The sequence below is a fragment of the Roseovarius sp. CAU 1744 genome (genome assembly GCF_039839345.1).
Taxonomy (GTDB): Bacteria; Pseudomonadota; Alphaproteobacteria; order Rhodobacterales; family Rhodobacteraceae; genus Roseovarius.
In genome coordinates, this window is sequence record NZ_JBDOQV010000009.1 from 1 (window position 1) to 56,922 (window position 56,922).

55 protein-coding genes (1 of these 55 only partly in view) are annotated in these 56,922 nt (G+C 61.1%); 35 read left to right on the plus strand and 20 right to left on the minus strand.

Annotated elements, in window-relative coordinates; translation table 11 throughout:
* Positions 1–238 precede the first annotated feature (238 nt).
* The 5 genes from AAFO92_RS17590 to AAFO92_RS17610 all read right to left on the minus strand — a co-directional run bounded on the left by AAFO92_RS17590 (position 239) and on the right by AAFO92_RS17610 (position 3,834).
* Positions 239–571 carry a hypothetical protein gene (locus AAFO92_RS17590; protein ID WP_347537340.1) on the minus strand — a complete coding sequence of 111 codons (333 nt, stop codon included), beginning with the start codon at positions 569–571 and terminating at the stop codon, positions 239–241.
* 12 nt (positions 572–583) lie between these two features.
* Positions 584–769, minus strand: a complete 186-nt coding sequence (locus AAFO92_RS17595) for a DUF5681 domain-containing protein (RefSeq protein WP_347537342.1) — start codon at positions 767–769, stop codon at positions 584–586.
* 193 nt (positions 770–962) lie between these two features.
* Positions 963–1,574, minus strand: coding sequence for a site-specific DNA-methyltransferase (locus AAFO92_RS17600; RefSeq protein WP_347537344.1), 612 nt, complete (start codon positions 1,572–1,574; stop codon positions 963–965).
* A gap of 30 nt (positions 1,575–1,604) precedes the next feature.
* The gene (locus tag AAFO92_RS17605) at positions 1,605–2,246 is read right to left on the minus strand and encodes a ParB N-terminal domain-containing protein (protein ID WP_347537346.1); all 642 of its coding nucleotides are present in this window, start codon (positions 2,244–2,246) and stop codon (positions 1,605–1,607) included.
* 871 nt (positions 2,247–3,117) lie between these two features.
* Positions 3,118–3,834 (minus strand): GntR family transcriptional regulator, encoded by a 717-nt coding sequence (locus AAFO92_RS17610; protein ID WP_347537347.1) that lies wholly within the window; start codon positions 3,832–3,834, stop codon positions 3,118–3,120.
* Between AAFO92_RS17610 and AAFO92_RS17615 the strand changes: the two genes are divergently transcribed.
* The 5 genes from AAFO92_RS17615 to AAFO92_RS17635 all read left to right on the plus strand — a co-directional run bounded on the left by AAFO92_RS17615 (position 3,820) and on the right by AAFO92_RS17635 (position 9,768).
* Positions 3,820–5,559, plus strand: a complete 1,740-nt coding sequence (locus AAFO92_RS17615) for an ABC transporter substrate-binding protein (protein ID WP_347537349.1) — start codon at positions 3,820–3,822, stop codon at positions 5,557–5,559. The genes AAFO92_RS17610 and AAFO92_RS17615 overlap by 15 nt on opposite strands.
* Before the next feature lie 217 nt (positions 5,560–5,776).
* Complete coding sequence (gene dapA, locus AAFO92_RS17620) at positions 5,777–6,667, plus strand: 4-hydroxy-tetrahydrodipicolinate synthase (protein WP_347537351.1); 891 nt, start codon at positions 5,777–5,779, stop codon at positions 6,665–6,667.
* A gap of 59 nt (positions 6,668–6,726) precedes the next feature.
* Positions 6,727–7,980 (plus strand): FAD-dependent oxidoreductase, encoded by a 1,254-nt coding sequence (locus tag AAFO92_RS17625; RefSeq protein WP_347537353.1) that lies wholly within the window; start codon positions 6,727–6,729, stop codon positions 7,978–7,980.
* Positions 7,981–7,990: 10 nt separating this feature from the next.
* Positions 7,991–8,692, plus strand: a complete 702-nt coding sequence (locus AAFO92_RS17630) for an SDR family oxidoreductase (RefSeq protein ID WP_347537355.1) — start codon at positions 7,991–7,993, stop codon at positions 8,690–8,692.
* Between the two features lie 59 nt (positions 8,693–8,751).
* Positions 8,752–9,768: a proline racemase family protein gene (locus AAFO92_RS17635; RefSeq protein WP_347537357.1), complete on the plus strand. Its 1,017-nt coding sequence runs from the start codon at positions 8,752–8,754 to the stop codon at positions 9,766–9,768.
* A gap of 127 nt (positions 9,769–9,895) precedes the next feature.
* On the opposite strand, the gene AAFO92_RS17640 is transcribed toward AAFO92_RS17635, so the two are convergent.
* Positions 9,896–10,558 carry a TetR/AcrR family transcriptional regulator gene (locus tag AAFO92_RS17640; protein WP_347537359.1) on the minus strand — a complete coding sequence of 221 codons (663 nt, stop codon included), beginning with the start codon at positions 10,556–10,558 and terminating at the stop codon, positions 9,896–9,898.
* 119 nt (positions 10,559–10,677) lie between these two features.
* Between AAFO92_RS17640 and AAFO92_RS17645 the strand changes: the two genes are divergently transcribed.
* The 4 genes from AAFO92_RS17645 to AAFO92_RS17660 all read left to right on the plus strand — a co-directional run bounded on the left by AAFO92_RS17645 (position 10,678) and on the right by AAFO92_RS17660 (position 15,310).
* Positions 10,678–12,723, plus strand: coding sequence for an NADH:flavin oxidoreductase (locus tag AAFO92_RS17645; protein WP_347537361.1), 2,046 nt, complete (start codon positions 10,678–10,680; stop codon positions 12,721–12,723).
* Position 12,724: 1 nt separating this feature from the next.
* Positions 12,725–13,753, plus strand: coding sequence for a proline racemase family protein (locus AAFO92_RS17650; RefSeq protein WP_347537363.1), 1,029 nt, complete (start codon positions 12,725–12,727; stop codon positions 13,751–13,753).
* Between the two features lie 337 nt (positions 13,754–14,090).
* Positions 14,091–14,417, plus strand: a complete 327-nt coding sequence (locus AAFO92_RS17655) for a hypothetical protein (RefSeq protein WP_347537365.1) — start codon at positions 14,091–14,093, stop codon at positions 14,415–14,417.
* Positions 14,414–15,310, plus strand: a complete 897-nt coding sequence (locus AAFO92_RS17660; RefSeq protein WP_347537367.1) for a DMT family transporter — start codon at positions 14,414–14,416, stop codon at positions 15,308–15,310. The genes AAFO92_RS17655 and AAFO92_RS17660 overlap by 4 nt, the downstream gene beginning before the upstream one ends.
* Before the next feature lie 341 nt (positions 15,311–15,651).
* Here AAFO92_RS17660 and AAFO92_RS17665 read toward each other — a convergent pair whose 3' ends face one another.
* A complete protein-coding gene (locus AAFO92_RS17665) occupies positions 15,652–16,479 on the minus strand; it encodes an NmrA family NAD(P)-binding protein (protein ID WP_347537369.1) in 828 nt (275 codons plus the stop codon).
* Positions 16,480–16,656: 177 nt separating this feature from the next.
* Between AAFO92_RS17665 and AAFO92_RS17670 the strand changes: the two genes are divergently transcribed.
* The gene (locus AAFO92_RS17670; RefSeq protein ID WP_347537371.1) at positions 16,657–17,655 is read left to right on the plus strand and encodes an AraC family transcriptional regulator ligand-binding domain-containing protein; all 999 of its coding nucleotides are present in this window, start codon (positions 16,657–16,659) and stop codon (positions 17,653–17,655) included.
* A gap of 407 nt (positions 17,656–18,062) precedes the next feature.
* On the opposite strand, the gene AAFO92_RS17675 is transcribed toward AAFO92_RS17670, so the two are convergent.
* On the minus strand, positions 18,063–18,737 hold the full coding sequence (locus tag AAFO92_RS17675; protein ID WP_347537373.1) for an ankyrin repeat domain-containing protein: 675 nt from the start codon (positions 18,735–18,737) through the stop codon (positions 18,063–18,065).
* 272 nt (positions 18,738–19,009) lie between these two features.
* Between AAFO92_RS17675 and AAFO92_RS17680 the strand changes: the two genes are divergently transcribed.
* On the plus strand, positions 19,010–20,755 hold the full coding sequence (locus AAFO92_RS17680) for a sigma-54-dependent Fis family transcriptional regulator (RefSeq protein ID WP_347537375.1): 1,746 nt from the start codon (positions 19,010–19,012) through the stop codon (positions 20,753–20,755).
* A 157-nt stretch (positions 20,756–20,912) separates the two neighbouring features.
* Entirely contained in the window at positions 20,913–22,712 is a 1,800-nt protein-coding gene (locus AAFO92_RS17685) for an NAD(P)/FAD-dependent oxidoreductase (protein WP_347537377.1), read from the plus strand.
* Positions 22,713–22,878: 166 nt separating this feature from the next.
* Here the strand turns inward: AAFO92_RS17685 and AAFO92_RS17690 are convergent, their stop codons facing one another.
* Positions 22,879–24,849, minus strand: coding sequence for a tetratricopeptide repeat protein (locus AAFO92_RS17690; RefSeq protein WP_347537379.1), 1,971 nt, complete (start codon positions 24,847–24,849; stop codon positions 22,879–22,881).
* Between the two features lie 379 nt (positions 24,850–25,228).
* On the opposite strand from AAFO92_RS17690, the gene AAFO92_RS17695 reads away from it, so the two are divergent.
* The 7 genes from AAFO92_RS17695 to rplA all read left to right on the plus strand — a co-directional run bounded on the left by AAFO92_RS17695 (position 25,229) and on the right by rplA (position 30,202).
* Positions 25,229–26,197: a VPLPA-CTERM sorting domain-containing protein gene (locus AAFO92_RS17695; RefSeq protein ID WP_347537381.1), complete on the plus strand. Its 969-nt coding sequence runs from the start codon at positions 25,229–25,231 to the stop codon at positions 26,195–26,197.
* Between the two features lie 97 nt (positions 26,198–26,294).
* Entirely contained in the window at positions 26,295–26,654 is a 360-nt protein-coding gene (locus AAFO92_RS17700) for a hypothetical protein (RefSeq protein WP_347537383.1), read from the plus strand.
* 367 nt (positions 26,655–27,021) lie between these two features.
* Positions 27,022–27,723, plus strand: coding sequence for a hypothetical protein (locus AAFO92_RS17705; RefSeq protein ID WP_347537385.1), 702 nt, complete (start codon positions 27,022–27,024; stop codon positions 27,721–27,723).
* 116 nt (positions 27,724–27,839) lie between these two features.
* Positions 27,840–28,037 (plus strand): preprotein translocase subunit SecE, encoded by a 198-nt coding sequence (gene secE, locus AAFO92_RS17710; RefSeq protein WP_347537387.1) that lies wholly within the window; start codon positions 27,840–27,842, stop codon positions 28,035–28,037.
* Positions 28,038–28,437: 400 nt separating this feature from the next.
* Positions 28,438–28,971, plus strand: a complete 534-nt coding sequence (gene nusG / locus AAFO92_RS17715) for a transcription termination/antitermination protein NusG (RefSeq protein WP_347537389.1) — start codon at positions 28,438–28,440, stop codon at positions 28,969–28,971.
* Positions 28,972–29,076: 105 nt separating this feature from the next.
* Positions 29,077–29,502, plus strand: coding sequence for a 50S ribosomal protein L11 (rplK, locus tag AAFO92_RS17720; RefSeq protein WP_306116506.1), 426 nt, complete (start codon positions 29,077–29,079; stop codon positions 29,500–29,502).
* Between the two features lies 1 nt (position 29,503).
* Positions 29,504–30,202: a 50S ribosomal protein L1 gene (gene rplA, locus AAFO92_RS17725; RefSeq protein WP_347537391.1), complete on the plus strand. Its 699-nt coding sequence runs from the start codon at positions 29,504–29,506 to the stop codon at positions 30,200–30,202.
* Between the two features lie 183 nt (positions 30,203–30,385).
* Here rplA and AAFO92_RS17730 read toward each other — a convergent pair whose 3' ends face one another.
* Entirely contained in the window at positions 30,386–31,405 is a 1,020-nt protein-coding gene (locus AAFO92_RS17730) for a hypothetical protein (RefSeq protein ID WP_347537393.1), read from the minus strand.
* A gap of 31 nt (positions 31,406–31,436) precedes the next feature.
* Positions 31,437–31,907, minus strand: a complete 471-nt coding sequence (greA, locus tag AAFO92_RS17735; RefSeq protein ID WP_347537395.1) for a transcription elongation factor GreA — start codon at positions 31,905–31,907, stop codon at positions 31,437–31,439.
* A gap of 371 nt (positions 31,908–32,278) precedes the next feature.
* Between greA and AAFO92_RS17740 the strand changes: the two genes are divergently transcribed.
* The 4 genes from AAFO92_RS17740 to AAFO92_RS17755 all read left to right on the plus strand — a co-directional run bounded on the left by AAFO92_RS17740 (position 32,279) and on the right by AAFO92_RS17755 (position 37,502).
* On the plus strand, positions 32,279–33,085 hold the full coding sequence (locus tag AAFO92_RS17740; protein ID WP_347537397.1) for a DUF2927 domain-containing protein: 807 nt from the start codon (positions 32,279–32,281) through the stop codon (positions 33,083–33,085).
* A 132-nt stretch (positions 33,086–33,217) separates the two neighbouring features.
* Positions 33,218–34,852 carry an electron transfer flavoprotein-ubiquinone oxidoreductase gene (locus AAFO92_RS17745; RefSeq protein ID WP_347537399.1) on the plus strand — a complete coding sequence of 545 codons (1,635 nt, stop codon included), beginning with the start codon at positions 33,218–33,220 and terminating at the stop codon, positions 34,850–34,852.
* Positions 34,853–34,960: 108 nt separating this feature from the next.
* Positions 34,961–36,676: a tetratricopeptide repeat protein gene (locus tag AAFO92_RS17750; RefSeq protein WP_347537401.1), complete on the plus strand. Its 1,716-nt coding sequence runs from the start codon at positions 34,961–34,963 to the stop codon at positions 36,674–36,676.
* Entirely contained in the window at positions 36,663–37,502 is an 840-nt protein-coding gene (locus AAFO92_RS17755; protein ID WP_347537402.1) for a 4-(cytidine 5'-diphospho)-2-C-methyl-D-erythritol kinase, read from the plus strand. Before AAFO92_RS17750 ends, AAFO92_RS17755 begins: the two co-directional genes overlap by 14 nt.
* A 4-nt stretch (positions 37,503–37,506) precedes the next feature.
* Here AAFO92_RS17755 and AAFO92_RS17760 read toward each other — a convergent pair whose 3' ends face one another.
* Complete coding sequence (locus AAFO92_RS17760; RefSeq protein ID WP_347537404.1) at positions 37,507–38,508, minus strand: polyprenyl synthetase family protein; 1,002 nt, start codon at positions 38,506–38,508, stop codon at positions 37,507–37,509.
* Positions 38,509–38,563: 55 nt separating this feature from the next.
* Here AAFO92_RS17760 and AAFO92_RS17765 point away from each other — a divergent pair, with 55 nt between their 5' ends.
* The 3 genes from AAFO92_RS17765 to AAFO92_RS17775 all read left to right on the plus strand — a co-directional run bounded on the left by AAFO92_RS17765 (position 38,564) and on the right by AAFO92_RS17775 (position 39,827).
* Positions 38,564–38,779, plus strand: coding sequence for a DUF2007 domain-containing protein (locus AAFO92_RS17765; RefSeq protein ID WP_347537406.1), 216 nt, complete (start codon positions 38,564–38,566; stop codon positions 38,777–38,779).
* Positions 38,772–39,557, plus strand: coding sequence for a methyltransferase (locus tag AAFO92_RS17770; protein WP_347537408.1), 786 nt, complete (start codon positions 38,772–38,774; stop codon positions 39,555–39,557). Before AAFO92_RS17765 ends, AAFO92_RS17770 begins: the two co-directional genes overlap by 8 nt.
* A gap of 99 nt (positions 39,558–39,656) precedes the next feature.
* Positions 39,657–39,827 carry a DUF465 domain-containing protein gene (locus AAFO92_RS17775; RefSeq protein ID WP_347537410.1) on the plus strand — a complete coding sequence of 57 codons (171 nt, stop codon included), beginning with the start codon at positions 39,657–39,659 and terminating at the stop codon, positions 39,825–39,827.
* Here AAFO92_RS17775 and gcvA read toward each other — a convergent pair.
* From gcvA to AAFO92_RS17795, 4 genes are all read right to left on the minus strand, one after another.
* Entirely contained in the window at positions 39,824–40,774 is a 951-nt protein-coding gene (gene gcvA, locus AAFO92_RS17780; RefSeq protein ID WP_347537412.1) for a transcriptional regulator GcvA, read from the minus strand. The genes AAFO92_RS17775 and gcvA overlap by 4 nt on opposite strands.
* A 453-nt stretch (positions 40,775–41,227) precedes the next feature.
* Positions 41,228–41,950: an acetoacetyl-CoA reductase gene (gene phbB / locus AAFO92_RS17785; RefSeq protein ID WP_347537414.1), complete on the minus strand. Its 723-nt coding sequence runs from the start codon at positions 41,948–41,950 to the stop codon at positions 41,228–41,230.
* 189 nt (positions 41,951–42,139) lie between these two features.
* Positions 42,140–43,315 carry an acetyl-CoA C-acetyltransferase gene (locus AAFO92_RS17790; RefSeq protein WP_347537416.1) on the minus strand — a complete coding sequence of 392 codons (1,176 nt, stop codon included), beginning with the start codon at positions 43,313–43,315 and terminating at the stop codon, positions 42,140–42,142.
* A gap of 133 nt (positions 43,316–43,448) precedes the next feature.
* Positions 43,449–44,285, minus strand: coding sequence for an EAL domain-containing protein (locus tag AAFO92_RS17795; RefSeq protein ID WP_347537418.1), 837 nt, complete (start codon positions 44,283–44,285; stop codon positions 43,449–43,451).
* 112 nt (positions 44,286–44,397) lie between these two features.
* Here AAFO92_RS17795 and AAFO92_RS17800 point away from each other — a divergent pair, with 112 nt between their 5' ends.
* A complete protein-coding gene (locus tag AAFO92_RS17800; RefSeq protein ID WP_347537420.1) occupies positions 44,398–44,967 on the plus strand; it encodes a DNA-3-methyladenine glycosylase I in 570 nt (189 codons plus the stop codon).
* Positions 44,968–45,070: 103 nt separating this feature from the next.
* Positions 45,071–45,982 carry a DMT family transporter gene (locus AAFO92_RS17805; protein WP_347537422.1) on the plus strand — a complete coding sequence of 304 codons (912 nt, stop codon included), beginning with the start codon at positions 45,071–45,073 and terminating at the stop codon, positions 45,980–45,982.
* A 300-nt stretch (positions 45,983–46,282) separates the two neighbouring features.
* Here AAFO92_RS17805 and glcF read toward each other — a convergent pair whose 3' ends face one another.
* The 4 genes from glcF to AAFO92_RS17825 all read right to left on the minus strand — a co-directional run bounded on the left by glcF (position 46,283) and on the right by AAFO92_RS17825 (position 50,666).
* Complete coding sequence (gene glcF, locus AAFO92_RS17810) at positions 46,283–47,572, minus strand: glycolate oxidase subunit GlcF (protein ID WP_347537424.1); 1,290 nt, start codon at positions 47,570–47,572, stop codon at positions 46,283–46,285.
* Positions 47,569–47,937, minus strand: coding sequence for a hypothetical protein (locus AAFO92_RS17815; RefSeq protein WP_347537425.1), 369 nt, complete (start codon positions 47,935–47,937; stop codon positions 47,569–47,571). The genes glcF and AAFO92_RS17815 overlap by 4 nt, the downstream gene beginning before the upstream one ends.
* Positions 47,934–49,151, minus strand: a complete 1,218-nt coding sequence (locus AAFO92_RS17820; RefSeq protein ID WP_347537752.1) for an FAD-binding protein — start codon at positions 49,149–49,151, stop codon at positions 47,934–47,936. Before AAFO92_RS17820 ends, AAFO92_RS17815 begins: the two co-directional genes overlap by 4 nt.
* Positions 49,152–49,226: 75 nt before the next feature.
* Positions 49,227–50,666, minus strand: a complete 1,440-nt coding sequence (locus AAFO92_RS17825) for an FAD-linked oxidase C-terminal domain-containing protein (protein ID WP_347537427.1) — start codon at positions 50,664–50,666, stop codon at positions 49,227–49,229.
* Positions 50,667–50,745: 79 nt separating this feature from the next.
* Here AAFO92_RS17825 and AAFO92_RS17830 point away from each other — a divergent pair, with 79 nt between their 5' ends.
* The 7 genes from AAFO92_RS17830 to AAFO92_RS17860 form a co-directional block, all read left to right on the plus strand.
* Positions 50,746–51,441 (plus strand): DUF599 domain-containing protein, encoded by a 696-nt coding sequence (locus tag AAFO92_RS17830; RefSeq protein WP_347537754.1) that lies wholly within the window; start codon positions 50,746–50,748, stop codon positions 51,439–51,441.
* A gap of 61 nt (positions 51,442–51,502) precedes the next feature.
* Positions 51,503–51,862, plus strand: a complete 360-nt coding sequence (locus AAFO92_RS17835) for a hypothetical protein (RefSeq protein WP_347537429.1) — start codon at positions 51,503–51,505, stop codon at positions 51,860–51,862.
* Between the two features lie 81 nt (positions 51,863–51,943).
* Entirely contained in the window at positions 51,944–53,083 is a 1,140-nt protein-coding gene (locus tag AAFO92_RS17840; protein ID WP_347537431.1) for a pyridoxal phosphate-dependent aminotransferase, read from the plus strand.
* A gap of 197 nt (positions 53,084–53,280) precedes the next feature.
* Positions 53,281–53,985, plus strand: coding sequence for a GntR family transcriptional regulator (locus AAFO92_RS17845; RefSeq protein ID WP_347537433.1), 705 nt, complete (start codon positions 53,281–53,283; stop codon positions 53,983–53,985).
* A complete protein-coding gene (locus tag AAFO92_RS17850; protein ID WP_347537435.1) occupies positions 53,975–54,883 on the plus strand; it encodes a dihydrodipicolinate synthase family protein in 909 nt (302 codons plus the stop codon). The genes AAFO92_RS17845 and AAFO92_RS17850 overlap by 11 nt, the downstream gene beginning before the upstream one ends.
* Positions 54,880–56,370: an aldehyde dehydrogenase gene (locus AAFO92_RS17855; RefSeq protein ID WP_347537437.1), complete on the plus strand. Its 1,491-nt coding sequence runs from the start codon at positions 54,880–54,882 to the stop codon at positions 56,368–56,370. Before AAFO92_RS17850 ends, AAFO92_RS17855 begins: the two co-directional genes overlap by 4 nt.
* Positions 56,367–56,922: the beginning of a trimethylamine methyltransferase family protein gene (locus tag AAFO92_RS17860; protein WP_347537438.1), read on the plus strand. 995 nt of this gene lie beyond the right edge of the window; the window shows 556 of its 1,551 coding nt (coding positions 1–556); its start codon is at positions 56,367–56,369; the stop codon falls past the right edge of the window. The genes AAFO92_RS17855 and AAFO92_RS17860 overlap by 4 nt, the downstream gene beginning before the upstream one ends.

A 56,922-nucleotide genomic window follows, 5' to 3' on the forward strand; every position in this document is an offset into this window, starting at 1 on the left:
ACTCATAGAACAGCGCCGCCTGCGCTTCCTGCTTCGGTCCCATCATGGCTCATTCTCCCGCTCGTTGAGAGAATTGAATCAGCAGTTCATGCACCAATCAAGGAAGAGTTTTTCAACAAAATCGGCTCTAAGCAGCCAAATGCCGCGGTTTTCTCGAACGACTGGTTTCTGCGGGATCACTTGCTCGAGTGCTACTCCACCCCGGCCGGTTTGGCCGGTCGGGGCAAGGGGGCTCGCCTCAATTCACCGCGGCGAGCGCCCGGTCGATGATGCTGAGGACGCGCTCGACATGGGCGATTTCACCGCGAATGATATCGCGGATGCGTTCGTCCTCTTCGACCTCCAGGTCCGCCTGGTAGACCTCGAGATCTTCCTGCCAGCCGGCGCGTTTTTGCCGCCACATCTCGAGCTCGGCCGCCTCTTCCTTGGTCATCGGGCCTGCCACCCAGGCCTGGCCGGTGTGCATGTCGATCTTGACGTGATCGAGATGTGGTACCGGATCGGGCAGATCCGTGATGCCAAGCCGTGCGCGCCGGTCAAGCTCGCGGTCCCGCTCGATCTTGAAATCCATCGCGGTTGAGAGTCACTCGTCCGCCAGCTGCTTGTTCTGCCGCTCTGTGGTGGCGAGCATCTCGGCGAAGAGCCGTTGCGCCCGGTGTTCGCCCTTCGCCGCATTGACCGCCAGTGACCGCACGATCGCCTGCGCCATCGGAATGGTCACGGCCCGAGCCCCGTCGCGCACAGTAATGTCGCGATAGGCCTCACCCACGAAGATCGCCTTCAGGCGTTCTTCGTTGAGCCGTGGCAGCTTGTTCTTCGCGCCCTAGGGCCGACCGCGCGGATTGCCTGACTTTCCGGGCTTGAACCGCGTGGCCGTCGGTGGCTTGCCAAAGCCAACCTCGTAGTGTGCATCAGGCCTTGTCATGGGGAGGTCATTCTTGCCCTTTGTCCTTCGGCAGCCTTCAAAGTTTGAGAGGGTGGCGCCGTCCAACCGCAGAACAGTTGCTCGGCCTCGTCTTTGGCGTAGGCCTCCCATTGCCGAGGATCCGGTCGAGATAGACCGGGTCGAGCTTGCAGAGATAGCCGCGCCGGCCGGCCCTCTCGGCCGCGATTAGCGTCGAGCCGGACCCGCCAAAGAGGTCCAGCACGATCTCACCCCGGCCCGAGACATCCCGGATCGCATCGGCAATCATCTGTACCGGCTTGACCGTCGGATGCAGCGCCAGTTCCGCCATCCGCCCGGCATGGCGGCTGTTCACGCCGCGGTATTCCCAGGCATTGGTGCGGTAGCGCCCGTGCTGGCCCAGCTCGAACGTGTTGATATGCGGGGCGGTGCCCTTCTTGAAGGCAAAGATCAGTTCGTGACGTGACCGATAGAACGTGCCCATGCCGCCATTGTCCTTGGCCCAGACAATGAGGTTCTTCAACTCGTCATAGACGGCATGACCCGCCGCCAGCATCTCGGGCATGTGCCGCCAGTCCATGCAGAGGAAGTGAATGGAACCATCGACGCTGTGACCGGCGAGATTGCGGAAGGCACGTTCGAGGAAGCTGGTGAATTCGCCCGCGTTCATTTCGCCGGACGCCTTGGCAAACTCCCGGTGCTAGATTTTCCCCGAATTCCCCACATGCCCGTCGATCGGCACGTTGTACGGCGGGTCGCTGAACACCATCCGCGCCTCGGCACCGTCCATCAACACGCCCACGATATCCGCATCCAACGCATCGCCGCAAATGAGGCGGTGCCGCCCGAGCTGCCAGATGTCTCCGGGCGCGACCCGCGCCGCTGCATCCGCTGGCATCACGTCGTCGTCCGGGTTGCCTGGTTCCTCCGGCGCCACCGCTTCCAGCACACCCTCGATCTCCGGAATGGAAAACCCCGTGACCGAAACATCGAAGTCCAGATCCGCCGACATCAGCGCGCCCAGCTCAACCGCCAACAGATCCTCGTCCCAGCCGGCATTGAGCGCCAGCTTGTTGTCCGCGAGCACGTAGGCACGTTTTTCTTCCGCGCTCATGTGATCGAGCCTGAGGCACGGCACCTCGCTCATGCCGAGCTCCCTGGCCGCCGCCACCCGGCCGTGCCCGGCCAGGATCGTGCGACGCTCGTCAATGAGCACCGGATTGGTGAACCCGAAGGTCTCGATGCTCCCGGCAATCTGTCGAACCTGCTTCTTCGAATGAGTCCGCGCATTGCGGGCCCAGGGAGTGAGTTCGTTAATATGTATCTGCTCTATGGCTGCCATCTTTTGGCTCCTTATGGCGCTCGCGCGCACTACGTTGATGGCACCAGCCGTTACCGGCCTGGCCGTTAGTTTTGGGAAAAGCCCGCTATGACGTTGCGGTGACGCGGTCGCGATAACTCTCGCGATCAGCGAAGCCGCGTAGAAGCGGCGGGCTCAGGCTCCTTTCCGAGTGACGCGTCCTGTCGGAGGCGACGTGTTCGTCCGGGGTGGCCTCATCTTCTATTTATCTGTCTCATCTGCGATGCGTCGGGATCAGCCGATGCCTCGATCGAGAACATAACATGAACGAATAAATCGGAAAAGCTAAACTTAGGAAATTCTTGCGGAACGCCGGTTCCCTGTTATCGCGCGGCAAAATCCCTGTTGCCGCAAATATCTTCCCTGTTCGGCCGGAATAAATTCCCTGTTATCTCAAGAACAGGGAAATGGCGCATAACCCACGGAAAAGAAGTATTTAATCAGGACGGAATTTCGCAGTTCACGCGAAAAACACAAAAAACCGCCGATTTCCCTGTTAATTCCCTGTTTCCGGAGCAATTCCGCAGAGACCGTCTAGCTGGAGACTGGTTCCACTGCCAAAACTCCTCCAGCAGAAACGCATGAGCCTCCCTGACGAAGCTGCCTCGTCAGAAGACGATGAGATATCTTACACAAAGTCGCAGGGTTGTTTGCGGTGGCCAGATTCTTGGCCAAACGCACGATTCTAGGCGGAAAAGTCCATGTGTGCCGCGGCAACAACACGCCCAGTTAGCCGGGATCCCAGGCGCGTTTCGGGGTTTCAGCCGCCACGGCAAAGCGGATTGAAATCAATGGCCCCCTGCCGTGCCCCAGTTTCGTAAGAAATGGCACTGAACCGGATGTCTGGCGCCCGTCAGGCTTTGGGTTCAAATTCGAAATCGTCGTCATAATTGGCGCGCAGGAAGTTGACGAAACGGTCGTGGAATTGCCGTGTGTGTCGGTGTGCTAGCCGGTCGGCTTTCGTGACGTCCTGTTCACGAATGGCCTCGATCATATCGTAGTGATCCGAATTCAGCAGATGATCGGTGCTCGATGCCTGAATGAAATCGAAATGCATGTGCAGAATCCGGCGGCCTTCATCCAAGAGTTGGCCATAGCTCCGTGCCAGGTATGGGTTGCGTCCCGCATCCGCGACCGCCATGTGAAAGTCGCGATTGGTTGAGGACATGTCCAGATAGTCATTGCGGCGGCAGGCATCGTCGAAAGCGGCGGCAAGCTTGGTCATACGATCAATTTCGCCCTCTTGCCGGTTGCGCGCGGCAAGGCGCGTGTTGATCCGCTGCAGAAAATCCAGCGCTTCGACATATTGCGGAAACCCGATGAGGTCTATCGGCGCCACCAGCGTCGAACGGTTGGATAACATCACGACAAGCCCGTCGGCCGAGAGGCGCACCAAGGCCTCTCGGACCGGCGAGCGCGACATGCCGAATCGCTTAGACAGCGTGGTTTCATCAAGCGGCGCGCCGGGCTCGATCTCCAGTGTCAGGATTTCTCGCTTCAGCTCGTCATAGACCCGTTTGGCACCCCCGCCCTTGGTCTGTTTCTTCGCAGAAGTTTGAATTCCATCCATTTTCGTTCCTTTGGCGTGATTAGGACCGTCTTTTATCCTTCTTGGCCCCAGTTACCAAATCTATTGACTTGTCGACACATTGTCGACATAAGAAAATCGCAAATCAAGGGAGACTTCTTGGCTATGAAAAAAGATCAATTGCTGATTGACAGGCTGGCAGATGCGGCGCGCGAGGGAAAAATCTCGCGGCGGTCCTTCATGAACTATTCGATCGCGGCGGGGTTGACCGCATCAACGGCAACCGGATTGTGGGGGACCGCTGCGAAGGCGGAACCGAAGCGCGGCGGTAAATTCCGGATCGGGTGTCATGACGGGAACACGTCGGAAACCCACGACCCCGGTCAGTACTACTCGTTCACAACGATTCAACTGATACATTCGTTCAGGTCCTACCTGACGATGATCAATCCCGACGGTTCGCTCGGCGGCGATGTCGCCACGGAATGGAGCCCGGCAAACGGCGCAACCGAATGGACCTTTAAACTGAATGACAAGGCCACGTTCCACAAGGCGGGAAAACTCAAGGCAAGCGATGTCATTGCCTCGATGAACCATCACCGCGGTGAGGCCAGCACTTCGGTGGCGAAATCGCTGCTGTCCGATGTCGTGGATATCGTCGACAATGGCGACCATTCGATCACCTTCAAGCTTGCGTCGGCCAATGCCGACCTGCCCTGGCTGATGACTGACTATCATCTGGCCATCGTCCCTGGGAACGAGGATGGCACAGCCAATTGGCAATCCGTCGACGGCTGTGGTCCTTACCGGCTGGAAGAGCATGAGATGGGCGTAAATTACCGGCTTGTGCGCCACGACGATTGGCATGGTGAAGGCGCGTATTTCGACGAGATCGAGCTGGTGGTTCTGAATGACCCGAACGCCCGTCAGTCCGCTCTGATCACGGGCGATGTCGATGCGGTCTCGCTTATCGAGAACAAGACGATGGCCCTGATGGAGCGCAATCAGGATGTCAGCATCAAGAACGTTCCATCCGCCTCCGCGATCACCCTGCCGATGCATTGCGACACGGCGCCGTTTGACAATGTCGATGTGCGCATGGCGCTGAAACTGGCGCTGAACCGGGAGGAGTTGCTTGAAAAGATCATGTTCGGCGCCGCCACGATCGGCAACGACTACCACCATTCGCCGGCGATGCCCTACTGGCCGGACCTCGAACAGCGCCAATACGATCCGGATCAAGCCAAGTCGCTTCTGAAAAAAGCGGGCATGGAGAATCTGGAGGTCAATCTGAGCGTTGCCGATTCAGTGACTTCCGGCGCGGTCGATATGTGCGTTCTTTATGCAGAACATGCGAAAGCCGCCGGTATCAAGATCAACGTCGTTCGTGAGCCCAATGATGGGTATTACTCTGACGTCTGGTTGAAGAAACCATGGTGCGCTGTTTCCTGGGGTGCACGGCCTACGCCCGACGTGATGTATTCGTTGACCTACAAGGATGACGCCACCTGGAACGAAAGCCGCTGGCAAAATGAGCGTTTCAACGTCCTGCTGCGTGAAGGCAAGGCAGAGACTGACGATGCGCGGCGATCGGAAATCTATCGAGAGATGGGCCAGATTGCCCGTGATGATGGCGGCACGGTCATACCGTTCTTCCCGAACTGGGTTTATGCGACGCGCGCGAATGTCGGCCATGGCGACCAGTTTGCAGCAAGTTGGCCGCTGGATGGTGGTCGGGCCTCCAGCCGCTGGTGGTTTAACAGCTAACGCGTCACGCGTTCTGGTTCAGGCCCGCTCTCCCTGTGCGGGGCCTGTTCAGGTCTGGCAGTCGGGGCAACTCGATTTGCCGGACCTTCTTTGGCGGGGGTGAGGCCCGGATAGCGGCACGGTCTGCTGCGTCCGCTTTCGTCCAGCCGTCAATGGCTTGCCCTTGCCACCCGTACAGGTCGCAAGATCCAACACCTGGTAATGAAGGACACAAGACATGAGCTACAACGTCAGACTCTCCGGCGTGATGCCCGCGCTGGTCACCCCGTTCGATGCGGACAACAAGATTGACTTTGATGCGTTCGGCAATCTGCTGGCTCATTTCCGAGACGCGGGCATAACCGGTTGGGTGCCCAACGGATCGACCGGCGAATATTTCAGCCAGTCGACCGAAGAGCGCCGGCAGGTGCTGCAATTCGTCAAGGATTTCGCCAATGATGACGAAGTGCTTATCGCGGGCACCAACGCACCCGCCACGCGCGAGGTGATCGAACAGACGGCGATGGCAAAAGAGATCGGCTATGACAACGTGCTGCTGGCTCCGCCCTTCTACACGCGTCCGACCCAGGATGAGTTGATCAGGCACTACGAAACCGTATTGGCCGAGGTCGACGTGAACCTGGTGCTTTACAGCTACCCCGCCAAGGACGGGTCCGACATCTCGTTCGAGTTGATGGACCATTTCGCCGATAACCCGCGGGTCATCGGCATCAAGGAAAGTTCTGGCGTTCTGCAACGCGCCATAGACATCGCCTCGCGTTACGAAGGCAAGATCCAGTTGATTTCCGGGTCGGATGACATCGCGCTCGATTTCATGCTCTGGGGCGCGGAAAGCTGGATCTGCGGGCCGTCGAACTGCATGGCGAAGGCCTGCTGCGAGCTCGACCGGCTCTACAAGGCGGGCGATCTGGCTGCCGCGAAGGAGCTGATGAAGAAGCTCTACCGAGCGATGAATATCCTGGAGTCCGGTAAGTTCGTTCAGAAGATCAAGTATGGCGCCCAGTTGCAGGGCATGCCCGTAGGCGAATGCCGGGCGCCGCTCGGACCGCTTACCGATGACGAGAAGGCCGCGCTCAAATCCGCGATGGAGCCGATCCTCGAAAACTGAGGGCCGCTTACCTCCCGCTGGGCCTATCCGCCCGCAAGCACATCCTAATGAGGTGGTACGTGGCGCACGCGACCAATCAGTCACGCATAATTGTCATCGGTGCCGGTATCATCGGCACGGCTTTGGCGTATGAATTGCAAAAGCGCGGTTATGCCGTCACGCTGGTCGATCCGGAAAGGCCGGGGTGGGGCGCCTCTTACGGCAACATGGGCTCAATCGCTGTGACCGAGTTCATGCCGGTCTCGCGACCGTCTGTCTGGTTGCAGGCGCCGGGGTGGCTTCTGCAGCCAGAAGGCCCGATCCGCGTGGCGCCCGGCTATGCGCCGCGGCTGGTCCCGTGGTTCCTGCGGTTCTTCCGGTCGGGCCTCCCTTCGAAACTGCCAGAGTTGGAAGCGCAAGGGGCAGCTTTGTGCAGGCGGGCGCTGGCGGACACGACCTCCCTGATGGCTGAAATCGGAATTGAAAGCGATATCAGCAGCACGGGCTGTCTGTCGCTATATGCCAGCGAAGGCGAATTCAGGGCCGACCGGGAACGGCTCGACATGCTGGACCGGCACGGGTTCGACTACGAAATTCTGGGCCAGAACGCAGTGCGCGATCTGGAACCCGAGCTTTCCCCGGTGATACAGAAAGCGGTGCTGCTGCCGGATAACCGTACACTGCGTGACCCGTTTGCGCTGGTGACGCGCCTGGCCGAGGCCTTTGTGTCACGCGGCGGGACGATCCTTCAGCGCAAGGTGACCGGTTTTGAGCGGGCTGACCGGATCACCGGTGTCCGGCTTGACGACGGGCAGGTTCTCAAAACCGACAACGTGGTTCTCGCTGCTGGTGCCCATACTGCCCGCCTGTCCCGCCTTCTGGGGGAACCAATGCCGCTGGAATCCGAACGCGGCTATCACACGCAGATCAAGGCGCCGGGCATGGTGCTGAAACATTCGGTCATCTGGCCGGCAAAGGCATTCATGGTCTCATCCACCGGCGGCGGCATCCGTGTTGGCGGGACGGTGGAAATGGCGGGGCTTGATGCTGCGCCGGACTGGCGGCGCGCCAAGTTCACCCTCAAGCGGGCTTGCCAGGCCCTGCCAAATCTGCAAATCGAAGGGGCAACCGAATGGATGGGCCACCGTCCGGCTTTTCCCGATACTGTGCCGGTGATGTCCGCCTCGGTCAGAACCAAAGGCGTTTACTACGCCACCGGCCACGGGCATCTTGGCCTGACCTACGCTGCGACAACCGCAAGACTCATGGGGCAGCTCATTGCAGGTGACACGCCCGAAATCGATCTGCACCCATATCGCGTGAACAGATTCTAAGGAGAGCACAATGACCGACAAGACATGCCTGATCATCGGCGGCGGACGTGGCATGGGGGCCGCTACCGCGCGTGAAATGCGTGCCCGCGGCTACAACATGGCGCTTATGTCGCCGTCGGAATCCTGCGAAACGCTCGCTTCGGAACTTGGCGGTGTCGCGCGCCGCGGCAAGGCGGAAAACGCGGAAGACACACATGCCATCTTCGATCTGACGATGGAAACCTATGGCCGCGTCGACGCCTGCCTGATCCATGTGGGCGGCCCGCCCAAGGGCGAGTTGTTGGAGATTTCGGAGGACGATTGGGACAAGGCCAACGCGATGGTGCTGAAGCCGGTGATCCGCATGGCCAAGCTGTTGACACCGGTGATGGAAAAACAGGGTGGCGGCTCCATCGTAAACATCACCACCTTTTCGGCCTTCGAGCCTTCGCTCACATTCCCGACCTCTTCGGTCTACCGCGTCGGCGTGTCCAGTTTCACCAAGCTCTTTTCTGACCGGTACGGGCCTGCGAATATTCGGATGAATTGCCTGCTGCCAGGTTTCACCGACAGTCTCGACCTGCCTCAGAAATTCGCGGACATGTCGGCGCTCGGGCGGCTTGCAAGGGCGGAAGAACAGGCCAAGGCCGCGGCCTTCCTGCTGACAGACGACAGCAGCTATATCACCGGGCAGTCGCTGCGTGTCGATGGCGGCGTAACCCGTCACATGTGATCGGCTGAATGACGATCTTTCGGACGAACAACCAAAGCTGACCGCAGAAAGGGCAGACCTTGCATTGGACACGCACCATCCAGACTGTGGATGTGCACTGCGCCGGTGAAATTGGCCGCGTGATCACCGGGGGTGTGCTCAACGTACCAGGTGCGACCATGGCCGAAAAGCTTGACCATCTGAACAAGGTCGATGACAGCCTGCGCCGCTTCCTCTGCTCAGAACCGCGATCCGGCCCCGCCGGGTCGTTCTGCCTGTTGGTGCCGGCCTGCGATCCGGTGGCCGATATAGGGCTGATCATTCTGCAGCCGGATCAAGCGCATGCAATGTCCGGCTCAAATGCCATGTGTGCCGTGACAGCGATCCTGGAAACGGGCATGAAACCGATGGCTGAACCGGAAACCGTGGTGGTGCTTGATACCGCAGCGGGGCTGGTGCGTGCCGTCGCCGCCTGCGAAAACGGCAAGGTCACAAGTGTTGCACTTGATATGCCGGCATCGTTCGTGGCCAGGAAAGATGCTGAAATCAAGACTGACCAGTGGGGCACCGTCCGATATGACCTTTGTTTCGGTGGTGTCTTTTACGCTTTGGTGGATGTCGATCAGATCGGTCTGACCATTTCGCCCGAAAATGCCCGCGAACTGGCGACAAGTGGCGTCGCGCTTCGAAACCTGATTGCAGATGTTGAAATGGCGCCGCATCCGACAACGCCCGCCCTGAACGGGCTGGCATATGTCATGTTCCGTTCAAACGAACCGGACGGGGCGATCAGAACCTGCACGACGCTCAGACCGGGGCGCGCGGATCGGTCCCCATGCGGCACCGGGTCGAACGCCAACATGGCGGTGCGACATGCCGAAGGTCGTGCAAAACCTGGTGACGTGCTGGTTTCGCGCTCGATTATCGGAGGGGAGTTTAGGACCGAATTTCTTGAGGAAGCAGAGGTGGGTTCCTATCGGGCCACCAAGAACCGTGTTTCGGGCCAATGCTGGATATATGCCATCACCCAGATTGGCTTGGATCCGTCCGACCCTTTTCCGACAGGTTTCACCCTCTCGGACACATGGGGCGGCTAAGAGAAAACCATCCGCAGCAACACGGCACCGGAGCGGTGCGGGCTTTGACCGCCCCCGGCCGGGGCAGGTGATCCATTCTGGCGTCACGGGTAATCTGTCGAACGGCCAGATCGGATCCGCCTGCAGGTTATCGGGGTTGGGAGGCCGGGTTGTATTTCAGACGCGCGTAGAACCGTGCCAGTTCGCTTTGCGAAGGCGATTGGCCACAGAACGTCTTTACGTATCCCGGCGCGCGTTCCAACCGAACGGCGTCGCTTTCGTTGAGTTGCATCGAGATATAGCCGATCTGGGTAAGGTAAACCGTCCGCGAGCGCACGTCGGCCTCGCTCTTGTCAAAGTCAAATCGCTCGAACATCGCCCGGATCGCGGACAGCCTTGCCTCGTCTGCGTTGTGGACCCGGGCGGCGACCATGTCGGACTGATGCGCCCACCCGCGGACTGCAAAATCCAGCTGCGATTCGAACAATGTTTCATCATGGAAGACGACAATCAGGTTCAAGACGGCTTCGGATATGGTTTCCGCATAAGCTCCGCAAGCCTCGACAAAGGCGCCGGTATTCTTTGATTCCCACTCGTCCAGAAGCGCCTCCAATAGCGCGCCTCGGTCCTTGAAGAACCAGTAGAAACTGGTGCGGGCTATGTTCAGCCGATTGGCCAGTGGTTGGATTTTGACCGCATCGACACCTGAGTCGATGATCGCCTGTTTGGCGGCGTCCAGCCAGACATCGCGCGAACCACGCCAACCGGAGGTTTTGCCGGCTGGTGCCAGGGTATCGGGTTTCGAAGTCATGACGCCGACACTACGCCCCTTGGAGATCGTGAGCAATAAAAATATACACTGATGAACTAATAATTGACATAAGTGAACATTTTGGCGATACAGTCTGAAAACGCCAGTGAGTCTTGCCCATGTCCAAAGATCCCCTTCTCCAGCCTTACCAGCTCAAACACCTGACGCTCAGGAACCGGATCATGACCACAAGCCATGAACCGGCCTACCCCGAGGGCGGGATGCCGAAGGAACGCTACGCGGCTTACCACGCCGAACGGGCAAAGGCCGGTGTGGCGCTGGCGATGACGGCAGGGTCGGCGGCGGTGTCAAAGGACAGCCCGCCCGTTTTCAACAACATCCTTGCCTACAAGGACGAGGTCGTGCCCTGGATTCGGCAACTGACCGACGCCTGCCACGCGCATGGCTGCGCGGTCATGATCCAGCTGACCCATCTGGGCCGGCGCACCACCTGGTCCACGGGCGATTGGTTGCCTTCCGTCTCCTCCTCGAAACACCGCGAACCAGCGCACCGGATGTTTCCGAAGCTGGTCGAGGATTGGGACATAGACCGTATCATCGGCGATTTCGCCGATGCGGCCGAGCGGATGAAGGCCGGAGGGATGGATGGGGTCGAAATCGCGTCCCACGGTCATCTGCTAGACCAGTTCATGTCACCTCTGACCAACGATCTGGACGGTCCGCACGGTGGATCGGACATCGCAACGCGTGCGCAATTCACCCTCGATGTGCTGCGTGCAGTGCGCGACAGGGTGGGCGAAGACTTCATCCTCAGCCTGCGCATGGGCGCCGACGAAAAAACCCCCGGCGGGATAACGATCGACGAAGGCATTGAATTGGCAAGGTACATCCAGTCGGCCGGGCTTGCTGATGTTTTCAACATCAACGGCGGACGGATCCATACCGATCCCGCAATGACAGACATGATTCCGATACAGGGCATGGCCACCGCCCCGCATCTGGGGCTGGCCGGCGCTGTCCGCGCGGCGACGGGTATGCCGGTTTTCCATGCCTCGCGGATTCCCGACGTGGCGACGGCACGCTTCGCCTTGTCGTCGAGACAGCTTGACATGGTCGGCATGACCCGCGCCCATATGGCCGATCCGCATATCGTCAAGAAAATCGTCGAGGGGCGCGAGGACGATATCCGCCCCTGCGTCGGGGCGACCTATTGCCTCGATCGCATTTATCAGGCTGGCGAGGCCCTCTGCATTCACAACCCGGCAACGGGCCGTGAATTGACCATGCCGCACGAAATCCCGCCTGCGACCGAGCGGAAGAAAGTGGTGATCGTCGGCGCCGGCCCCGCCGGGTTGGAAGCCGCACGAGTCGCCGCCGAGCGCGGTCATGATGTGACCGTCTTCGAGGTCCAGCCGGATCCGGGCGGGCAGGTCCGCCTGACCGCGCAGAACCCACGGCGGCGCGAGATGATCTCGATCATCGACTGGCGCATGGCGCAATGTGCGGCCCGTGATGTGGAATTCCGCTTCAATACATGGGCCGAGGCAGAGGATGTGACTGCGCTGAACCCCGATGTCGTGATCGTTGCCACCGGCGGCTTTCCCAATACCGAACTGTTCGAGAGCGGCCACGAACAGCAGCTTGTTGTCAGCGCGTGGGACTTGATCTCGGGCGATGCGAAGCCCGGCCAGGACGTATTGGTCTACGATGAAAGCGGCGACCACCCCGGTCTGATGGCCGCCGAAATCGCAGCCAATACCGGTGCGAAAGTCGAGGTCATGACCCCGGATCGCACCTTTGCGCCCGATATCATGGCGATGAACCTCGTGCCCTACATGCGGGCGCTTCAGGACAAGAACGTGGCCTTCACGGTTACCCGACGCCTCAAAGACGTAGACAAGGACGGCAACCGGCTGAAGGCAACCATTGGTACGGATTACAGCGATTTCACCAGTGAGAAGTTCTATGACCAGGTGGTCGTGAATTACGGTACGTTGCCATTGGCAGACCTCTATTTCGAGTTGAGGCCATTCTCTTCGAACGGGGGCGTGGTCGACTATGACGCACTGATCGAAGGCCGCGCCCAGAAAGTGTCGCGCAACCCCTCGGGACGTTTCCAACTCTTCCGCATCGGCGACGCTGTAAGTGCACGGAACACCCACGCGGCCATCTATGACGCGCTGCGGCTGATGAAGGACATCTGACATGCGGTCGTCGAAAACCATCCACGTCATCTCGGCCCATGCCGAAGGAGAGGTGGGCGATGTGATCGTCGGTGGGGTCCTGCCGCCGCCGGGCGATACCATCTGGGAGCAAAGTCGCTGGATCGCCAACGACCAGACCCTCCGCAATTTCGTTCTGAACGAACCGCGTGGCGGGGTCTTTCGGCATGTGAATCTGCTGGTGCCGCCGAAGCACCCCGAGGCGCAGGCCGCCTGGATCATCATGGAGCCCGAGGATACGCCGCCCATGTCGGGGTCGAATTCAATCTGCGTTTCAACCGTGCTGCTCGATGCCGGACTGGTGCCCATGCAAGAGCCGGAGACCCATCTGGTGCTGGAAGCGCCCGGTGGCCTGGTGCGCGTGCGCGCCGAATGCAGGAACGGCAAGGCTGAACGTATCTTCGTGCAGAACGTGCCGTCTTTCGCCGCCGAACTGGATCAGACGCTCGAAGTCGAGGGCCTCGGGAAGCTGACCGTCGACACGGCTTATGGCGGCGACAGCTTCGTGATCGTCGATGCAGCCGCTCTTGGGTTCTCGCTGAATGAATCCGAGGCACATGACATCGCAAAACTCGGCGTTCGGATCACCAACGCCGCCAACGATCAGCTGGGATTCGTCCATCCCGAGAACCCGGACTGGCGCCATATCTCCTTCTGTCTGTTTGCCGGACCGCTGAACGAGGGTGCGGACGGGTTCGAGACCGGCGCCGCGGTGGCGATCCAGCCCGGCAAGGTCGACCGGTCACCTACTGGCACCGCTCTGTCGGCGCGTATGGCGGTGCTGCACAAGCGCGGCAGGATGAAAGTGGGCGACCGGTTGATGGCACGTTCGCTGATCGGCTCGACCTTCACAGGGATCGTCCTTGGCGAGGCGAAAGTGGGTGCGCGCCCCGCCATCATTCCGGAAATCTCCGGACGTGGCTGGATTACCGGGATCCACCAGCACATGCTTGACCCCTCCGATCCGTGGCCGGAAGGATACAAATTGTCCGATACTTGGGGCGCACGGTAGTTCTTTTTCGCATTGCGCATGGTCAGCGCGCGGGCCCGCCGCGTGCCGCGCGTTGCCTGCGGAATCTTTCCTGGCACTTCGTGGTTGCCGCCAAAGCTGGCTCTGTCCCGCGCTACGACAGCGGCAACCGACCGACGCGACAGGACGGTTGAAAAATGGCGAGATGCATTAGTTTCAATGATCGGCGCAGGAAGGTATTCCGCACCGCCAGGATTGCACTGGTTTTCTGCGTCAACGAAAGGCGGGCGGGCATTAACCCGGCAAGCCCCGGTCAACCGCCTTCCGGCGCTGAAATCACGGTTGTTTGCGCGCAGGCCTCGACCGCGAAAAGGGTCGTGTGACGCGTTACGTCAAAATCACTGTCGAACAGTCGGTCGCAGTGCGCCCGGTACGCTTCCTGTTGTGCCCTCGGGTGCCCAAGGCGCGACATCGTCTGCGGCTTCCGGTCTTTGCGATGCAGAACGCGATCTCGTTCAAGCCCATGCTGACCCTCGCCGCGATCACGGCGCTTGGTTCGCTGTTTGTCTTTCTGTTCCAGATCGTTGAGGGTCGCTTTACCGATGACCCCGCAATGATGACCGGCCTGATGATCTGTTTCACGGGCGCGATCATCGCCACCTATGGCGGCGCGAGGTGCAGTGAAGGAAAGGCCGGGAGACTGTGACCAGGGAGATACAAACTTACCGAACGGGGCTCGCCGTTGGCGCCATCGTCATCGCCGTGCTGGCACTGTCGCTCGGGGATGCGATCATCAAGGCCACCGGCCTCGATCTTCCATTGTGGCAGATGTATATCCTGCGTTCATCGCTCGTGCTGCCGCCGCTGTGGTGGTTGGTCCGGCGAAATGGCACGCGGCGTTTTGGATCATTGGTCTGGGTCATTCTGCGCTGCGCTCTGCTGGTTGCGATGTGGCTCAGCTACTATTCGGCCCTGCCGCTGATGCCGCTTTCGCTGGCCGCGGCGACATATTACACATCTCCGATCCTGATCACGCTCGTTGCATCCGTCCTTGCCCGCCGCTGGCCGGCCCCACGGGTCCTGCTGGCGATCCTCATGGGTTTTGCCGGTGTGATTCTGATATTGCGCCCCGACACCTCCGGGTTCGATCTGGCGACATTGCTGCCGCTCTTGGCAGCGTTCCTATATGCTTGCGCGATGGTGCTGACCGCCCGGAAATGTCGGAACGACGATCCTTTCGCTTTGGCATTGGCGCTCAATGTCGCCTTCATTGTCGCGGGCGCGGGTCTCGGGGTCTTTTCGGGGCAAGAAGGCTCATTCATTCTCGGCCCGTGGCAACGCCTCGACCTTGCCCTGATCGGCGTTGTCGCAGCCCTTGCAGCAGCGATCCTTGTCGGTAGCGTCGGCGCAGCGATTGCCTACCAGAACGGCCCACCTTCGACGGTCGCGGCCTTCGATTACAGCTATCTCGTCTTCAGCCTGATCTGGGGCCTGATCTTCTTTGTCGAAATGCCCGGCGCATATTCACTGGCCGGTATCGTTATCATCGCGGTGGCGGGGTTCCTGTCACTGCCAAGACCGGAACAGACTGCCCGATGACCGACCGTCCGCAGCGCGCGGCCCTCGCCATGTTGGTCCGTCGCGGCATGGTCCGCCTCTTGACGCGCCGGAGTGCGCCTGATGCGGGGCTATTGGGCCACCCGGACGCGCGCGTCGATAGCGTCGTGGATTAGGTGCTGAGATCTTGAAACCGGCCCTTCGAGCGGGCGAAACGAAGGACAGCACAGCCCCGCTTGCCCGGCAGTCGGACTTGTGTAAACCCAATGTCGGAAACCCCGGACAACCGCACCGATGCTCAAGGCAGCCAGGCCGGAGACCCCAAGGGCGATTTTCGAGCACGGTGACGGCCATCGGGATCTCCTTTCGGTTGGTGGTTGCGCTCAGGCGGCGGTTTTCCAGGCGCCACGGGAGGCGGCCGCGGTTGCAAAGTCAGAAAAGTCGCGCGGCGCTCGACCGATCGCGCGCTGGACACCATCGGCCGTCTGCGCGTTGCGCCCGTCCAGCGTCTCTCGTGCAATCGCGGTGAAGACATCGGCCACGAAGTCACCGCCCGCCGCCGCGACATTGGCGTGGAAATCGTCAAACGTGATCGGCACGTGCTGGATGGGACGACCTGTGGCCTGCGACAGAACCCCGGCCATCTCTGCAAAGGTCATCAAGCGGGGGCCGGTGACTTCATAAAGTTCGCCGGTGTGTCCGCCTTCGGTGAGCGCGGTGACGACAACATCGGCGATATCGTCGATGTCGATGATGGGCTCGGCCACGTCACCGCCCGGCATCGGCAATATGCCCGCCAGGATCGGATCACGCAGATAGCCTTCGCTGAAGTTCTGCGCGAACCAGGCGGCGCGTACGATGGTGAAGGGGATGCCCGAGGCGCGAACGACCTCTTCACCGAGGCGCGCGTGATGTTCGCCACGCCCGGACAAGAGAACGATATGTTCAAGACCGCTGGCGGCCGCGACCTTGGTGAAGGCCTCCAGGGTTTCAACGGCACCGGGAAAGGCCAGGTCCGGGAAATAGGTGACATAGGCCTTGGCCGCGCCGCTGAGTGCGGGCGCCCATGTTGCCGGAGTTTCCCAATCAAACGGGATATCGGCGTTGCGTGATCCGCGACGCACGGCGACGCCCTTGTCTTCGAGCTTGGACACGACGCGCGATCCGGTTTTTCCGGTGGCGCCAACGACGAGGATGGGTTTGGTTTGCATGTTCTTTCTCCTTGGTTGCGCTTGATGACCAAGGTGTAGCCAGCTGGACGGGTCCGAGTATTGACCGCCGCCGCCAGGGTTTTGACCGCGCACGCCAATCGCGTCCTGTGACATACCGGTTTGCAGCGGCTATCATCTGCTCATGCACTCTTATCGACCCATTCACGGGCCTCGGTCATGGCCTATGTAACATCGCTCTTTGCGCGGAAGATGGTCGCCGCCGCCGGGTCGGGCATCGACCAGCGGGCAACGCTGGAGCAGGCCGGCATCGACCCGGACGCGCCGTGGGATCCGAAATTCATGATCCCGGCCGCGACCTACTACGAGATGCTTGAAGGCATGGCCGAACAGATCGACGTGACCAAACTTCCGGTTCACGTCGGCGCGTCCATGCGATGCGACGAATATGGCGCGCTTGGTCTGGCCTGGAAGGCGGCGCCAACGCTGATGGCGTCCTGTTCGCGGATCGAACGCTACGCCCGGATCTGGACGGGTGTTGTCACCTACGAGCTTCGCGACCACCCGCGCGGCACGCTTTTCATACTGCACCGCGATGGCGAACGGCGGCTGGGTCTGCGCCTGTCGAACGAAGCAACCCTTGCCAGTGCCGTCTCGCTCTCGCGGCAGGTCTGCCCGGTCCCTTTCAGCCCCATCGAGGTTTTTGTTCAGCATAAGGAGCCCAGATCGAAGGCCTTCCACGAGGCGTGGTTCGGCTGCCCGGTTACATTCAGCGCCGATCTTGATGCGATCCTCATCTCAGATGAGGCCATCAACCGGCCAAACATCCTTGGTGACGAGGGGATCTCGAGATACCTCATGTCAGACCTCGACAGGGAACTTGCCAAGGTCGACAAGTCACCAGCCGTGGTCGGCGAAGCCAAGGATGCGATTGCACAAGCGCTGAGTGAAGGCACGCCCAGAATGACGGAAATTGCCAAGGGCCTTGGCCTGAGCGCCCGGTCTTTCCACCGCCGCCTCTCGGAGCACGGTCTGAGCTTTCAGACCCTAACCGAGGAGACCCGCCGCGAGCTTGCCGAAGGTTTGCTGCGGGATAAGCAGTATTCGCTCGCAGAGGTGGCGTTCCTTACGGGGTTCTCAGAGCAAAGTTCTTTCACGCGGGCATTCAAGCGATGGCTGGGGACAACCCCCGCAAACTATCGCAAGGCAAGGATATGAATGGCGCTGCGTTCGCTGCGAAGGTCAAGGGCACAGCAGCCGACTGGCTCGGCGCGGCCACAACCAAGAACGCTCGAAAGCTGCCTTTCTACGGCTACATGGCTCGCATCCGCCCCAGAGCGATCCGACGGCTCGTAACCAGCCCGTCTTCAAGGTGATATTGACGGCCCGGCAACGGCAGCAGTGCAGCTTGGCAATGCCTTTTCGCGGCGCGGGGTGCCCAGGGGATGTAACGCGGCCCTTGCTGCTGGCTGGCGGTGTGCAGCGAAGTCATCCTCTGTCCCGCGTTTCGGTCATCTGGCGTGCCTGAATGCTTCAGCATTGACCAATATCGGATCCAGAGGGCATCTGCGCCGCAATGTTCGGCGATGTGATGAAGGTCCCGAAAGGCCACGGTTGCGGCACATTCAGTCTCGTTGCCGTAGCCTTGCCGCCATCTCTGTAAATCCTCGGTTTTCCGCGTGCTGCAGCGGCGTGACGCCGTGCCGGTCGGCGATGGTCCGGTCTGCCCCTGCCGTCAGCAGAGCGTCCAGCACTGCCTGGTGGTTCTCGCGTCCGTCGCCCAGAACCACGGCCTCCATGACCGCCGTCCAGTGCAGGTTGTTGACGTGATCGAGCGGCGCGCCTGCAGCGATCAATCGCCGGACGACGTCGACATGGCCCAGATGGGCAGCGGCGATCAGCGCCGTTCCATCATAGGGACTGGTTGTGAGGCCCGGATCGTTGCCAAGTTCGATCGCAAGAGACATCAATTCGGGATCGTTGGCCACGGCTGCGATCGTGACGACATCATAGGCCTGAAATTCAAGGGCGTTCATGTCGGCCCCGGCGTCGGCAAGCGCGCGCAATGCCTCGTCCTGCGAGGCAAATGCCGCCACATGTATCGGGCTGCGGTCACGGGGATCGCGGGCGTCGATGTCAGCCCCTTCCGCCACGAGCCGCTGAATAGTTTCGGTGTCGCCGTTCTGAGCGGCTTTGAAGAGCCCGTCATAATTGGCGACCTCGCTGGCCGAGGGCGCCATCTGTGCCGTCCCTGCGGTGGCGTAGCAGATCATGAAGATGACGAGTGCGGCGCGAGCCATGGCGAGTTCCTCCTTCCGATCCAATCGTTCAACTGCGCGAGCCTGGCTCGCGAACCGGTTTGCTGAACAAGAATACGCGAATTGCTGCGATTTGCACGAACGGCCACGCTTGGAAATCTCGCCGGGCGCAACTTGGACGTTTTCGACTACGCGACAGGGGAAATTGGCGACCGGCACCCCGGATCGTCGCATCAAACCTTAACCCTTTCGTCTAACTGACCTTGCCGCCCATCCGTGTTAGCCTGTCCCCGGCATGACTGCGGGAGGACGGCATGCGCGATTTGGATCATGTGAAGGAAATCGACGAAGTCTTGCGCGGGCTTGAGACCGGTCGCGACCGCATCGTTTCCGATAGCTGGCGCCGATGTGTCGAATCCTACGGCATGGACCCGACCCGGCCCGATCCGGCGCATATCGTCACCGAGGCCGAGCTTCGCGAGCACCGGGAGCAATCCGAGAGGCTGATTGCGACGGCGCGATCCGGCCTGCAGACGCTGTTCCGGCAGGTTGCCGGCCAGAACTACGTCTTGTTGCTGGCTGATGCGCAGGGCGTGTGCGTCGATTTCTTCGGCGATCCCCGGTTCGAAGACGAGTTGCGCAATGCTGGCCTCTACCTTGGTTCGGACTGGACCGAAAACCTTGCGGGCACCTGCGGCGTCGGGTCGTGCATCGTCACCGGAGAAGCGATCACCATCCACCAGAGCGACCATTTCGGCCTGGCCCATACGCCGCTTTCCTGTACCGCGGCGCCGATCTTTGACACCAAGGGCGAACTTTCGGCGGTGCTCGACATTTCACTGCTGCGCTCGCCATCCCCGAAGACTTCGCAGAACCTGGCGATGAACCTTGTCGCGGCCTCGGCACGGCGGGTCGAGATGGCGAACATCATGGCGATGAGCGGGCGCGAATGGGTTTTGCGGGTCTCGACCAGTCCGGAGTTTCTGGATGTCGACCCCGAGGCCGCGGTGGCCCTGGATGGGTCGGGTCGGATCGTGGGCATGACCTCGGGTGCGCGACATGCGCTTGATCCCGACAATGACGACAGCCTGATCGGCACGCGCATCGACGAGTTTCTCGAGATGACTGTCGATGACCTTCCGGACCTGATGCGGGGCCGCCCGCCCGAGGATCGCTTGCTGCGGCTGAAGGACGGGCGCGGGCTTTTTGGTCACGCCATTGCGCCGCAGGCCCCCCGCGGGACGTCGGGGCTGGCGCGCCACCGGCCTGAGCTTCCGGGCGCCCTGGGCAGCCTGGCTGGACCCGATCCGATGATGTTGAACATGCTGACCAGGGCCGGCCGGCTTTCTAAGACCGCCGTGCCGCTTTTGATCACCGGCGAAACCGGCACCGGCAAGGAGCGCCTTGCACGTGCGATTCACGTCTGTGGCCCCCGCAGCCGCGGCTTCCATTCGCTGCGATGCGCCGGTCTTCGTGACCTGGAAATTCTGGACGATGTCGCGTCGGGCACGCTGTTTCTGCGCGGTATCGAAGACCTGTCGCCCGAGACACAGGACGCCCTGCTTACAATTCTTGACCGCCGTGACGACCTTCGCGTCATTTCATCGACGCGGGGTGACGCGTCTCAGCTGGCCGAAACACTGCGCGAAGACCTGTTCTACCGGATTGCCGGCGCCGTGCTTGCGCTGCCACCGCTGCGGCACCGTGCAGATTTCGACTGGCTGCTGGACCGGCTTCTGCGCCGCCGAATGGCCGACAACCCGCGCCTTTCGCCAGCCGCAAGGGCCGAGCTGAAGTCGCGATCATGGCCGGGCAATCTTCGCGAACTCGAAACGGCGCTCGACATCGCCGTTTCACTTGCCGAGGGGGCGGTGATCGACCTGACCGATCTTCCGGCGCCGCCCGCCGCACCGGCCCAAGAAGAAATGCCGGACACCGATCTCGAAGCCATCCTGATCGCCTGCAACTGGAACATGTCGCAGGCTGCGCGCCGCCTTGGCGTGAACCGCTCGACCGTGCTGCGCCGCGTGCGAAAAGCCGGTCTGACCCAGTCGGAATAGCCTGATCTTGTTGCGCCGCCGTTGCGCGCGCAACAGCCATGGGGCCCCAGGCCTGTTTTCCGGCGCATGACACCCAAAAGCATTGGCCGGACGCCAGGGATTTCTGCCAGCCTTGACCGCGAGGAAATCAATCTGCACGGAAACCGGAGGTAAACCCATGCTTGACTCAACCGCAATCGACCACACCCAGGCGTTTCTCGATGAATTCGGGAAAGCGCTCGAATCGGGTGATATTGACAGGGCCAAGTCGATGTTTCTCGACGACAGCTACTGGCGCGATCTCGTGACATTCACCTGGAACATCAAGACCGTCGAAGGCCCGTCCGGGGTCGAGGACATGTTGAAACATCAGCTTGCCACCACGAAGCCGGCGAACTGGCAGATCGCCGATGGCGAAGTACCCACCGAAGAGGACGGCGTCACCACGGCCTGGATCACTTTCGAGACCGAGCTGGCGCGTGGCTACGGGCTGGTCCGCCTGAAGGAGGGCAAGATCTGGACCTTGCTGACCACGATGTCCGAATTGAAAGGCCTGGAGGAACCCAAGGGTTTTGCCCGGCCACTTGGTGCCAAGCATGGTGCGGGCAAGAACCGGACGACGTGGAAAGAGGAGCGTGAGACGGAGGAGGCAGAGCTGGGATATTCCAAGCAGCCCTATTGCCTGATAATCGGCGGCGGCCAAGGCGGGATCGCGCTTGGCGCACGGCTGCGCCAGCTTGGTGTGCCGACAATCATCGTCGAGCGGAACGATCGGCCGGGCGACAGCTGGCGGAAGCGGTACAAGTCGCTCTGCCTGCATGACCCGGTCTGGTACGACCATCTGCCCTACATAAAATTCCCTGAGAACTGGCCGGTTTTTTCGCCCAAGGACAAGATCGGCGACTGGCTGGAGATGTACACGAAGGTCATGGAACTGAACTACTGGACCAGGACCACGGCCAAATCGGCGACCTACGACGAAAAGGCCAAGGAATGGACCGTGACCGTCGATCGCGAAGGGGAAGAGGTGGTGCTGAAACCGAAACAACTGGTCATGGCCACGGGCATGTCCGGCAAGAAGCGGATGCCGGAATTTCCCGGCATGGATCAATTCAGGGGCGTGCAACAGCACTCCTCGGAACATGACGGACCCGACAAGTGGAAAGGCAAGAAGGTCGTGGTTGTCGGATCCAACAACTCTGCCCACGATATCTGCGCCGCGCTCTGGGAGCACGACGCCGACGTCACCATGGTTCAGCGGTCGTCGACACATATTGTGCGATCCGACACGCTGATGGATGTCGGCCTTGGCGCGCTCTATTCAGAAGAGGCCGTGGCCAATGGTATCACCACCGAAAAGGCAGACCTGATATTCGCCTCGCTTCCTTATCGCATCCTGCACGAATTCCAGATCCCGGCTTATGCCGAGATGAAGAAGCGCGATGCAGATTTCTACGCGGGATTGGAAAAGGCCGGGTTCTGGCTGGATTGGGGCGACGATGACAGTGGGCTCTTCATGAAGTACCTGCGCCGCGGGTCCGGTTATTACATCGACATCGGCGCGAGCCAGTTGATCATCGATGGCGAAATCAAGCTGGAGCGCGGCCAGGTTGTTGAACTCGACTCGACCGGGGTGATCCTGGACAACGGCAAGCATCTGGACGCCGACCTGGTCGTCTATGCGACCGGCTACAACTCGATGAACGGGTGGGTGGCCGACCTGATGGGACAGGACATGGCGGACCGCCTGGGCAAGTGCTGGGGGCTTGGATCGGACACCACCAAGGATCCGGGCCCCTGGGAGGGCGAGCAGCGCAACATGTGGAAACCGACCCAGGTCGAGGGCCTTTGGATGCACGGCGGAAACCTGCACCAGTCGCGGCATTATTCGCAGTTCCTGTCCCTGCAGTTGAAGGCCCGGATGGAAGGGCTGTCGACACCGGTTTACGGGCTTCAGCCGGTACACCACCTGAGTTGACGATTGGCGCGCCCGGGCATTGCGGCCCGGGCGCGCTTCGACGCTGGAGCGAGAGCATTTTCTCCGTACGATCCGCGCACTGGAAATGGTGGACCGACCGTTCGACAAATCGCAATTGATCAGCCAAACCGAGTTCATCGCCGTCGGTTCAACTAGGCCACTTCATTCAATGACGGGCAGGCTGCAGAAGGCTCTGAAAGCGCTTGTCGTCAGTTAACGCGGTGAAATCCTCATCAAACCGCATCCAAAGTGCGAGGCGCCGGCCCACCACAGGTGGGACCTTGAAAGCCTGCTGAAGCCGGCAAAGCGCTTCCTTTGTGTCGTCCAGGATCGCGTGCATGCGCGCGACATTGTATTGAACCAGACAGTCGTTCGGGGCGATCGCAAGCGCCCAGTCCGCCCAGACGCCGGCACGGTCCGACTTGTCGAGATCGGCGAGAACCGCCGCACCGAAGGCAAGGGCGCCGGCATTGTCGGGATGCTCTTCAAGCTCCTTCTCGATCAGTTCCAGCGTCGCACGAAACCGCAGCGTCGCCGCTTCGTGACGGCCAAGGGCCTGCAACTCTTCTCCCAGCAGGCCACTTGCGCGGAAATCTTCAGGGCGCAAATCGGCGGCAAGCGCAAACCGTTCGGCAGCCCCGGCACGATCCCCTTGCAGGCGAAGATCGCGCGCCAGAAAGAACTGCGCCTCGAAGAGCTGTGGATCAAGCTCGATGGCCCGTCGCAACGCCGTCTCGGCGGCGGCGTACTCGCCTGTCGCATAGTGCGCAAGCCCAAGCGCGGCATGACCAAGCGGCAGGTCCGGGTCAAGCTCGAGCGCTTTCAGGCAGTCCGCCATCCCATCCTGCACGGGCTCGCTTTTGCCGGATTGGGTGATGCTCTGCAGCAGGTAAGATCTGCAGATTGATCGCTGGGCGTGTGCGCGCGCAAAATTCGGGTCGATTTCGATCGCGCGGGCCACCAGTGCCTCGGATGCGCGCATTGAATGGGTGTACATGCCGCGCAGATAAAGAGAGCGCCCCTTGAGAAACAGCTCATACGCCCGCGGATCCGTGGTTTCGGCCTTTGCCCCCGGTGGCGTGCTGACTGAGAATTCCCTGCAGAGCGCTTTCACGATGTCGCCAGAGATGGAATCATGCGCCGCAAAGACCTTTTCGACGGGGTGTTCGTAACGATCCGCCCAGACGATCTTGCCCGAGTACGCTTCGACCAGTTGCGCATTCAGGCGCAGATGCGTGGCTGAGCGTCGCATGCTTCCGCCCAGAACATGGCTGGCCCCGCGGGACAGGGCAGTTTCAGCGGCGACATGCGCACCCGCCGGAAAACTTGCACGCGGCACCACGTCGATGCCTGGCGCGCGGGCAAGATCTGTGGCGATATCGTCGATCAGCCCGTCGGCAAAGAAGCGTTGCGTCGGATCGTCGTCCAGCACCGTAAGCTCGGAAATCGCCACCACCGCGCGGGATGCCTCCGTGGGCGGCCCGGCCGGCCGTTCCTCGGCCCGTGGATCCACACCCGTCGCCGGCGGTGTCGGGTCTGGGGGCAGACCGTTCTGTTCAACCGCCGAGATCAGGCAGACGGATCTGTCGAAACTGTATCCCGACTCCAGAAACCGGCGCACCCGCATCAGCTTGGTTTCATCCTCCAGCAATGCCCGGGCCACATCCAATTCGGCATCGACCCGCGGCGAGTTACGGTTGATCAGGATGTATTTCGAGAATTCCGGCCGCTCGGTGTCCAGATCGAACCAGCAGATATAGCCATCCAACCAGGTGAAATTGCGCGTTCCCGACAGCACGAAGAGCGCACAATCGAGTGGAAACGGCCAATCTTCCGACCGTGTTTGCCCGACAAAGACGTTATCCTTGAAGGTGCAGTCGACATATGTGTCGTGCATCTTGCCTTCGCTGGTTTCGAAGGCGGCCCGCCCTTCGACCCGCGCGTCACGTTGAACCAGTGTCACTTCTTCAGTGATGGTATAGGGCTGCCCGTACCGATCAGTCGCGATATGCAGACCCAGCCAGTCTCCGGTCAACACGATCTTGCTGGTGATGCGGTCGACATTGTTGTCGAGAGCGATCAGGCGTTCGACTTTTACCTCGAGTTCACGTGCCATCCTATCGAGATATGATTTCATGACCGGACCGCCGCGTTCCGCCCGGTAGATCGTCGGGACGGATACACTGCCGCAGGCGGCAGAAAAAGCTTCGGCAGAGGGAAATCGCCGTTTGCGCAAGAACCGCAGGTCATCACCCCTGACACGAACAGAGTCGGATTTTGCTGAGGGCATCAAATCGTCTCTCAAATTCAGTCTGATCGAATTAGGCAGTAATTGATCAGTAATCGCAGCGGTTTGTCCAGCATTCTGGTCCACGGCTGAACGAGACAGGCGGTATGTCGCGGGTTTATGTCCGAGTGGTGTGCTGTTGATGCCGGGCAAATTTCGGCAAGTCGGCCAATTCAGGGCCGGACTCATAGAACGGCACAGGACGTTGATTGAAATAAAGGGATACACGATGAATTTCATTTCACCTCGCGCCTTTGCTCCTCTCTTCTTTGGCGCAGTTCTTTCGGCATCCGCCGAGGCGGCGACGATCACTACCTTCGCCAATACATCGGGTCCGACGCCCTTGCTGACGAATAATCGCTCGTCCCATGTCGATGTCTCTACCGGGGCAGCGATCTCGGGACCTCTGGGTCAGAACAGCAACATTATCTCGATCGACCCTTCCCTGCCGGCGCGCGCCGACGCCACGTCCATGGCGGACTCGACTTCTCGGTTTGAAAGCTGGGCATCCCTGAACTTCAAGGAGAGTAACGGACAGGCCAATTCGGGCGGGCTGCTGAGCCTCGACATCACCCGTCAGGACGCGTCCATAACCGCAATTCCGTTTACCGTCAGCAGAGCGTTCGTCGGCGCGATACAGGGCAGCAAGGCCTCGCTATTCTTCTCGTTCCGGATCACGGATCCGAACGCCAGCGACCCCTCGGCGATCATCGCGCAAGAGTTCGCAGCCATGGAGGCCTCGTCTGCTGGCACCAGCATTCAGTCGTCAGATCCCGGCGGGTTTCTTTCATCCGCGACCACAGGCAGCGGATTCGACCTTTCAATACTGAACGGCCAGGGCCTCTTTGACACCACAAACATCGGAACTGAACAGGGTTTGGTGGAAAATTACACCGGCGCGCTGGACATATCCGGCCTGCAGATCGGCCGCCAGTATTCACTTGGCTATTTGTGGGAGACGAAGGCAGAGGGGAAATTCGCCGGCGCACATTTCGTTGATCCAATCAACTTCTCCGGTAGCGGCATCGGCATCGACCGCGATGTGCTTGCAAAACTGACAGGAAGTACCCTGGGCCCGGTCCCTGTCGTTCCCTTGCCAGCCGCGGCCTGGGCCCTGATCACCGGTTTGGCGATGCTTGGCGCGGCAGGGGCGGTTTCGTGCAGGCGATCGGGGTTTTCGACCCGTTGGGCGGGGTAGCGATTCACACCCCCGATTTGTGCCCGGACGTCGATCCGGGACGAACCCAACGTTTCAGGCAGTGCCCGAATGCAGGGCAGCGGTCAGGAATGGCACGATGGAGAAAAACACCATGTTTGACAACAAGCTCCTACTGTTCGGCAACCCCATTGCCCTCGCGGCAATCGCGGCCGTCTGCTATGTCTCGGCCACTTTCGCGATGAAGACCTTCTCTTTGAACGCCTCCATTGCGACCGCCGTCATGATCTTCATGCTCATGGCGGCAGGCATATCTGTTGAAATCATTGCAATGGGCCGCGAACAGCTCGGCGTTCTTTACGTTCTCATTCTGGGGTTGGAGGTGTCATTGGTCGTGACAGTTTCGGTTCTGCTGCTGGGGGAAAGCTATTCGGCCAAGGAAATCCTTGGCATCATGCTGATTATCGCAGGCATCGCAGCGTTGATTGATCGCAGCTAGTCCGATTCAGCGGCAGTTGGATCCAGTCCGCACTCTTCTTGCCAACTGCGGCTGCGCCCTGGTCGATGCTTTCGGTCACGATCTTATGACGGAGCTTCAGGCGAGGTGCCTGCATCAGGTCGCTTCAGCCCATATCAACAAGTTCGACAACGAACTTGCGAACGCCGCAAGGCTGGGTCCAGGGCCAAATCATTCAAGTCACACAGTTTTCTTGGAAACAGAATGTTCTTTCGGCCATCTCGTCATTTTGCAGCCACCGGACCGCCATCAAATTGCCCGAATTCGGCCCTAGCGTCCCCATAATCGAATGCCGGAGCGTCGATCCGGCGGGTTGAACACGTGGGGGCGTGGGATAATTCGAGTGACTATGAGCGGTTCTGCAACGCCACAACATCTGCCAAAAACCGCCCGGGATCTACCTGGACTGAGCGGTGCTGACGCGGATGCGCGCAAGGCGGCGGAGCTGAACGCGGATATCCTGATACGCGAGGTGATGATCGAGCAGAAACGGCAGAACAACCACCAAGCGCTGCCTGAAATCGTCGCGGATGGCCCCGAAACCACGCCCGCACCCATCAAGCACCCCCGCCGTTTGTTCCGGAGAAAACGCACCGGGGCACCTGACGATACATTGCCGAAAACCGCCGGTCAGTTGTCGCGGGCCATCGGTGCGGGGATCTTGCTGGTGCGGGGCTACCGGCCCTCGCGCAAGCATCTGATCTTCGCGGTGCTGGCCGCGATCATGTATTTCCGCCCCTGGCTGCTTCCGGGCACGCTGTTCATTACCTTCCTGTGCGTCTTGATCGGCTACCTGACGCTTGGGCCGGACAGAGTGGCGGAACTGGTTGTCGGAGCCTGGCAACGGCTGCATGCGCGGCGCCCCGACCTGGCGGAAACCATCCGGCAGCGGGCCGAGGCGATGGCGGTTCGGATCGACGCGGCGCTGGACCGGATGCCGGGCAAATGGGCGGACGGTGTGCACGTACCGGATTTCTCCAAGCCCGACCCGGCAGAGGCGGACAGGCCGGACCCGTTCGAGCGGCTGGCGAAAGAGGCACAGGGCGGCTGACCTGAAGATTCAACAACAATTGAAGGGCAGGTTATGGCGAGGTGCCTTCAGCACTTGAATTTGCGCCGAGGCCCGCGTATGTCGCGCAGAACAGTTTCTCAGAGAAGTCAGCGCAAATGGCACGCACCAACCCGCTCCAGTTCATCCAGCAAGTCAGGGCCGAGATTTCCAAGGTCGTCTGGCCGACCCGGCGCGAGGTTTTCCTGACCACGGTCATGGTCTTCATCATGGCAACGCTGACGGCGATCTTCTTTGCGCTGGTCGATCTGCTGATCCGTGGCGGGTTGCAGGGCATTCTTGGTCTGTTCGGCTGATTTTGGCCCGGTGAAGCGCGCGCGTCAGGCGGGTGCCGCATCCCCGTAGGCGAGGGCAAGCATCTCAACAGGACGGGCAGAGTGGACTGCCCCGGCGGCGTCGCGCGCCGGTTGCTCTCTGCCACCAAGAGAAAACCGTTCGACATGCCGGACCTCCAACTGCTGCCGCTCGAGATCAGAAGCGGAATTGGCCGTTTTTCACCGCTTGTTCGCACGGCCCGGTCGAAACATACCTCTTGAAATCGCGGCGATCTCGCTTTAGTGCACCTCCAAACGGATGACAGGCGCGCTGCGATTCGAGTTGCGCGCCGATTTTTTGTTTCGCGGACTGGCGTGGCCGGACCCGCGCAGAACAAGGAAACCCGGCCCGTTGGCCGGCAACACGAGGACAAGGTGCACGATGGCAAAACGGTGGTACTCGGTCAGTGTTCTCTCGAATTTCGAGAAGAAGATCGCCGAGCAGATCAGACAATCCGTCGCCGAGAACGGTCTTGAGGACGAGATCGAGGAAGTGCTTGTGCCGACCGAGGAAGTGATCGAGATCCGCCGCGGCAAGAAGGTGACGGCCGAGCGCCGGTTCATGCCCGGCTACGTGCTGGTGCGGATGGAAATGTCGGATCAGGGCTATCACCTGATCAACTCGATCAACCGCGTCACCGGCTTCCTGGGCCCGCAGGGCCGCCCGATGCCGATGCGCGATGCCGAAGTGAACGCGATTCTGAACCGCGTGCAGGAAGGCGAAGAAGCGCCGCGCACGCTGATCCACTTCGAGGTGGGTGAGAAGGTCAAGGTCAATGACGGGCCGTTCGAGGATTTCGACGGCATGGTCGAGGAAGTGGATGACGACAACCAGCGCCTCAAGGTGACGGTGTCGATCTTTGGCCGGGAAACCCCGGTCGAACTGGAATACACGCAGGTCACGAAACAGTCCTGACGTGTGTAAATCGTGGGAGGCGGCGCCTACGCGTAGGCGCACCGAACCACGGGCAAACCTGTCCGGCCATCGCGATGGTCCGGATGCTGTAAAAGGAGAAGGCTTATGGCCAAGAAACTCGCAGGCACGATGAAGCTGCAAGTGCCCGCCGGTCAAGCGAACCCATCCCCGCCGGTTGGTCCGGCACTGGGTCAGCGCGGCATCAACATCATGGAATTCTGCAAGGCGTTCAACGCCAAGACGCAGGAGATGGAGCCCGGCGCGCCGTGCCCGACCGTGATCACCTATTATCAGGACAAGTCCTTTGACATGGACATCAAGACGCCGCCCGCGTCCTACTACCTGAAGAAAGCCGCCAAGCTGAAATCGGCCGCCAAGCTGCCCGGTCGTGAAACCGTCGGCACCGTGACCACCAAGCAGGTCAAGGAAATCGCCGAGGCGAAGTGGAAAGACCTGAACGCGAATGATGTCGAAGCCGCGATGAAGATCATCCTGGGTTCGGCGCGTTCCATGGGCATCGAGGTGAAGTAAGATGGCAAAAGTAGGAAAACGTACCCGCGCGGCACGCGAAGCATTTGCTGGCCAGGAAAACGTCACGGTTGAAGAGGCCGTTGCGCTGATCAAATCGAACGCCAATGCCAAGTTCGACGAAACCGTCGAGATTGCCATGAACCTGGGCGTCGATACCCGCCATGCGGACCAGATGGTGCGCGGCGTGGTCGGCCTGCCCAATGGCACCGGCAAGGACGTGCGCGTTGCCGTATTTGCCCGTGGCCCCAAAGCCGATGAGGCGAAAGAGGCCGGTGCGGATGTTGTTGGTGCCGAGGACCTGATGGAAACCGTGCAGGGCGGCAAGATCGACTTCGATCGCTGCATTGCGACCCCCGACATGATGCCGATCGTTGGCCGTCTGGGCAAGGTTCTGGGCCCGCGCAACCTGATGCCGAACCCCAAGGTCGGCACCGTCACGATGGACGTGGCCGATGCGGTCAAGGCGGCCAAAGGCGGCGAAGTGCAGTTCAAGGCCGTCAAGGGCGGCATCGTTCATGCAGGTGTCGGCAAGGCATCGTTTGACGAGGCCAAGCTGGTCGAAAACATCCGCGCTTTCGTGGATGCGGTGGCCAAGGCCAAACCGACCGGTGCCAAGGGTGCTTACCTGAAAAAGATCTCGCTGAGCTCGACCATGGGGCCGGGCGTGAGCGTGTCGGTGGATAACGCTGCTGGCAACTGATCTGCAGGCATCTGAGTGAAAGAGACCCGGCCCCGACGAAGGGCCGGGTTTTTTTTGTCCGATCCGCGTTCATACCTGACGTCGAACTACTCTTCCTCGGGCAACCGATCCTGTGGCTGGTGCAGGGATTCCAACCGGAAACCCGGCCGGCAAGGCGGCTGATTGTGCGTCAGGGGAGATACGCTAGTTGAACGTTCCCGCCACACGGCCCAGCAGCATGAAGGCGCGGGCGGTGCGGGTGTCGGACAGCTCGGAAATCTCGGCATCCGTGGCGGTTTCGGCGAACTGGGTGAACATCCTGTCGAAGAGGCGCAGGAAATGGTGCGCGGCGTCGCGGAATATCGTGTCAGTGCGCATCCGGCTGGAGGCCAGCGCCAGCGAAGACCGGTCGCGCACGCCACCCAGCGATGCAATTGTCCGGCCCCGTTCACCGGCGGCAAAACGCCGCCAGATTTCGGGGCGGGCCATATCGGGGCGCAGATCGTCCATATAGATGCCGTCCTGCGACAACAGGGTCAGAACGTCCTGTGCGGCCTGGATCAACTGCGAGGTCGACCGATCCTTCAGCGCCCTGCGCAGCGCGGCAAAACCCGCCTTGTCGCCAGCATTTTCAGGGAAGTTGAGGGCCAGGATGAAATCCGGGCGGTCCGGTGGCGGCTGCATGTCCTCGGCCGATGTGCCTAACGGCAGGGCCACCTGGTCGTCGCCGGCGGTCTCGGCTTCGGGCGGGTGTATGGCGGGCCGGGCCGGGGTGGCCATGCGCGAGGACGAAAAGGTGGCCAGCGCGCTTTCGGTCTTGCGCTGGGCGGCGGCGATCTCGTCCAGTTTCTTGGCAACGGAAGGTTCCGAGACGGTGTTGCGCCCCTGGCTCTGTGCCACATAGGTCTGCCGGATCGCGTCGATCGCCGTTTGCAGACGCTGGCTTTCCTCGCGCATCACCCTGCTGGCGCGCGCAGCGGTCGCGGCGACCCAGATCATCGCGATGGGCATGAAAATGGCCAGCAGAATCATCACGAATTGCAGCGCGCCACCGGCGCCGTTGAACGTGCCACGCGGGGTGAGCACCAGGAAGAACAGTGCCGTGCCCAGCAACCACAGCAGCGACAGGGCAATCGCGATCACTTCGATACCGGTGATCGTTTCCTTGCGGGCCTTGTCATACACCCCCAATGGGGTCGGATGGGTATCCGGTTGGTTCGACATGGGTTCTGTCACTCAGAAAATCGTGGGCAGGTCAGATATAGGCGATCTTTACCACTTCGTAAGACTTGTCGCCACCGGGAGTGCGCACCTCGACGCTGTCGCCCTCATCCTTGCCGATCAGCGCGCGGGCGATGGGCGACTTTATGTTCAGCAACCCGTTCTCGATGCTGGCCTCGTGCTCACCCACGATCTGCCATGTCTTTTCCTCGTCGGTGTCTTCATCGACCAGCGTCACCGTGGCGCCGAACTTGATGGTGCCCGACAGCTTGGCCGGATCTATCACCTCGGCCAGCCCGATCACGCCTTCCAGTTCCTTGATGCGGCCCTCGATGAAGGACTGTTTTTCCTTGGCCGAGTGGTATTCGGCGTTTTCGGACAAATCGCCATGTTCGCGCGCCTCGGCAATGGCGCGGATGATGGTCGGGCGGTCTACTGATTTGAGCTGCTTCAACTCGGTCTCGAGCGCGGCAAAACCCGCTTGGGTCATTGGAATCTTTTCCATTTCGATCGTCCACTATCATCTGCAGGGGCCGTGGCGCGGCCCCGATTTTTGTTCAATACGTCGTGCAACAGTGCCCCGAGCGAGAGTTCCGATGCAATAGAGTATGACACCGGGCAAGGCAATCCTGCCAATTTGCCTAAAAAGCGCCGTTTTTTGCCGGTCATCGCGCGGCGTTTGGCCTGCAGCCCGGTGTCCGGTTGACGGCCCTCAAACCCACCGGTTTTCCGAGGATTCTGCGCGGGACGGGAATATCCCGATCCGGCCGCGTCCCGTTCGAATCACAAAAGGTTCCAGATTATTGGCAAGTGTGATTTGACTTGCGCGACTTTTTTGGCGACTTTCTGCCTATACGGGCATTGTTGAGGTTGCGAATGCGTAAGGTGTTGAGTGTCATAGGGGCAGTTGCCGTCGCGATGATGGCATGGTCCGGCAGCAAGGCTGCGGCGGATGATATCGAGGATGCGCGGATCATCGTCACTGCCAAGTCGAACACGGTCAAGAAATGGCATTACCCCCCGCGCTTTGTCGTCGTGCACGATCAGCCGGTCGATCGCACGACGTTCCGCGAGGTTACCGATTTCATCGTCGGCGCAACCGGACTGCCGATCCAGCAGCCCACTTTCGTCAACCTGGCGGAAGAGGCGTTCGACCCGCGTTTCTATACCGCATCGCGTTACAACCCGCGCCGCACCGTGGCCGGGCAGATGACCTCTGACTTGCTGATCGCACAAAAACACGATGTGCAATTGTCGGCCAATATCTTCGTTTTCATGGTGTCGCCGCACCTGGCCTCGCATTTCATCGCGCTGACCTCCTACGGGCGGTTCACCGGTAACCTGACCCGCAGCTACGTACAGGGCAGCGGCCCGTGCTATTTCAAGGTGCTGTCCAATGGTGACAGCATCCAGTTCGGCACCATTCTGATCGCACCTGATGTCGACCCCACCATGCAGCGCCATTGCATCTACGAAGAGATGGTCCAGGCCATGGGCCTGATGAATGACGCGCAGGATTCGCCCTTTTTCACCTTTGACAACCTGACCGACGACAAGCCCCGGGATTATGACCAGAGGCTTCTGGCGGCGCTGTATGATCCGCGGATTCGCAATGGCGACGAGGTTGATAAAGTGCTGAACATTTACGCCAGCCTGCGTGATGCAATCGCTGATCCCAGCTGAATCCCGTCAAATCCTGCCGGAATTGCGCAAAATCCCTGTCCCTGAACGCTTTAACGTCCGGTCGTGATTGCATTGACCGCATCTCTGGTTTAGCCACTCTCAAACCGTTTTTGTCCGGGAGGAGCGCGCGGAATGGCCGAGATTGAACGCGAAACGATGGAATACGATGTTGTGATCGTGGGCGCCGGCCCAGCCGGTCTCAGCGCTGCAATTCGTCTGAAACAGCTTGATCCCAACCGCGAGGTTGTGGTGCTGGAAAAGGGCAGTGAGGTGGGCGCGCATATCCTGTCGGGCGCGGTGCTGGATCCCTGCGGTCTGGACGCGCTGATCCCAGACTGGAAGGAAAAGGGCGCGCCGCTGAACGTGCCGGTCAAGGAAGACAATTTCTACATGCTGGGCGAGGCCGGCAAGGTCCGCATCCCAAACTTCCCGATGCCGCCGCTGATGAACAACCATGGCAACTACATCGTGTCGATGGGCAATGTCTGCCGATGGATGGCAGAGCAGGCCGAGGAGCTGGGGATCGAGATTTTCCCGGGCATGGCGTGTTCGGAGATCGTCTATGACGAGGCCGGGAATGTAAAAGGGGTGGTTGCCGGTGAATTCGGCAAGGAGGCCGATGGCAGCCACGGGCCGAATTACGAGCCGGGAATGGAGCTGCACGGAAAATACGTGTTCCTGAGCGAGGGCGTGCGCGGCAGCCTGTCCAAGGAAGTGATTGCCAAATACGACCTGTCGCAGGACAAGGAGCCGCAGAAATTCGGCCTTGGCATGAAGGAGATCTGGGAGATCGACCCCGCCAAGCACAAGGAAGGGTCTGTCACCCATACGATGGGCTGGCCGCTGGGCAAGAATGCCGGTGGCGGATCTTTCATCTATCACCTTGAAAACAATCAGGTCTATGTCGGTTTCGTGGTGCATCTGAACTACCGCAATCCACACCTGTTCCCCTACATGGAATTCCAGCGGTTCAAGCATCACCCGATGGTGGCGGAACTGCTCGAGGGCGGCAAGCGCGTGGCTTACGGTGCACGGGCGATTTCCGAGGGCGGATACCAGTCGATGCCCAAGATGGTCGCGCCCGGCGTGGCGCTGCTGGGTTGCTCCGTGGGCATGGTCAACGTGCCGCGCATCAAGGGCAACCATAACGCGATGCTTTCCGGCATGGCGGCGGCCGAAGCCGCCCACGCGGCGATCGAGGCGGGCCGTTCGGGTGACGAGCTGACCGAATACGAGACCGAAGTGCGTACAGGGGCGATCGGCAAGGACCTGAAGAAGGTACGCAACGTCAAGCCGCTCTGGTCGAAATACGGGCTGCTGGCCAGCCTGACGCTGGGCGGGTTCGACATGTGGACCAACACGTTCGGTTTCTCGCTGTTCGGCACGCTGAAACACGGCAAGACCGATGCCGAGGCGACGGAACAGGCCAGCACCCACAAGCCCATCGAATACCCCAAGCCAGACGGCAAGCTCAGCTTTGACCGGCTGACCAATGTCAGCTTCTCGATGACCAATCACGAGGAAAGCCAGCCCGCCCATCTGCAGCTGAAGGATCCGAACGTGCCGATGTCGGTCAACATGCCAAAATATGCCGAACCGGCGCAACGCTATTGTCCCGCGGGTGTCTACGAGGTGGTCGATGACAAGTTCGTGATCAACTTCCAGAACTGCGTGCATTGCAAGACATGCGACATCAAGGACCCCAGCCAGAACATCAACTGGGTCACGCCGCAGGGCGGGGACGGGCCGAATTATCCCAACATGTAAAACGCGCGTGATTTCTTGCTTGCGGGGCGGTCTGCGGGCTGTCCCGCATTGCGTTGTGAGCGCCATCAGACTACCTTGCCGGGTGAGCAAACTCTGAGGCAGGCGCACGTGAAACTCCGATCTCTCTCCATTACCGTTCTGGCGGCCACGTTGAATTTGATGGCGGTTCCGGGCCGCGCAGACGAGGATGTCGGCGCCTATCTGGCCGCCCTGCAGGCGCGGTATCAGAACGATTTCACCGCCGCCGCCGAACATTTCACACGGGCCCTGGCCAGGGATCCGTCCAATCCGGCACTGATGGAAAATGCTATCGCGTCGCTTGTCGGCCTGGGTGAGATCGACAGGGCCGTGCCGATCGCCCAGAGGATCGAGGATGCCGACCTGCTGAGCCAGGTGGCACATATGGTGCTGATCGCCGACGAGGGGCGCCGCGAGGCCTATGACGAATTGCTGGACAGGGTGTACCGAAACCGTGGCGTGGGCGAATTGGCCGATGGCCTGATTTCGGCCTGGGCGCATATGGGCAAGGGCGACATGAAAACTGCGCTCGAGCTTTTCGACGAGGTGGCCGATCAGCGCGGATTGCGCAGTTTCGCGGTCTATCACAAGGCGCTTGCCCTGGCCTCGGTCGGCGATTTCGAAAGCGCGGAGCAGATCTTTGCCGGCGAATCCGATGGCCCGATGCAGCGCACGCGGCGCGGCACGATGGCCTGGGCGCAGGTGCTGAGCCAGCTGGAACGCAACGAAGAGGCCGTCAAGATTATCGACGAGGTGTTCGGCACCGACCTTGACCCCGAGATTACCGAGCTGCGCCGCCAACTTGCAGAGAATGAGCGGCTGACATTCAGTATCATCGGGGGTGCCCGTGACGGTGTGGCCGAGGTGTTCTTCTCGCTCGGGCGTGCGCTGCAGGTGGATGCGGGGCAGGATTATGTGCTGCTGTATGCGCGCATTGCCGAATACCTGACGCCGGATAATGTCGATGCGATCCTGATGACGGCGGAACTTCTGGAAAACCTGCAGCGTCACGAACTGGCAACCACGGCCTATCGGCGTGTGCCGCGCGATCATCCGTCCCACTACCTGGCCGAGCTGGGCCGGGGCGAGGCGTTGCGCCGGTCCGGCAAGGTCGATGCCGCGGTGGAAGTCCTGGAGCAGCTTTCGCAGACCCATGCAGATGTGCCGGTGGTGCATGTGTCCCTGGGCGATCTCTATCGCCAGCTCGAAGATTTCGGTGGCTCGGCCAAGGCCTATGACCGCGCGCTGGAACTCTATGCCGAACGCGATAACGATCAGTGGTTCGTTCACTACGCCCGCGGGATCAGCTATGAGCGGCTGGGTGAATGGGAAAAGGCCGAGGCCGATTTCCGAAAGGCGCTGGAACTGAACCCGGAGCATCCGCAGGTGCTTAACTATCTGGGTTATTCCATGGTCGAAAAGCGGATCAACCTGGATGAAGCCCTGGACATGATCGAACGCGCCGTGGCCGCACGCCCGGACAGCGGCTATATCGTCGACAGTCTGGGCTGGGTTCTCTACCGTCTGGGGCGCTATGAGGAGGCGATCGGCCACATGGAACGCGCGGCCGAGCTGGAACCCGTCGATCCTGTGGTCAACGACCATCTGGGCGACGTCCTGTGGGCCGTGGGGCGGTACCAGGAGGCCATTTTCCAATGGCATCGCGCGCTTTCCTTCGTCGATCAGGGTGAAAGTGCGTCCGATGTCGATCCGGAACGCATTCGCCGCAAGCTCGAGGTCGGCCTGGACCAGGTTCTCGAAGAAGAGGGCAGCGCGCCTCTGAGAGTTGTCGATGACGATGGCTAGCAAGGCAAAGGAATTTGCGCCTGCCAAGGTAAATCTTACGCTGCATGTGACCGGGCAGCGCACCGACGGCTACCACCTGCTGGATTCGCTGGTGATGTTCGCCGATGTCGGAGATCGGATCACCGTCAAGCCATCGGACACGCCGATCATGATCATCAAGGGTCCCATGGCAGAAAGCCTGCCACGCGACCGCAGCAATGTGGTGGCGCAGGTTGCCGACGCGATGGGTGTCTCTGCGCAGATTCAGCTGGAGAAGAACCTGCCGGTTGCCGCCGGGATCGGCGGTGGATCAAGCGATGCGGCGGCTACGTTCCGCGCCCTGTCGGAGATCAGTGGAAAACCCATTCCCGAGGATCTGGTGGCCTTTGGCGCCGATGTGCCGGTCTGTATGCATGGCAAGGCCGCCCGGATGCGCGGGATCGGCAACGATATTCATTCCGTGCCCGACCTGCCGGTCCTGCACGCCGTGCTGGTCAACCCCAAGCTGCCGGTCATGACCGCCGAAGTGTTCAAACGGCTGCGCGATCACAATAACGCTGCAATGCCGGACGATCTGCCAAATGGTGCGTCGGCGCGCGAGCTGATCGCCTGGCTGGCCGAGATGCGCAACGACCTGCAAGACGCCGCGATCGAGGCTGAGCCGATCATCGAGCACGTATTCAATACGCTGGCGGTGACGCCCGGCTGCTTGCTGACCCGCATGTCGGGATCGGGGGGCACGTGTTTCGGGCTCTATGGCGATGCGGAAACCGCGGCCGCGGCTGCCGGGCGTCTGCATCAGGATTATCCGGGCTGGTGGGTGGCCGCGACGCGGTTGAACGCCTGATGCCTCAGCTGACCCGTGCGACCACGAAATCGGCCAGATCGAGCAGCATCTGCCGGACCGGGTGATCGGGCAGCCGGATGATCGAATCCTTTGCCTGTGACGCCCATCCCAGGGCATCCTGGCGCGTCCGGCCAAGCGCGTCATGGCGTTCCAGCAAGCCAAGAGCCTGCTCCAGGTCCCCCTCGCGCTGATCGCCTTTTTCGATGGTGCGCGTCCAAAAGGCGCGTTCTTCGGTGTCGGCCGCGGCGACGGCCTTGATGACCGGCAGGGTCAGCTTGCGCTCGCGGAAATCATCCCCCACATTCTTGCCGGTGGCCGCGCTCTGACCCTGATAATCCAGCAGGTCATCGACAATCTGGAAGGCGATCCCAAGTGCGTCGCCATATTCAAACAGCGCCTGTATCTGATCCTCGGGCACGCCCGAGATCACGCCGCCAACCTCGGTGGCCGCCGAGAACAGCGCGGCGGTCTTGCCCCGGACAATCTGCAGGTAGATGTCTTCGGTGGTGGCCAGATCACGTGCCGCGGTCAGCTGCAGCACCTCGCCCTCGGCAATGGTTGCCGAGGCGTTCGCCAAAATGTCCAGCACTCTCAGCGACCCGGTCTCGACCATCAGCTGGAAGGCCCGTGCGAACAGGTAGTCGCCAACCAGCACGCTGGACTTGTTGTCCCATAGCAGGTTGGCCGTGGGCCGCCCGCGCCGCTGTGCGCTTTCGTCGACCACGTCATCATGCAACAGCGTGGCGGTGTGAATGAATTCGACGGTTGCGGCCAGGTGCACGTCAAACTCGCCCTCGTAGCCGCAGAGGTCTGCCGCCGCGAGGGTCAGCATCGGGCGCAGGCGTTTTCCGCCGGCCTCAACCAGATGGGCAGTGACCTCGGGGATGCGCGGCGCGTGGCGCGATGCCATGCGCGTACGGATCAGCGTATTGACGCGATCCAGTTTGCCAGTCAGATACGCAGCCAGTTTTTCATGCGGTTTTGTAACGGCCTGGTCCAAACCCATCACACTCCTGTCACACCGCTCGACAAAGAGCGGGCGGTGCCCTTAAGTCATCCCCATGAGACAGCTCCTGCGCACGACCGACCCCACATCAATCGCCTTTGCTCAGGCGCTGCTTCAGGGCGAGGGTATAGACTGCTTTGAAATGGACGTAAATATGAGTGTTCTTGAAGGGTCTATCGGAATCTTCCCGCGCCGCCTGATGGTGCGCGAAGCTGATTTCGCCCGCGCCGCCCGGGCACTCAGGGATAACGGGATCGACGTCGATGACTGAGGGCTGGCGCGACGACCAGCTGAGCCGTGACGAGTTTCTTGGCGGGCGGTTGAGGATCCATCAGCCCAAACAGGGATATCGCGCCGGGATCGATCCGGTACTGCTGGCCGCCAGCGTGCCGGCGCGGGCCGGCGACACGGTGCTGGAACTGGGCTGTGGCGTTGGCACGGCGCTGTTTTGCCTGGGGTGGCGGGTGAACGGTCTTGCGCTGACCGGCGTCGAGGTGCAGGCGAACTATGCTGGCCTGGCGCGGCGGAACGCGACCGAAAATGCACTGCCCGCGGAAATCGTCACCGCCGATCTTGCGCGGATGCCGGACAGTCTGACCCGGCGCCAGTTCACCCACGTCCTGGCCAACCCGCCGTATTTTGACCGAAATGCCAGCACGCCGGCGCGGGATGGTGGGCGGGAACTGGCCCTGGGCGAGTCGCTGCCGCTGTCCGACTGGGTCAGGGTCGCGGCCAAACGGACAGCCCCCAAGGGGACCGTCACCTTTATTCACCGGGTCGAGAAACTGCCCGAACTGCTCGCCGCCGCTTGGCAGCAGATCGGCAGCCTGGAGGTGTTGCCGCTGATTCCCAGGCCGGGACGGGCCGCGCGGCTGGTCCTGATGAGAGGGCGCAAGGGGGGAAGAGCGGAATTCAAGCTACATCCAGGATGGGTTCTGCATGAGGGTAAGGCCCACCTCTCTGACGGGGAAAACTATACCAATGCAACGGCTTGCGTCTTGCGGGATGGCGCGCAATTGCCGTTTTCGGCCGCCGTTAATACAACTTAAAGTAGTTTTTTTATCGATTATGCTGCGGTTGCAGCGTGACAGCGGTGTGAAATTATGCTGGACTGGCAACCCATGCAAAATTTTGAGAGGAGACCGCCCATGAGCTTGAGTTCGCACGTTGAGGAACTGAAGAAGAAACACCGAATTCTCTCGAACCAAGTTGAAGAAGCGCAACGCGCACCAGGCTCAAGCGATATCGAAATCGCTGAACTCAAGAAGCAGAAGCTGCGACTGAAAGAGGAAATCACACGGCTGAGCGTGAACGCCTAACCGGGCGACACGTCACGCAGATCGACCAGATCGTGATTGCGGGCCAGGTCCGCAACACCAGAGGTCTGTTCGATCAGCCAGTTGCTGAAGGCAACGATCTGGGGCCGATTCTCGGCCCCGTTGGCGCAGATGACCCTGTAATTGGCGATCGTTTTCAGGGCTGTCCGAAAAGGTGCCACCAACCGGCCTTCCTGCAAGGCACGGGCAGCCAGCGCCCCTCGTCCCAATATGATACCTGCCCCGGACATCGCCGCATCAATGGCGTGGTCCGCCTGCGAATACCGTTGTCCCGTCCAGTCACGCGCGGGCAGGTTTGCGGCCCGGAACCACGCAGGCCAGTCACAGGGCGGGTCGAGAAAACGAATGTCGTCCTGGTGGATCAGGGGCGCGTTGGACAGGTCTTGGGGCCGATGGAATTTCTGTGCCAGTTCCGGTGCCATCATCGGTGTCACCCAGTCGTCCAGAAATTTACGCGCGTGCAGGTCCGGCGTATCGGGGCCATAGCCAAAGCGGATCGCCAGATCGACTTCGGAGTGAACCAGGTCAATCAGCTCCAGGCTGGCACTGAACCTGAGCTCGATCTCGGGATGCGCGCGCGCAAAGCTGTATAGCCGGGGCGCCAGCCAGACGGCGGTGAAGGACGGGCCCGTGGTGACGGTCAGCGATGCGTGATCCGTCACCCGCCTTGCGGCGCGCCAGGCGGATGTCAGCGTTTCGAAGCCGTCGCGCGCGCCGGGCGCAAGGACGCGGCCGGCCTCCGTCAGTTCGACCGCGCGGTTGTGGCGAATGAACAGCGGGCTGCCAAAATGCTCTTCCAGCGATTTGATCTGAAAGCTCAGCGCGGCCGGGGTCACGTTCAACTCGGCGGCGGCCTGCTGAAAAGACATGTGCCGCGCGGCGGCGTCAAACGCGCGCAGGGCGGTCAGGGGTGGCAGGCGGTCGCTCATTGTCAGTCAAGTAACACTTAACTGAAGGCAAAGAAAGTCTCGTTTGTAAAGAGGCACCCCGTGTTCCATCTTTGTCTCAGTCAAGTAATACAAAACAATAGAGGCTCTGCCATGATTGAAGCATCAACAAGCGCCCGAACCCGCGATGCCATGCGTGCAGCTCATGAAGCACGCAGCGATATGCTCAGGGAAATCTGGCGCTGGATCAGCAAATCGCATTCTGCCGGGTGATCGTTGCAAGCGCACTTGGAGGAAAGGAGAAGGCCGGTCAGCAGACTGGCCTTTTTCGTCCGTCGTCAGCGCGGGGCATTCGGTTCACGCGAAAGAAACATCCTGCAATGAAGGGATCTATGCCGTTCATCCAGCTGATGAGAATGCCTTGGGTGCGGCGTGACACCATCAAAAAAAGAGCCACCCGATTGGATGGCTCCTTGGGTCGGAAATCGTCTGGTGTCAGACGAAGAACTGCGCGCCATTTGCCGAGATGGTGGAGCCGTTCACGAAGCCGGCATCCTCTGAGGCGAGGAACGTCACGCAGCGCGCGATTTCTTCCGGTTCACCCAGACGTCCGGCCGGGATCTGGCCGATGATCGATTCGCGCACCTTTTCAGGGACGGCCATGACCATCTCGGTCGCGATGTAACCGGGGCAGACCGCGTTGGCGGTGATCCCGGCACGCGCGCCTTCCTGGGCCAGCGACTTGACGATGCCCAGATCACCGGCCTTGGTCGCGGCATAGTTGACCTGCGCGAACTGGCCTTTCTGACCGTTGATCGAACTGATCACGATGACGCGACCGAACTTGCGTTCACGCATGCCGGGCCAGACCGGGTGAACGGTGTTGAAAACGCCGGTCAGGTTTGTGTCGATCACCTGGTGCCATTGTTCGGGCGTCATCTTGTGGAACGGCGCGTCCCGGGTGATGCCCGCATTGGCGACGACCACGTCGATCGGGCCAACCTCGGCCTCGACCTTGGCAATGCCCGCGGCGCTTTCGTCATAATCCGCAACGTTCCACTTGTAGGTCTTGATACCGGTCTCGCTGGAAAAGGCGGCGGCGGCCTCATCATTGCCGGCATATGTGGCGGCGACATTGTAGCCTTCGGCTTTGAGTGCTTTTGAGATGGCCGCGCCGATGCCGCGCGATCCACCGGTGACGAGTGCAGTTCGTGCCATTAGTTCCTCCAGTCTGGCAAATAGGGTTTGGTAACTCTGTTACTATTTGGGATTAAGGTGCGCAACATTATTGCGCGAAGAAATGGCTGCAGTGCAGCAAATCGCCATCCGAAATCGACGGAGCATAAACTTTTGCAGGGTGCCGGGCCGCCGGCGCGGCACCCCGGAGAGAGTACGATTCGCGCCCTGTCAGCCGCGTTCCACGCAGAGCGCCACACCCATGCCGCCGCCGATGCACAGCGTGGCAAGGCCTTTCTTGGCGTTGCGGCGCTTCATCTCGAACAGAAGCGTGTTCAGCACCCGGCAGCCCGACGCACCGATCGGATGGCCGATGGCGATGGCGCCACCATTGACGTTCACGATCGCCGGATCCCAGCCCATATCCTTGTTGACGGCACAGGCCTGCGCGGCAAAAGCTTCGTTGGCTTCGACCAGATCCAGATCACTGACGGACCAGCCGGCCTTGTCCAGCGCCTTGCGGCTGGCATAGATCGGGCCGATGCCCATGACCGACGGATCCACCCCCGTCGTTGCGTAGGAGGCGATGCGCGCCAGCGGTTCGATGCCGCGTTTCTCGGCCTCTTCGGCGCTCATCAGCAGGGTTGCGGCGGCACCGTCATTCAGGCCCGATGCGTTGGCGGCCGTGACGCTGCCATCCTTGGTAAATGCCGGGCGCATCTTCTGCATGGCTTCCAGGCTTGCGCCGTGGCGGATGTATTCATCGCTGTCGACGACGATGTCGCCCTTGCGTGTCTTGACGGTGAACGGCGTGATTTCGTCCTGGAACTTACCCGCCTTCTGGGCGGCTTCGGCCTTGTTTTGTGAACCGAGGGCAAATTCGTCCTGCGCCTCGCGACTGATCTGCCACTGCTCGGCAACGTTCTCGGCGGTCTGGCCCATGTGGTAGCCGTTGAAGGCATCCCACAAACCATCGCGGATCATCGAATCGATGTATTTGACGTCGCCCATTTTCGTGCCGGCCCGCAGATGCGCGACGTGGGGGCTGAGCGTCATGCTTTCCTGGCCGCCCGCAGCGACGATGCCGGCATCGCCTAGCTGGATATGCTGTGCGCCGATTGCCACCGCACGGAGACCCGAACCGCAAACCTGGTTGATGCCCCAGGCGGCGCTTTCCTTGGGCAGGCCGGCGTTGATATGTGCCTGGCGGGCGGGATTCTGGCCTTGTCCGGCGGTCAGAACCTGGCCCATGATGGTTTCGGATACCTCGGATTTGTCGATACCCGCGCGTTCCACCACGGCTTCGAGAACCGCGGCACCCAGATCATGGGCGGGCGTATTGGCGAACGAGCCGCCGAAAGAGCCGACCGCGGTACGGGCCGCGGAAGCAATTACTACGTTGGTCAATGATTTTCCTCCACCAGAGCGGTTGCAAGTCGCGCGGGAAGGCGGCGGCGTGTCTGGCTGCGCCATTTGCATCCCGCATCTGATGAGGTCATAGCGCAGCCGTGGCAGGGCGGCAACCGCGGCAATCCGTCAGTCAGGCGGATGCTTGCGTCATGCCGCGTTCCTGCCAGGGCGGATTCACCGTCGGCGCGCCGAAATAATACCCTTGCAGACAGTCGATGCCCATCTGGGCAAGATATTCGGCATCCTCAGGTTTCTCGACGCTTTCGGCCACGGTCACCATGTCGAATTGTTCGGCCACTGATGACAGCGCGGCCGTCAAAATCTGGTTGTCGGAATCATGGGCGATACCGCGAATGAACTGACCGTCAATCTTGAGGATGTCGAAATAGAAATCCTTGAGATAGCGGAAACTGGTATAGCCCGCGCCGAAATCATCCAGGGCAAAGCTGATTCCCTTGCGCTGAACCTCGTTCATGAAACCGACCACCAGTTCGGGCACCAGCATGGCAGAGCTCTCGGTGATCTCGAGGATGAGGCGTTCAGCGACCGTCGGGTCGCTTTTCAGTCCGCGCCTCAGGATGCGTGTCCAGCGGCTGTATCCGATCGACCGCGCGGACATGTTGATTGACAGGCGCAGGCCGGGGTTTTCCGACAGGGTCTGAATGCCCTTTTCCAGCGCCAGGCAGTCGATGATGCGCCCGGTTTCCGTCGCCTCGATCACGTCGATGAAATCCCGGGCGGGAATGATGCGCCCGGTTTCGTCCAGCACGCGAACCAGGCCTTCGTAGAATGCCGGCTGGTGCTGGTTGGCCGAGGGCACGACCGTCTGAAAGGCCAGCATGACCTGTTTATGCTTCACCGCGTGGTTGACCATCTCGATCACCGTGCGATCGCGGGCCGAGACGGCATAGGATAACGGGTTGTCATGCCCTTTCGGAACGTCGGCCCAGTTGAAGGAAGATGTCATGATCGTCTCCGGATGTGTTTGATTGCACATTGCGGCGTTCAGGCTAAGGATGGGTTAAACCAATGATTTGAAAGACTTTGGCAACCGGCGGGCCAAAGCGGGAGGAAAGACCATGGAGAGATGCGGCTGGGTCGGGCAGGAGGAGATTTATATCGCCTACCACGACGAAGAATGGGGCGTGCCGGAATATGACAGCCGTGCGCTGTGGGAGAAACTGATACTGGACGGGTTCCAGGCCGGCCTGAGCTGGATCACCATTCTGAAGAAGCGGGACAATTTTCGCGAGGCATTTCAGGGGTTTGATCCGAATGTCATCGCCGGTTGGGGTGAGCGGGAAGTGACCCGGCTGCTGCAGGATCCGGGCATTATCCGGCACCGGGGCAAGATCGAAGCCACGATCGCCAATGCAAGAGCCTGGCAGCGGATCGAAGCTGAGACGGGTTTTGACGCCTATCTGTGGAATTACGTGGGTGGCCGCCCGATTCAGAACGGGTTCGGGCGCTTGCAGGACGTCCCCGCCAAAACCGAAATCTCCGAAGAAATTTCGAAAGATTTGAGGAAAAGAGGGTTCAAGTTCTGCGGGCCGACGATCGTCTATGCGTTCATGCAGGCCTGCGGGCTGGTCAATGATCATCTGGTCACCTGTCCCTGCCGTGAGAAGGTTGCCAGGCTGGCGCGCTAGTGGTGGCGTGAGATATGCCGGGGTGCCGATCCGGACATTGATGAGAATTCGCTTGTTGTCGGGTGGCACAAGCGTCTAACTCGGCGTTGGAAACGGGGGCATCATGGTACGATCCGACAACCTGACCGGCGCGCTGCTGATGATGGCCTCGATGGCGGCGTTCACGCTCAATGACACGATGATGAAAATGCTGGCAGGAGAAATCCCGCTCTTTCAGCTGCTGTTCCTGCGTGGCGTGATCACCTCGGTCCTGGTCGCGCTAGTGGCCTGGCGGATGAACGCGCTGACATTGCGGCTGCCCAAGCGGGATCTGAAATTCATCGGGCTGCGAACCGTGGCCGAGATCGGGGCCGCGTATTTCTTTCTGACCGCATTGTTCAACATGCCGCTGGCCAATGTCACCGCCATCCTGCAGGCGCTGCCGCTGACCATTACCCTTACCGCGGCGCTGGTGTTCAAAGAGCCGATCGGCTGGCGGCGGCTGCTGGCGATCCTGACCGGTTTCATCGGCGTCCTGCTGATCGTGCGACCGGGCGCAGAGGGGTTCAACAGTTATTCACTTTACACGCTCGCGGCGGTCGCCTTCGTGACCTTGCGGGACCTGTCGACGCGGAAACTGTCCAGGGAAACGCCATCGATGCTTGTGACCTTGGCCACGTCGGTCGCGGTCATGGTGGTGTTCGGCCTGGCCAGCCTGCCCCGGGAATGGGTGGCGATGGATCTGCGGGCCGGGGCGCTGACATTCGGTGCGTCGTTCATGATCATTGGCGGGTATCTCTTTTCCGTCATGGTCATGCGGGTGGGCGAGATCAGTTTTGTCGCGCCGTTCAGGTACACGGGGCTGATATGGGCGCTGGTGCTGGGTTGGCTGGCATTTGGCGAATGGCCCGACCCGATCACGTTGCTGGGGGCGGCGATCGTGGTGGGCAGCGGCATGTTCATGCTCTACCGCGAGGCCCAGCTGGGCCTGGCGACGCGGCGCGCACAACGTTTCCGGGGCCAGCGGGAACGGTGATCATGGTACCAGCTTCGTGGACGAATCTGCCATTCGGTTGCGTTCCCTCCGCGCGGAATCAAGGCCGCAGGCCGCCGCGCGATCGCCAGACCGACCCCCGGACTGGCGATTGGGTGATGTTGGCGCATCCTTCAGGGCATTGTCGGAGTTGGCAGGGATAAACTGCGCCGAACCAAGGTTGTTCGCCACCCCGCGGTCTGGCCATCGCGCGGCTCTCGTTGACTGACCGCTCTGGGCTCGAACCGGCCAGGCGACGACGGGATCACGACATTTTTGTCTGACCGTCTGATGGTCCCCGGCTCACCCTTCCTTCAGCGCGCGGGGCTCAGGACCGCCGGTGGCCCAATCGAGCAGTTCGACGGTGTGGACGATCGGAATGTTTGTTCCTGATCCGATCTGCATCATGCAGCCGATATTCCCCGCGGCGATCACGTCGGGCGATCTCGCCTCGAGCGTCCTGATCTTACGCGCCTTGAGCTTGGCCGAGATTTCCGGCTGCATCAGGTTGTAGGTGCCCGCCGAACCACAGCACAGATGCGGATCAGACGGCTCGACAATCGTAAATCCCGCGCGTTTCAACAGGTCTTTCGGATAGGTCTTGATCTGCTGGCCATGTTGCAGCGAGCAGGCCGCGTGATAGGCGACGACCATCTCCCTGTCCGGCCCCTCGGGCAGGTCGAGCTGCATCAGAAGTTCCGAGACATCCATCGCGATCTGCGATACGCGCGCGGCATCTTCGGCCAGCGGTTCGTTGCGGAACATGTGCCCGTAATCCTTGACCGTTGTGCCGCAGCCGCTGGTATTGATGACGATCGCATCAAGGCCCTTGCCATCCATTTCGGCCGCCCAGGCCCGAATGTTTCCGGCGGCGGAGGCATGGCTTTCCTGCGTCTTGCCCATGTGATGGGTCAGCGCGCCGCAACAGCCGGCACCCTCGGCCACCACAACCTCGCAACCCAACCGCGTGAGCAGGCGGATGGTGGCATCGTTGATATCCGTGTTCAGCGCCTTCTGCGCGCAGCCGGTCATCAGCGCCACGCGTTTGACCGGTTTGCCCTGGGCGGCAAAGCTCTGCGGGTCGTCATTGCGGCTGACCGGCGGGATATGTTTCGGGGCCATCTCCAGCATCGCGCGCAGCCGGGCATCGGGCATCAGCCGGGCAAAGGGCCGCCCGATCCGGGCCCCCAGCAGGGCCAGCCGGAACCGCGTGGGATAGGGCAGGATCCTTGACAGCATCCAGCGCAGCGCGCGGTCATCCCAGCGACGGGTGTAATTCCGCTCGATATACTCCCGCGCGTGATCGACCAGGTGCATGTAATGCACGCCTGAGGGGCAGGTCGTCATACAGGCCAGGCAGCTCAGGCAGCGGTCGATATGTTTGACGGTTTTCTCATCGGGTTTGCGGCCCTTCTCCAGCATGTCCTTGATCAGGTAGATGCGACCGCGCGGACTGTCGAGCTCGTCCCCCAGTACCTGATAGGTGGGGCAGGTCGCGGTGCAGAAACCGCAATGGACACAGGCCCGCAAAATCTGGTTCGATCGCGCGGTGGCAGGGTCTTGCAGTTGATCGGGGGTAAATTCGGTTTTCATTCCTCGGCCAGCATCTGTGCAGTGTAAAGCCCGAACCAGGGCAGGGTGGTGGCCATCGCGCCGATGGCGAAAATGACCTTTTGAAGGGGTCGCGACTTGATGCGATACCGCAGGGCCAGCGCGCAATAGGCCAGGACGACGATCCAGGACAGCCAGCTTGCCACGATGACCGCAAGGCCCGGATAGGGGCTGGGTTCGTACATCGGCGCCATCCATGTGGCGATGCCGAAGGCCACGATCATCAGCAGGATCGCACAGGCCATCAACGCCGCGATTCGGTGCCGGCTGGGCGCGGGCCGGGCAAGCCGCCAGAACAGAACCGGGCCGAGTACGAAGACGACGAAGAAGGTCACGATCAGCTTCATGTCCCTTGTCCCATCAGACCCGGGTTCAATATGGCGCGCGGGTCAAACCTCTGCCGTAACCCAGCCTGCAATCCGGCCACCGCTTGCGGGAGCGGCTGAAAGACGCTTTCGGTCCGGCGCAGATCAGCCGGGGCCTTGAACAGCGTGGCATGGCCGCCCACCGACTGCACGTTGAACTGCAGATTGTGATGCAAGACACGGATACCCTCGTCCGAGTTCTCTCTTTGACCATCCGCGCCATAGGTCGCGGCATGAACAAGCTGATCGCTGGCCGCGCCGATCCACAGCAGGCCACCGCCCCAATCTAGCACACAGTCGTATGCGTGCATCTGGTCCATCGTATCAAGGAGCTCCAGCGCATCGCTGGGTTTGACCGAGACACGCCAGACAGCATCATGATCCCGAAGGGCTTCGACATCGCGGATGTATTGCCATCCGGCACGGGTGCGTTGGGGGTCGGTTTCAAGCGTGAATGTCCCGAAATCCGCAAGCAAACCCTGCAGCTTTTCGGCGCGGTAGGCGACGGAGTTCTCAAACCCTTCCAGCCGGATCATCGTCACGGGGGCACCATCCACGCCTTTGCACAGATGCGCCGCTCCGGTTACCTCGAAAGGTGATCCAAGCGCCACGCTTAGCGCCTTGACCGCATCTGCAACGCCCAGCCCCTCCAGCAGCAGAACACCGGTCGCATGTGACTTTGGCAGCACCTTCAGCGAAACTTCGGTCAGCACGCCCAACGTGCCGAAACTGCCGGCCATCAGCTTGACCAGATCGTAGCCGGTCACGTTCTTCATCACCCGGCCGCCATTCTTGATGATCCTGCCCTGGCCATCGACAAACCGCACCCCCAGCAGGTGATCGCGACAGGCGCCCACCTGTATCCGCCGCGGGCCCGAGACATTGGCCGCCACGACGCCGCCGATTGTCGGCGCACCGGTCGTGCCCAGCAGGGGCCGGTGATCCATCGGCTCGAAGGCCAGCCGCTGCCCCTCGGCATCCAGTACCTTTTCAACCTCGGCCAGCTTCGTGCCCGCGCGCGCAACAAGCGTCAGGGCGCCAGGCTCGTAAAGCTCGATGCCGCTGAGCCCGGTCGTGCTCAGCACTGCCCCCTCGACCGGCGCGCCGACGGGCCGGGTACCGCCCCCCTGAACACGCAGCGGCGCGTCGGTTTCGCTGATCACTTGCGCCAGGTCGGCCTCGGATGCGGGGGTCAGCTCTTTCATCGTTGCAAAAATACTCCGGGGTGAGGCCGTCAGGCCGAGGGGCAGCGCCCCTATATCAAGTTAACGCTATTCCGCCGCGATCCGGCGCGTGTCCGAGGCGGCAAGCGGAAATACCTTCGCCGGGTTCAGCAGCCATTTCGGGTCGAACACATCCTTGACCGCCATCTGGATATCGAGATCGTCAGGCGCATATTGGTCGATCATCAGGTCGCGCTTTTCGATGCCCACCCCGTGTTCACCGGTCAGGCAGCCGCCGACCTCGACACAGAGCCGCAGGATATCGGCGCCGAAGGCCTCGCACAGCTCAAGATCGCCGGGCTTGTTGGCATCGAACAGGATCAGCGGGTGCATGTTGCCGTCGCCCGCATGGAACACGTTGCCCACATCCAGACCGTATTCCTTGCTCATCTCGCCGATGCGTTTCAGCACATAGGGCAACTGGCTGACAGGGATCGTTCCATCCAGGCACATGTAGTCATTGATCTGCCCCATGGCCCCGAACGCGGACTTGCGGCCCAGCCAGATCCTGGCGCTTTCCTCGGCCGAGGTGCTCTCGCGCAGCTCGACCGGATCATGTGTGCGGGCGATCCTGACGATCGTGTCCAGCTGTTCGTCAATCTCGGCGTCGCTGCCTTCGACCTCGACAATCAAGAGGGCCTCGCAATCGGGGTATCCTGCCCCGGCAAATGCTTCGGTCGCGCGGATGCAGGGGCGGTCCATGAACTCTATCGCCACCGGCAGCACGCCCGCCTTGATGATGTCCGATACGCAGGCGCCGGCGACCTCGTTCGAGTCGAAGCCGATCAGCACGGGCCGCGCACCCTCGGGCTTGCGCAGGATCCGCAGCGTGGCCTCGGTGACGACGCCAAGCTGGCCCTCTGACCCGCAGATCAGGCCCAGCAGGTCCAGTCCTTCGGCGTCGAAGAACGCGCCGCCGATCTCGGTCACGGTGCCATCCATCAGCACCAGGGTCACACCCATCAGATTGTTGGTGGTGACCCCGTATTTCAGGCAATGCGCTCCGCCCGAATTCATCGCGATATTGCCCGCAATCGCACAGGCAAGCTGGCTCGAAGGGTCGGGGGCATAGAAAAAACCCTCAGCCTCGACCGCACCGGTGACCGACAGGTTGGTGCGGCCGGACTGCACCCGGATGAAACGATTGTCATAGTCGGTTTCCAGCACCTCGTTCAGACGCGCCACGCCCAGGATCACGCTGTCGGCGGTGGGCAGCGCCCCGCCCGCCAGCGACGTGCCCGAACCGCGCGGCACCACCGGCACGCCCATATCGTGGCAAATCCTGAGCACGTCCGAGACTTCCTGGGTCGAACCCGGCAGTACCGCCAACAAGGGCGGGCATTTATAGGCGGTCAGCGCATCGCATTCATAGGCGCGTGTTTCGTGGTCGTCGGAGATGATCGCATCCGGGGGCAAGACCGCACGGAGACGGTCGATCAACTCTGCTTTGCGCGCGATGATCAGCGGGTTGGGTTGTGGCATTTCCATTGATATTCTCCGATTGGTAATAATTTATAACCAATTTATCCGACTGGCAAGTCGATCCATGACGCGCTATGCGGGAAGTATGGATCTGATCGAACGGCTTTCGCATTTTACCACATTGGATCTGGCGGCGCTCTGTCTCTTGGTGCTGGGTTGGGGCGTTATCGGCTATCTCATTGAAAACGAATTCAAAAGCATGAAGTCGGTCACGATATTGATGGCCGGCTACCGCCGAGAGTGGATGGCGCATATGATCGCACGGGAACCGCGCGTTTTTGACGCGCAGTTGCTGATGATGATCCGGCAGGGCACGTCGTTTTTCGCGTCGGCCACGATGCTTGCCATCGGCGGGTGTCTGGCGTTGCTGGGCAACACCGAACGCCTGATGGGCATCGCCGCGGACCTGACCCTGGAGGGCGGCCCCAGCATCGTCTGGGAGTTGAAGGTGCTGGTGATCCTCGGCTTCCTGGCCAATGCGCTGTTCAAATTCGTCTGGGCCAACCGCCTGTTCGGCTATTGCGGGGTCCTGATGGGGTCGGTGCCCAATGATCCCTCTGATCCGCAGGCCAGGATACGGGCCCAGAAGGCGGCCGAGATCAACGTCACGGGCGCGCGCAGTTTCAACCGCGGGCTGCGCTCGATCTATTTCGGCCTGGCGGCAAGCGCCTGGCTGCTGGGGCCGGGGGCGTTGATGGCTGCGGTGGCGATGACCTGTTTTGTACTTTTTCGGCGAGAGTTTGCATCGCGGTCAAAGGAAATCCTGATGTTGCCGGAATGAAAACACAGCTCACACATAGTCGTGACTCGAAATCTTTGCGGGTCCGGATAAGATGAGATGCATGACTAAATTTCTCACGCTGCTCACCGCTTGTCTGATCGCGTTCCCCGCCTGGGCGGAAGGGCCGCAGATCATCGATGCCCGCATCAAGAAGACCGGCATGGTCTGGCGGGTCGATGTGACCCTGAAACATGCGGATACCGGGTGGGAGCACTACGCGGACGGCTGGGAGGTTCTGGATGCCGAGGGCAACCGGCTGGCCTATCGCGAATTGCTGCATCCGCATGTCGACGAACAGCCATTTACCCGATCGCTCAGCGGGGTGGTCTTTCCCGATGGCACCCGAGAGGTCTTTATCCGCGCCCGTTGCAATGTCGATGGCTGGGCGGGGGAAACCACACGGGTTGCGTTGCAGCCGTGACCGGCGGGTGACGGCAGGGGTTCGAAACCCTCAGGCGATGGGTTATGCAGCAGGGACGCACCCTTTGCCGAAAGCCCTGCCATGCCGTCCCTTCCCGATTTCAGACTGGAAACGCATTTTGCCAGATGGGAATTCAAGGCGCGGTATCATCTGACCGCCTCGGATGCCGAAAGCATGTCGCTGGGCGATTTGCTGGCAATGGCCACGCCGGAAGAGCGGGCCGAGTACGAGGGGATGTGGCTGGGCTATACCGAGACCTTCGGCGCGTCCGATCTGCGCGCGGCTGTGGCGGCCACCTACGCGGATCAGAACGCCGCGAATATCCTGTGTTTCGCCGGCGCAAGCGAGGGGATTTTCGCGGCCAACAACGTGATCCTGGATCGTGACAGCCACGCTATCGTGGTGACGCCCAATTACCAGTCGCACGAGACGTTGCCGATGGCGATCTGCAGCGCTACGGGTGTGCCGCTGGACCCGGATGACGGGTGGTCGCTGGATATTGACCGGGTGGCCGATGCCATTCGGCCAAACACAAGGCTGGTCACGATCAACTTTCCGCATAACCCGACCGGCGCCATCCTGCCGACGGATTGCTATCAGGCGCTGATCGAGCTATGCCGCAAACACGGCATCTACATCCTGCATGACGAGATTTTCAACGGGCTTGGGCCGTCCGGCACCGAACACCTGCCGTTCGTCGCGGACCTCTACGAGCGTGGCCTGTCGCTGGGCGTGATGTCGAAATCCTACGGGCTGCCGGGGTTGCGGATCGGCTGGATCGCCTGTCAGGACACGGATGTGCTGTCCCGGATGGAGCGGATGAAGCATTACCTGTCGATCTGCAATTCCGGCCCCAGCGAGCGGCTGGCCAAGATCGCCCTGGAACATCGCCAGACGATCCTGGCGCGCAACTGTGCCATCGTGGACGAAAACCTGCCCAAGTGGGATGGGTTCTTTGCCCGCCACCCCGATCTTTTCGAGTGGTCGCGCCCCGACGGGTCTTGCATGGCGTTCCCGCGATACAAGGGCGCTGACGGGGTCGAGGCGTTTGCCCGGTCTCTGGTCGAGGAGGCGGGGGTTCTGTTCCTGCCCAGCACCATCTATTCCTCAGAACTGGGTCCGACACCGACGGACCGTTTCCGCCTGGGTTTCGGGCGCAGGGGGCTGGACGAAGGGCTGGCCGCGCTTGAGGCGCATCTGCGCAAGAACAGGCGCGCCTGACAGCCCAGGCCTCGGTATGATCGCGGCGACCCCTGCCGCCTGAATTTCGGCCCGAACAGCAGCTTTCTGACCTGTCTCACCCCCGTGGCGAAACCAATCCGCACGGTCTGTTCCAGGCCTGTGCTGCGGCCTGCCTCGAGAAAAAGCTGGACTCGTTATGCAAAATGTATACAAAATGTATCCAGCGAGGAGATTCGATGGCCAAAGACAAGAAAACCGCCTGTCTGGACGATCTGCGCATGCGGATATTGCGGCAGGATATCGCGCCGGGCAGCGATCTGGACGAGGCCAGCCTGTGCGACCATTACGGTATTTCACGCACGCCCATGCGAGAGGTCTTTCAGCGCCTCAGCGGCGAAGGCTATGTGCGGATCGAGCAGAATCGCGGGGCCAAGGTTGCCTCGATGGATCTGACGGTCATGCGGATGTTCTTCCAGACCGCACCGATGATCTACGCCAATGTCGCACGCCTGGCCGCCGAAAACCGCCGATCGGACGAGATCCCGCCGCTGAAGGCTATACAGGAAGAGTTCCGCGCCGCCGTTCTGGCAGGGGACACCGCCGGGGCGGCCCTGCTGAACCATGCCTTTCACGAACAGATCGGCATCATGTCACACAACCCCTACCTGCGGGCCAGCCTGGGTCGGATGCTGATCGACCACACGCGGCTGAGCCAGACATTCTACCGCCCGGTCTCGGAGGACGAAAAACACCGTGTGACCAAGGCGATTGACCACCATGACGCGATGATTGTCGCCATCGAGCGGCAGGAATCGGCGGTGATCGTCGACCTGACGATTGATCACTGGAACCTGTCACGCGACCGGCTGGAGCAGTTCGTTTCCCCCGACCCGCTGCCGCTGGACGTGATTGCAATGAAGGACAGAAAACATGCGCTTTGAAGGCATCTACACGCCCCTGGTGACGCCCTATAATGATGATTTCAGCGTCAACGAGCAGGCGCTTGCCGATGCGGTGGACCTGCTGATCGGTGCGGGCGTGCACGGGATCATCGTGGCGGGCACGACCGGTGAATATTACGCGCAGAGCTTTGATGAACGCATCTGGTTGATGAAGCGCGTGCACAAGCTCATCAACGGGCGCGTGCCGATGATCGCGGGCACCGGCGATATGCGCACTGAAAACAGCATCGAATACGCCAAGGCCGCCAGGAAGGTGGGTGCGGATGCGCTGTTGATCGCCACGCCGCCCTATTCCTGCCCCACCGGCCGCGAGGTGGCACTGCATTGCCTTGCGGTGGACCGCGCCGCCAACATGCCCGCGATGCTTTACAACTATCCCGGCCGGATGGGCGTGAACATGGACGAGGAAACGCTCGATCGCCTGGGGCGGTCGCCCAATTTCTGCGCGATCAAGGAAAGCTCGGGTGATATCAACCGCCTGCACCTGCTGGCGCGGGACTATCCGCATATCCAGCTGAGCTGCGGCATGGACGACCAGGCGCTGGAATTCTTCGCCTGGGGTGCGCGCAGCTGGGTCTGCGCGGGCTCCAACTTTGCCCCCGAGGCGCATATCGCGCTCTACCAGGCTTGCGTGGTCGAGGGCGATTTCACCAAGGGCCGGGCGATCATGTCGGCGATGCTGCCGCTGATGCGGGTGCTCGAACAGGGCGGCAAATTCGTCCAGTGCATCAAGCACGGGTTGACCATGCGCGGCATCCCTGCCGGCCCACCGCGCAAACCCCTGCATCCGCTCAACAAGGACGACAAGCGGGCGCTTGAGGAAGTGATCCGCACCATGAACACGGCCGTGGCCAAAATCACAGGAGAGGCCAAATGACTGACCTTCTGACCCGCGACGAATATGGCGCCATCGCCGCCGAGATCGACCTGCCCGCAACCCCGTTCATCGACGGCAAGTTCCGCAAGGGCTCGGGCCCGATGATGGACACGATCAATCCGGCCACCGGCGAGGTGCTGACCAGGATCAGCACTGCCAATGCCAAGGATGTTGATTTCGCGGTCAAGAAGGCGCGCGAGGCGTTCGATCAGGGCCACTGGTCGCGCCTGCACCCGTCGGAGCGCAAGGATGTGCTTATCCGCATGTGCAAGCTCATCACCCGCCGCCGTCGCGAACTGGCGGTGATGGAAAGCCTCGATAGCGGCAAGCCGGTTCTGGATTGCGAGACGATCGACATCCCCGAGACCATCCACTCGATCAAGTGGCACGCTGAACTGGTCGACAAGATCTACGACCAGACCGGACCATCCGGCGATGATGCGATCAGCATGATCGTGCGCGAACCGCTGGGCGTGGTGGGCGTGGTGCTGCCGTGGAACTTCCCGATGCTGATGATGGCGTGGAAGATCGGCCCGGCGCTGGCCGCCGGCAATTCGGTGATCGTGAAGCCCGCCGAACAGACCAGCCTGACCGCTCTGCGTCTGGCCGAGATTGCCCATATGGCGGGCGTCCCGCGCGGCGTGCTGCAGGTGCTGCCGGGCGATGGCCCCTCGGTGGGTGAGCCGCTGGGGATGCACATGGATGTGGACATGGTAAGCTTTACCGGCTCAACCGAGACCGGCAAACGGTTCCTGCGATATGCGGCCGACAGCAACATGAAAGAGGTCACGCTGGAATGCGGCGGCAAGAACCCCTGCGTCGTGCTGGCGGATGCCGAGAACCTCGATCACGTGGCGCAACATGTGGTCAACGCGGCGTTCTGGAACATGGGCGAAAACTGTTCGGCGGCGTCGCGGCTGATTGTGCACAAATCGGTCAAGGAGCCGCTGATGGAACGCATCGTGGCGCGCATCCGCGACTGGAAAACCGGCGATCCGCTGGACCCGGCAAACCATCTGGGCGCGCTCATTGACGCCGAGCACTGCAAGAAGGTCGGCAAGTACCTGAAGGGCAAGGCGGTGGTTGGCGGCAAGGCCGATGGCAATTTCGTGCCGCCCACGGTCTACGAGGTGAAAGCCACGGACAAGAAGGCGCAAGAGGAAATCTTTGGTCCGATCCTCAGCGTGATCGAAGTCAGCAGTACCGAAGAGGCGATCCAACTGGCCAACGACACGCCCTACGGCCTCGCGGCGAGCGTTTTTACTGCCAATACACGGGCTGCCATCCGCGCCGCGCGCGAGATCAAGGCGGGGACCGTTACCGTCAACTGCTACGGCGAGGGCGACATCAGCACACCTTTCGGCGGCTACAAGCAATCCGGTTTCGGCGGGCGCGACAATTCGGTCCACGCCCATGACCAGTTCACCCAACTCAAGACCATCTGGATCGACCTGGGCGATCCATCTGAAGGAGACAACGTAGGATGAGCGTGGAAGCAGTGGGCAAGACCCGCCGCGGACGGGGCGCGCGAACATCGGCGCGACAGGTGAAGGATTTCACCATGCTGCCCGCCCTCAAGCGGCAGATGCCGCTGACCGAAATGATGGACCAGGAGCAGGTTGAACGGATCGACGCCGCGTCGATGCATATCCTGGAAAATGTCGGTGTGCACTTCCGCGATGAAATCGCGCTGGAGGACTGGCGCAAGGCCGGTGCCAAGGTTGTGGGTGAAAACGTCTACCTGGATCGCGGGCTGGTGCGCGAACTGATCAAAACCATCCCCGAGACTTTCACCTATCACGCCCGCAACCCGGCCAACAACCTGCCCTTCGGGCGCGATCATGCAATTTTCGTGCCGATGACTGGTGCGCCTTTCCTGCGTGACCTTGACGATGTGCGCCGCAACCCGACGCTGGAGGATCTGGCGAATTTCCATAAGCTCAGCCACATGCTACCCGCGCTGCACTCCTCGGCGCATCACATTGTCGAACCCTATGATCACCCGATCAGCCAGCGGCACCTGCGCATCACCTATTCGT

Bases quoted from the DNA above. Each gene is read 5' to 3' on its own strand.
- AAFO92_RS17640 (WP_347537359.1), bottom strand. From the start codon at position 10,558: ATGACTTCGAAACCCGATACCCTGGCACCAGCCGGCAAAACCTCCGGT.
- AAFO92_RS17680 (WP_347537375.1), top strand. From the start codon at position 19,010: ATGCGCGATTTGGATCATGTGAAGGAAATCGACGAAGTCTTGCGCGGG.
- secE (WP_347537387.1), top strand. From the start codon at position 27,840: ATGGCACGCACCAACCCGCTCCAGTTCATCCAGCAAGTCAGGGCCGAG.
- dapA (WP_347537351.1), top strand. From the start codon at position 5,777: ATGAGCTACAACGTCAGACTCTCCGGCGTGATGCCCGCGCTGGTCACC.
- AAFO92_RS17835 (WP_347537429.1), top strand. From the start codon at position 51,503: ATGACTAAATTTCTCACGCTGCTCACCGCTTGTCTGATCGCGTTCCCC.
- AAFO92_RS17825 (WP_347537427.1), bottom strand. From the start codon at position 50,666: ATGGAAATGCCACAACCCAACCCGCTGATCATCGCGCGCAAAGCAGAG.
- AAFO92_RS17670 (WP_347537371.1), top strand. From the start codon at position 16,657: ATGGCCTATGTAACATCGCTCTTTGCGCGGAAGATGGTCGCCGCCGCC.
- phbB (WP_347537414.1), bottom strand. From the start codon at position 41,950: ATGGCACGAACTGCACTCGTCACCGGTGGATCGCGCGGCATCGGCGCG.
- gcvA (WP_347537412.1), bottom strand. From the start codon at position 40,774: ATGAGCGACCGCCTGCCACCCCTGACCGCCCTGCGCGCGTTTGACGCC.
- AAFO92_RS17830 (WP_347537754.1), top strand. From the start codon at position 50,746: ATGGATCTGATCGAACGGCTTTCGCATTTTACCACATTGGATCTGGCG.
- glcF (WP_347537424.1), bottom strand. From the start codon at position 47,572: ATGAAAACCGAATTTACCCCCGATCAACTGCAAGACCCTGCCACCGCG.
- AAFO92_RS17645 (WP_347537361.1), top strand. From the start codon at position 10,678: ATGTCCAAAGATCCCCTTCTCCAGCCTTACCAGCTCAAACACCTGACG.
- AAFO92_RS17745 (WP_347537399.1), top strand. From the start codon at position 33,218: ATGGCCGAGATTGAACGCGAAACGATGGAATACGATGTTGTGATCGTG.
- AAFO92_RS17770 (WP_347537408.1), top strand. From the start codon at position 38,772: ATGACTGAGGGCTGGCGCGACGACCAGCTGAGCCGTGACGAGTTTCTT.
- AAFO92_RS17740 (WP_347537397.1), top strand. From the start codon at position 32,279: ATGCGTAAGGTGTTGAGTGTCATAGGGGCAGTTGCCGTCGCGATGATG.
- AAFO92_RS17675 (WP_347537373.1), bottom strand. From the start codon at position 18,737: ATGGCTCGCGCCGCACTCGTCATCTTCATGATCTGCTACGCCACCGCA.
- AAFO92_RS17800 (WP_347537420.1), top strand. From the start codon at position 44,398: ATGGAGAGATGCGGCTGGGTCGGGCAGGAGGAGATTTATATCGCCTAC.
- AAFO92_RS17695 (WP_347537381.1), top strand. From the start codon at position 25,229: ATGAATTTCATTTCACCTCGCGCCTTTGCTCCTCTCTTCTTTGGCGCA.
- AAFO92_RS17855 (WP_347537437.1), top strand. From the start codon at position 54,880: ATGACTGACCTTCTGACCCGCGACGAATATGGCGCCATCGCCGCCGAG.
- AAFO92_RS17665 (WP_347537369.1), bottom strand. From the start codon at position 16,479: ATGCAAACCAAACCCATCCTCGTCGTTGGCGCCACCGGAAAAACCGGA.
- nusG (WP_347537389.1), top strand. From the start codon at position 28,438: ATGGCAAAACGGTGGTACTCGGTCAGTGTTCTCTCGAATTTCGAGAAG.
- AAFO92_RS17755 (WP_347537402.1), top strand. From the start codon at position 36,663: ATGACGATGGCTAGCAAGGCAAAGGAATTTGCGCCTGCCAAGGTAAAT.
- AAFO92_RS17590 (WP_347537340.1), bottom strand. From the start codon at position 571: ATGGATTTCAAGATCGAGCGGGACCGCGAGCTTGACCGGCGCGCACGG.
- AAFO92_RS17705 (WP_347537385.1), top strand. From the start codon at position 27,022: ATGAGCGGTTCTGCAACGCCACAACATCTGCCAAAAACCGCCCGGGAT.
- AAFO92_RS17795 (WP_347537418.1), bottom strand. From the start codon at position 44,285: ATGACATCTTCCTTCAACTGGGCCGACGTTCCGAAAGGGCATGACAAC.
- greA (WP_347537395.1), bottom strand. From the start codon at position 31,907: ATGGAAAAGATTCCAATGACCCAAGCGGGTTTTGCCGCGCTCGAGACC.
- AAFO92_RS17600 (WP_347537344.1), bottom strand. From the start codon at position 1,574: ATGAACGCGGGCGAATTCACCAGCTTCCTCGAACGTGCCTTCCGCAAT.
- AAFO92_RS17840 (WP_347537431.1), top strand. From the start codon at position 51,944: ATGCCGTCCCTTCCCGATTTCAGACTGGAAACGCATTTTGCCAGATGG.
- rplK (WP_306116506.1), top strand. From the start codon at position 29,077: ATGGCCAAGAAACTCGCAGGCACGATGAAGCTGCAAGTGCCCGCCGGT.
- AAFO92_RS17650 (WP_347537363.1), top strand. From the start codon at position 12,725: ATGCGGTCGTCGAAAACCATCCACGTCATCTCGGCCCATGCCGAAGGA.
- rplA (WP_347537391.1), top strand. From the start codon at position 29,504: ATGGCAAAAGTAGGAAAACGTACCCGCGCGGCACGCGAAGCATTTGCT.
- AAFO92_RS17610 (WP_347537347.1), bottom strand. From the start codon at position 3,834: ATGGATGGAATTCAAACTTCTGCGAAGAAACAGACCAAGGGCGGGGGT.
- AAFO92_RS17815 (WP_347537425.1), bottom strand. From the start codon at position 47,937: ATGAAGCTGATCGTGACCTTCTTCGTCGTCTTCGTACTCGGCCCGGTT.
- AAFO92_RS17605 (WP_347537346.1), bottom strand. From the start codon at position 2,246: ATGGCAGCCATAGAGCAGATACATATTAACGAACTCACTCCCTGGGCC.
- AAFO92_RS17850 (WP_347537435.1), top strand. From the start codon at position 53,975: ATGCGCTTTGAAGGCATCTACACGCCCCTGGTGACGCCCTATAATGAT.
- AAFO92_RS17700 (WP_347537383.1), top strand. From the start codon at position 26,295: ATGGAGAAAAACACCATGTTTGACAACAAGCTCCTACTGTTCGGCAAC.
- AAFO92_RS17685 (WP_347537377.1), top strand. From the start codon at position 20,913: ATGCTTGACTCAACCGCAATCGACCACACCCAGGCGTTTCTCGATGAA.
- AAFO92_RS17775 (WP_347537410.1), top strand. From the start codon at position 39,657: ATGAGCTTGAGTTCGCACGTTGAGGAACTGAAGAAGAAACACCGAATT.
- AAFO92_RS17845 (WP_347537433.1), top strand. From the start codon at position 53,281: ATGGCCAAAGACAAGAAAACCGCCTGTCTGGACGATCTGCGCATGCGG.
- AAFO92_RS17690 (WP_347537379.1), bottom strand. From the start codon at position 24,849: ATGAAATCATATCTCGATAGGATGGCACGTGAACTCGAGGTAAAAGTC.
- AAFO92_RS17760 (WP_347537404.1), bottom strand. From the start codon at position 38,508: ATGGGTTTGGACCAGGCCGTTACAAAACCGCATGAAAAACTGGCTGCG.
- AAFO92_RS17805 (WP_347537422.1), top strand. From the start codon at position 45,071: ATGGTACGATCCGACAACCTGACCGGCGCGCTGCTGATGATGGCCTCG.
- AAFO92_RS17765 (WP_347537406.1), top strand. From the start codon at position 38,564: ATGAGACAGCTCCTGCGCACGACCGACCCCACATCAATCGCCTTTGCT.
- AAFO92_RS17630 (WP_347537355.1), top strand. From the start codon at position 7,991: ATGACCGACAAGACATGCCTGATCATCGGCGGCGGACGTGGCATGGGG.
- AAFO92_RS17730 (WP_347537393.1), bottom strand. From the start codon at position 31,405: ATGTCGAACCAACCGGATACCCATCCGACCCCATTGGGGGTGTATGAC.